This window comes from Agathobaculum butyriciproducens (assembly GCA_003096535.1).
GTDB lineage: Bacteria > Bacillota > Clostridia > Oscillospirales > Butyricicoccaceae > Agathobaculum > Agathobaculum butyriciproducens.
Map to the genome: position 1 here is coordinate 1 of QEKJ01000016.1, position 53,422 is coordinate 53,422.

The 53,422-nt window shown below is 53.0% G+C and carries 48 protein-coding genes, 2 tRNA genes and 4 pseudogenes; 26 read left to right on the forward strand and 28 right to left on the reverse strand.

The window, feature by feature from the left end:
• Positions 1-125: 125 nt before the first annotated feature.
• From C7386_RS10410 to C7386_RS10480, 16 genes and pseudogenes are all read right to left on the reverse strand, one after another.
• A pseudogene (locus C7386_RS10410) lies at positions 126-278 on the reverse strand (Maff2 family mobile element protein); the annotation flags it as partial.
• 238 nt (positions 279-516) lie between these two features.
• Positions 517-1,344, reverse strand: a pseudogene (locus tag C7386_RS10415) (VirD4-like conjugal transfer protein, CD1115 family); the annotation flags it as partial.
• A gap of 41 nt (positions 1,345-1,385) precedes the next feature.
• Positions 1,386-1,544: a transposon-encoded TnpW family protein gene (locus C7386_RS10420; RefSeq protein WP_116705497.1), complete on the reverse strand. Its 159-nt coding sequence runs from the start codon at positions 1,542-1,544 to the stop codon at positions 1,386-1,388.
• A gap of 143 nt (positions 1,545-1,687) precedes the next feature.
• Complete coding sequence (locus C7386_RS10425; RefSeq protein ID WP_116705498.1) at positions 1,688-3,559, reverse strand: AAA family ATPase; 1,872 nt, start codon at positions 3,557-3,559, stop codon at positions 1,688-1,690.
• Positions 3,560-3,570: 11 nt separating this feature from the next.
• Entirely contained in the window at positions 3,571-3,873 is a 303-nt protein-coding gene (locus C7386_RS10430; RefSeq protein ID WP_024729653.1) for a hypothetical protein, read from the reverse strand.
• A complete protein-coding gene (gene mobQ, locus C7386_RS10435) occupies positions 3,870-5,366 on the reverse strand; it encodes a MobQ family relaxase (protein WP_060457860.1) in 1,497 nt (498 codons plus the stop codon). The genes C7386_RS10430 and mobQ overlap by 4 nt, the downstream gene beginning before the upstream one ends.
• Positions 5,332-5,691 (reverse strand): DUF3847 domain-containing protein, encoded by a 360-nt coding sequence (locus C7386_RS10440; RefSeq protein WP_055191773.1) that lies wholly within the window; start codon positions 5,689-5,691, stop codon positions 5,332-5,334. Before C7386_RS10440 ends, mobQ begins: the two co-directional genes overlap by 35 nt.
• Before the next feature lie 127 nt (positions 5,692-5,818).
• Positions 5,819-6,343 (reverse strand): hypothetical protein, encoded by a 525-nt coding sequence (locus tag C7386_RS10445; protein ID WP_015516227.1) that lies wholly within the window; start codon positions 6,341-6,343, stop codon positions 5,819-5,821.
• Between the two features lie 300 nt (positions 6,344-6,643).
• Positions 6,644-7,474: a TraX family protein gene (locus C7386_RS10450; RefSeq protein WP_025483373.1), complete on the reverse strand. Its 831-nt coding sequence runs from the start codon at positions 7,472-7,474 to the stop codon at positions 6,644-6,646.
• A gap of 135 nt (positions 7,475-7,609) precedes the next feature.
• On the reverse strand, positions 7,610-7,954 hold the full coding sequence (locus C7386_RS10455) for a TnpV protein (RefSeq protein WP_033119194.1): 345 nt from the start codon (positions 7,952-7,954) through the stop codon (positions 7,610-7,612).
• Entirely contained in the window at positions 7,951-9,837 is a 1,887-nt protein-coding gene (locus C7386_RS13930) for a DUF4368 domain-containing protein (protein WP_330378750.1), read from the reverse strand. The genes C7386_RS10455 and C7386_RS13930 overlap by 4 nt, the downstream gene beginning before the upstream one ends.
• A gap of 60 nt (positions 9,838-9,897) precedes the next feature.
• Positions 9,898-10,878: pseudogene (locus C7386_RS13935) on the reverse strand (type IV secretory system conjugative DNA transfer family protein); the annotation flags it as partial.
• Positions 10,875-11,351 (reverse strand): PcfB family protein, encoded by a 477-nt coding sequence (locus C7386_RS10465; protein WP_046921244.1) that lies wholly within the window; start codon positions 11,349-11,351, stop codon positions 10,875-10,877. The pseudogene C7386_RS13935 and the gene C7386_RS10465, both read right to left, overlap by 4 nt.
• Positions 11,352-11,422: 71 nt before the next feature.
• A complete protein-coding gene (locus tag C7386_RS10470) occupies positions 11,423-11,647 on the reverse strand; it encodes a DUF5348 domain-containing protein (protein WP_002584988.1) in 225 nt (74 codons plus the stop codon).
• A 14-nt stretch (positions 11,648-11,661) separates the two neighbouring features.
• Complete coding sequence (locus tag C7386_RS10475; RefSeq protein ID WP_046921275.1) at positions 11,662-12,582, reverse strand: DUF6017 domain-containing protein; 921 nt, start codon at positions 12,580-12,582, stop codon at positions 11,662-11,664.
• 210 nt (positions 12,583-12,792) lie between these two features.
• Positions 12,793-13,155, reverse strand: coding sequence for a hypothetical protein (locus C7386_RS10480; RefSeq protein WP_002584990.1), 363 nt, complete (start codon positions 13,153-13,155; stop codon positions 12,793-12,795).
• Between the two features lie 265 nt (positions 13,156-13,420).
• On the opposite strand from C7386_RS10480, the gene C7386_RS10485 reads away from it, so the two are divergent.
• The 14 genes from C7386_RS10485 (at position 13,421) to yfcE (ending at position 26,403) form a co-directional block, all read left to right on the forward strand.
• Positions 13,421-14,257 carry a hypothetical protein gene (locus C7386_RS10485; protein WP_110436161.1) on the forward strand — a complete coding sequence of 279 codons (837 nt, stop codon included), beginning with the start codon at positions 13,421-13,423 and terminating at the stop codon, positions 14,255-14,257.
• 120 nt (positions 14,258-14,377) lie between these two features.
• Complete coding sequence (locus C7386_RS10490) at positions 14,378-16,048, forward strand: S-layer homology domain-containing protein (RefSeq protein WP_110436162.1); 1,671 nt, start codon at positions 14,378-14,380, stop codon at positions 16,046-16,048.
• A gap of 100 nt (positions 16,049-16,148) precedes the next feature.
• Positions 16,149-17,186, forward strand: coding sequence for a M42 family metallopeptidase (locus tag C7386_RS10495; protein WP_165815535.1), 1,038 nt, complete (start codon positions 16,149-16,151; stop codon positions 17,184-17,186).
• Positions 17,183-18,205, forward strand: coding sequence for a M42 family metallopeptidase (locus C7386_RS10500; protein ID WP_110436164.1), 1,023 nt, complete (start codon positions 17,183-17,185; stop codon positions 18,203-18,205). The genes C7386_RS10495 and C7386_RS10500 overlap by 4 nt, the downstream gene beginning before the upstream one ends.
• Complete coding sequence (locus C7386_RS10505; RefSeq protein WP_116705500.1) at positions 18,202-19,206, forward strand: M42 family metallopeptidase; 1,005 nt, start codon at positions 18,202-18,204, stop codon at positions 19,204-19,206. Before C7386_RS10500 ends, C7386_RS10505 begins: the two co-directional genes overlap by 4 nt.
• 282 nt (positions 19,207-19,488) lie before the next feature.
• Positions 19,489-20,313 carry a sigma-E processing peptidase SpoIIGA gene (locus C7386_RS10510; protein ID WP_116705501.1) on the forward strand — a complete coding sequence of 275 codons (825 nt, stop codon included), beginning with the start codon at positions 19,489-19,491 and terminating at the stop codon, positions 20,311-20,313.
• A 13-nt stretch (positions 20,314-20,326) separates the two neighbouring features.
• Entirely contained in the window at positions 20,327-21,031 is a 705-nt protein-coding gene (sigE, locus tag C7386_RS10515; RefSeq protein WP_116705502.1) for an RNA polymerase sporulation sigma factor SigE, read from the forward strand.
• A 555-nt stretch (positions 21,032-21,586) separates the two neighbouring features.
• A complete protein-coding gene (locus tag C7386_RS10520) occupies positions 21,587-22,078 on the forward strand; it encodes a GNAT family N-acetyltransferase (RefSeq protein ID WP_116705503.1) in 492 nt (163 codons plus the stop codon).
• An 18-nt stretch (positions 22,079-22,096) separates the two neighbouring features.
• A complete protein-coding gene (locus C7386_RS10525; RefSeq protein WP_116705504.1) occupies positions 22,097-23,383 on the forward strand; it encodes an amidohydrolase in 1,287 nt (428 codons plus the stop codon).
• Positions 23,384-23,395: 12 nt separating this feature from the next.
• Positions 23,396-24,223: a purine-nucleoside phosphorylase gene (locus tag C7386_RS10530; protein ID WP_116705505.1), complete on the forward strand. Its 828-nt coding sequence runs from the start codon at positions 23,396-23,398 to the stop codon at positions 24,221-24,223.
• 240 nt (positions 24,224-24,463) lie between these two features.
• A tRNA-Pro gene (locus C7386_RS10535) sits at positions 24,464-24,540 on the forward strand.
• Positions 24,541-24,567: 27 nt separating this feature from the next.
• Positions 24,568-24,644 (forward strand) — tRNA-Pro (locus tag C7386_RS10540).
• A 95-nt stretch (positions 24,645-24,739) separates the two neighbouring features.
• Positions 24,740-25,849 carry a tRNA 2-thiouridine(34) synthase MnmA gene (mnmA, locus tag C7386_RS10545; protein WP_270579891.1) on the forward strand — a complete coding sequence of 370 codons (1,110 nt, stop codon included), beginning with the start codon at positions 24,740-24,742 and terminating at the stop codon, positions 25,847-25,849.
• Positions 25,850-25,857: 8 nt separating this feature from the next.
• Positions 25,858-26,403: a phosphodiesterase gene (gene yfcE / locus C7386_RS10550; RefSeq protein ID WP_116705506.1), complete on the forward strand. Its 546-nt coding sequence runs from the start codon at positions 25,858-25,860 to the stop codon at positions 26,401-26,403.
• Between the two features lie 169 nt (positions 26,404-26,572).
• Here yfcE and C7386_RS10555 read toward each other — a convergent pair whose 3' ends face one another.
• Positions 26,573-27,640 carry a branched-chain amino acid aminotransferase gene (locus tag C7386_RS10555; RefSeq protein WP_116705507.1) on the reverse strand — a complete coding sequence of 356 codons (1,068 nt, stop codon included), beginning with the start codon at positions 27,638-27,640 and terminating at the stop codon, positions 26,573-26,575.
• Between the two features lie 146 nt (positions 27,641-27,786).
• On the opposite strand from C7386_RS10555, the gene C7386_RS10560 reads away from it, so the two are divergent.
• The 3 genes and pseudogenes from C7386_RS10560 to C7386_RS10570 form a co-directional block, all read left to right on the forward strand.
• Positions 27,787-28,983, forward strand: coding sequence for a polysaccharide deacetylase family protein (locus tag C7386_RS10560; protein WP_110436203.1), 1,197 nt, complete (start codon positions 27,787-27,789; stop codon positions 28,981-28,983).
• Positions 28,984-28,995: 12 nt separating this feature from the next.
• The gene (locus tag C7386_RS10565; RefSeq protein ID WP_110436204.1) at positions 28,996-29,412 is read left to right on the forward strand and encodes a ribonuclease Z; all 417 of its coding nucleotides are present in this window, start codon (positions 28,996-28,998) and stop codon (positions 29,410-29,412) included.
• Positions 29,400-30,077 (forward strand): annotated as a pseudogene (locus C7386_RS10570) (DNA/RNA non-specific endonuclease); the annotation flags it as partial. The gene C7386_RS10565 and the pseudogene C7386_RS10570, both read left to right, overlap by 13 nt.
• 172 nt (positions 30,078-30,249) lie before the next feature.
• Here C7386_RS10570 and C7386_RS10575 read toward each other — a convergent pair.
• The 6 genes from C7386_RS10575 to C7386_RS10595 all read right to left on the reverse strand — a co-directional run bounded on the left by C7386_RS10575 (position 30,250) and on the right by C7386_RS10595 (position 37,596).
• A complete protein-coding gene (locus C7386_RS10575) occupies positions 30,250-30,495 on the reverse strand; it encodes a hypothetical protein (protein WP_110436206.1) in 246 nt (81 codons plus the stop codon).
• Positions 30,480-32,177, reverse strand: coding sequence for a recombinase family protein (locus C7386_RS10580; RefSeq protein ID WP_110436207.1), 1,698 nt, complete (start codon positions 32,175-32,177; stop codon positions 30,480-30,482). The genes C7386_RS10575 and C7386_RS10580 overlap by 16 nt, the downstream gene beginning before the upstream one ends.
• Positions 32,178-32,189: 12 nt before the next feature.
• A complete protein-coding gene (locus C7386_RS13485) occupies positions 32,190-32,339 on the reverse strand; it encodes a hypothetical protein (protein ID WP_158574371.1) in 150 nt (49 codons plus the stop codon).
• 99 nt (positions 32,340-32,438) lie between these two features.
• The gene (locus C7386_RS10585; RefSeq protein ID WP_110436208.1) at positions 32,439-33,635 is read right to left on the reverse strand and encodes a RecQ family ATP-dependent DNA helicase; all 1,197 of its coding nucleotides are present in this window, start codon (positions 33,633-33,635) and stop codon (positions 32,439-32,441) included.
• The gene (locus C7386_RS10590; protein ID WP_110436209.1) at positions 33,628-35,235 is read right to left on the reverse strand and encodes a hypothetical protein; all 1,608 of its coding nucleotides are present in this window, start codon (positions 35,233-35,235) and stop codon (positions 33,628-33,630) included. Before C7386_RS10590 ends, C7386_RS10585 begins: the two co-directional genes overlap by 8 nt.
• 309 nt (positions 35,236-35,544) lie before the next feature.
• Entirely contained in the window at positions 35,545-37,596 is a 2,052-nt protein-coding gene (locus tag C7386_RS10595) for a hypothetical protein (protein WP_110436210.1), read from the reverse strand.
• Positions 37,597-38,143: 547 nt separating this feature from the next.
• Between C7386_RS10595 and C7386_RS10600 the strand changes: the two genes are divergently transcribed.
• The 3 genes from C7386_RS10600 to C7386_RS10610 all read left to right on the forward strand — a co-directional run bounded on the left by C7386_RS10600 (position 38,144) and on the right by C7386_RS10610 (position 42,819).
• The gene (locus C7386_RS10600) at positions 38,144-38,908 is read left to right on the forward strand and encodes a hypothetical protein (RefSeq protein ID WP_116705508.1); all 765 of its coding nucleotides are present in this window, start codon (positions 38,144-38,146) and stop codon (positions 38,906-38,908) included.
• A gap of 194 nt (positions 38,909-39,102) precedes the next feature.
• On the forward strand, positions 39,103-40,080 hold the full coding sequence (locus tag C7386_RS10605; protein ID WP_165815536.1) for an S-layer homology domain-containing protein: 978 nt from the start codon (positions 39,103-39,105) through the stop codon (positions 40,078-40,080).
• 114 nt (positions 40,081-40,194) lie between these two features.
• Positions 40,195-42,819: an MBL fold metallo-hydrolase gene (locus C7386_RS10610; RefSeq protein ID WP_110436213.1), complete on the forward strand. Its 2,625-nt coding sequence runs from the start codon at positions 40,195-40,197 to the stop codon at positions 42,817-42,819.
• 106 nt (positions 42,820-42,925) lie between these two features.
• Here C7386_RS10610 and C7386_RS10615 read toward each other — a convergent pair whose 3' ends face one another.
• The 4 genes from C7386_RS10615 to C7386_RS10630 all read right to left on the reverse strand — a co-directional run bounded on the left by C7386_RS10615 (position 42,926) and on the right by C7386_RS10630 (position 47,998).
• Positions 42,926-44,557, reverse strand: coding sequence for a solute:sodium symporter family transporter (locus C7386_RS10615; RefSeq protein ID WP_110436214.1), 1,632 nt, complete (start codon positions 44,555-44,557; stop codon positions 42,926-42,928).
• Positions 44,558-44,676: 119 nt separating this feature from the next.
• On the reverse strand, positions 44,677-45,687 hold the full coding sequence (locus C7386_RS10620; protein ID WP_110436215.1) for a sugar ABC transporter substrate-binding protein: 1,011 nt from the start codon (positions 45,685-45,687) through the stop codon (positions 44,677-44,679).
• Positions 45,688-45,776: 89 nt separating this feature from the next.
• Entirely contained in the window at positions 45,777-46,955 is a 1,179-nt protein-coding gene (locus C7386_RS10625; RefSeq protein WP_110436216.1) for a Gfo/Idh/MocA family protein, read from the reverse strand.
• 110 nt (positions 46,956-47,065) lie between these two features.
• A complete protein-coding gene (locus C7386_RS10630) occupies positions 47,066-47,998 on the reverse strand; it encodes a sugar phosphate isomerase/epimerase family protein (RefSeq protein WP_116705510.1) in 933 nt (310 codons plus the stop codon).
• Positions 47,999-48,222: 224 nt separating this feature from the next.
• Here C7386_RS10630 and C7386_RS10635 point away from each other — a divergent pair, with 224 nt between their 5' ends.
• The 6 genes from C7386_RS10635 (at position 48,223) to C7386_RS10660 (ending at position 52,816) form a co-directional block, all read left to right on the forward strand.
• Entirely contained in the window at positions 48,223-49,077 is an 855-nt protein-coding gene (locus tag C7386_RS10635; RefSeq protein ID WP_116705511.1) for a helix-turn-helix domain-containing protein, read from the forward strand.
• Positions 49,078-49,411: 334 nt separating this feature from the next.
• On the forward strand, positions 49,412-49,699 hold the full coding sequence (locus C7386_RS10640) for a DUF960 family protein (RefSeq protein WP_110436219.1): 288 nt from the start codon (positions 49,412-49,414) through the stop codon (positions 49,697-49,699).
• A gap of 24 nt (positions 49,700-49,723) precedes the next feature.
• Positions 49,724-50,818, forward strand: coding sequence for an amidoligase family protein (locus C7386_RS10645; RefSeq protein WP_110436220.1), 1,095 nt, complete (start codon positions 49,724-49,726; stop codon positions 50,816-50,818).
• Position 50,819: 1 nt separating this feature from the next.
• Positions 50,820-51,758 (forward strand): class II glutamine amidotransferase, encoded by a 939-nt coding sequence (locus C7386_RS10650; protein WP_110436221.1) that lies wholly within the window; start codon positions 50,820-50,822, stop codon positions 51,756-51,758.
• Between the two features lie 173 nt (positions 51,759-51,931).
• Complete coding sequence (locus C7386_RS10655; RefSeq protein ID WP_158557267.1) at positions 51,932-52,114, forward strand: helix-turn-helix domain-containing protein; 183 nt, start codon at positions 51,932-51,934, stop codon at positions 52,112-52,114.
• A 147-nt stretch (positions 52,115-52,261) separates the two neighbouring features.
• Complete coding sequence (locus tag C7386_RS10660) at positions 52,262-52,816, forward strand: recombinase family protein (protein WP_110436223.1); 555 nt, start codon at positions 52,262-52,264, stop codon at positions 52,814-52,816.
• Positions 52,817-52,852: 36 nt separating this feature from the next.
• On the opposite strand, the gene C7386_RS10665 is transcribed toward C7386_RS10660, so the two are convergent.
• Positions 52,853-53,194, reverse strand: coding sequence for a helix-turn-helix domain-containing protein (locus C7386_RS10665; RefSeq protein ID WP_110436224.1), 342 nt, complete (start codon positions 53,192-53,194; stop codon positions 52,853-52,855).
• Positions 53,195-53,422: the final 228 nt, after the last annotated feature.

A 53,422-nucleotide genomic window follows, 5' to 3' on the forward strand; every position in this document is an offset into this window, starting at 1 on the left:
CGGCTGCCCCGGCAGGAACTTTTCTCTTATTATAGCACCAATCTTGTGAAATCACAATTTATTCTTGTAGCCTGCCGCTGATACCGTCTGGATTGGCTTTTCCTTTCTTTTTGTTCCCTTTAATTAGCCATGAACTGCTTCATGCCCTGGGATTTCGCACCCGGATTGTCGTTACCATATCCCTCCAGAAGATTGATAACGCCCCAAATACCTAAGCCTGCTCCAAGAGCGATAACAAGGGTCTGCAATACGCCTACTGCGCTGTTGAAAAATGCCATATAATTTCCTCACTTTCTGCCGCTTTGCGGCGATAAAAATTGTTTGTTTTTGGTTTTGGGTATGAAAAAAGCCGCCTATGTTTGGCGGCTGTCCCCGCGCTGCTTAAACTGCTGCGGCGCGGCGGTATTCAGTTGTCATTTTTGTAAGGGTTGATACGCTGCGGCTTCCTGCCGCGCCCCAAGTAGGGGCGCGTACCATATAGCCAATGTTTACAGTTCGGATAGATTACCACCTCCTTTACGGTGCTGCGTCCTCCTGTACGTCGATTTCATAGTAGTCAAATACTTCGTCCGGCTTTACGATAGCGGGGCGGCGTTTGATGTGCTTTTCCATATCAAAGGCGTTTTTCGGGTCTGCGTCGGACAGGTACTTGTATTTCGGGTGCTTCGTGATGTCGAATTTATCAGAGAAGAACGGGCGCACACCTCTAAGCTGCAAGATACATTTCCCGCCGTCCATGACCGCGATTTCGTCCTGCGTCATAAGCTCTTTGCCTAACTTCTGATAGTTCAGCCCATGCGAAAGCTCCCGCCCTCTGGTTTCGGAAGTGTTGAAGCTGTCAATCGTTTCTTTGCCTAAGATTTCCGATATTTCTTTGAGCGTCGTTTTTTCCTTGCCGCCCAAGAAAAGGGTCGTGTCGCAGTTGCCTACAATCGTGTCGGCGTTGTCCTTGTAGATTGCCTTTAGCTGCGACTGTGATTGCAAAATAATAGAAGCCGATATTTCGCGGCTTCGTATGGTCGCTATGAGCTTTTCAAACTTCGGGATTTGACCGATATTTGCAAATTCATCTAACAGGCAGCGTACATGAACAGGCAGCCGCCCGCCGTAAACGTCGTCGGCTTTATCGCATAACAGGTTGAAAAGCTGCGTGTAGAGAATGGAAACAACAAAATTGAAAGTGTCGTCGGTGTCGGAGATGATAACGAACAATGCCGTTTTTCTATCTCCCAAAGTGTCAAGCTCCATTTCGTCGGTTTCCATGAGTTCGCGCAGTTCCCGTATGTCAAAGGGGGCTAACCTTGCGCCACAGGAAATAAGGATTGATTTAGCGGTCTTGCCAGAGACGAAAAGTCAAGGACTTTTTCATCAAATTCAAAAAGAAGTCACATTTTGCGGACTTCTTCACGGAGCATACGCTTGATTTTGTCCTCCATCGTCTCCTTGGCGGTCTCGCTGAAATGGATACGGACGATATAGGTGGTCTTGCCAATCTGCTTTCTGACAGTCGGGCAAGTGGCGGTGTTGGTTGCGGTATTGTTCATTCAAAATCCTCCTGTAAATGAAAAAGTGCCCGGTAACTATTCATCATCGGGCGGTGTCGGTATGAGGGAACAAGGCAAGACGGCAACATTAAGGTATCTATAAAAACCTTGCCGTCTTTGCCACGCTTGCCGTGTTCCTGTTGTCAGTCTCGGAGATAGCAGACCCATGCTGTGCTGTCTTTCTCGGTCACAAGCCTGTCTCCGATACGGCTCTTTGCCGTTCTCATGGTGCGTGAGGAAATCCCACGCTCATTGACTGCCTTTTCCAACTCTGCACTCGGCATACGCTTTCCGTCCGCAAGCAGTTCCAGAATGAGCATTTGCGCCTGTGCGGTCTTGCTCTCGGTCTTTGCGGTGTCTGTCCCGGCAAGAAGCTCGTCAGCGGTAATGTCATAAGCCCCTATCCACTCAAAGCCTTTCTCGTCTCCCAGAGAAAATGCAAGGGACTGTCCGGGCGGCGCAAGGGAGCTTTTCTCATGGATAAGCACCCTCGTTGTGGGGCTGTCCTTCAGCTTGCCGATAAAAAGCAGACTGCGGACTGCCGCCGTAATGTCGATAGACCCCAATCCCCGGTAGGTGCTTTGCGTTCCTGCGGCTTTGTTCAGGTGTCCAATCAGCACGATAGCGCACCCGGTAGCCTGTGCAATGTCTCCCAGACTGCGGAATATCGGGCGCACCTCGTTTGCTCTGTTCATGTCCACATCTGCGCCCAGAAACGCCTGTACCGGGTCAATGATAACAAGCCTTGCGTTGTTCTCCCGGATTGCCCTTGCTATGCGCTCATCGGCAAGGGTCAGCGGCGTGTCTCTATCGTCAATGACAAGCACTCGTTCAAGGTCTGCGTCAGCTTCCATCAGCCGGGGCTTAACGGTATCGCCCAGACCGTCCTCGGCGGTCTGATAGATGATATTGAAAGGCTCAAGTGTCTCCATACCGGGTAAAGGCTTTCGATTGGTGCAAGCCGCCGCAAGGCGCATAGCAAAGTAGGTCTTGCCCTCGCCGGGATTGCCCTGGATAATTGTCAGCTTTCCAAAGGGGATATACGGAAACCATAGCCAATCCACGCTCGTCAGCTCCACATCTGCCATGCGGAGCATGGGGACAGGCTGGGCGGTGGGCAGCTCTCGCAGCGTGATTGTCTCGGCTATGAATTTGCGGCTGGGAATGTCCCCTTGCTGACGGAGAACATCGTTCCAGTCTTTCCTTGCCGGGACAAGGCGAATGACGGCGATCTCGCTGGGAATGTCCTGCGCCAGTCGGAAGCAGGCTTCACCTCCTGCGGTGTCGCTGTCAAGGCAGAGGAATACTTTTCGGGTGTCCTTGCGTTCAGAAAGAAAACGGTCAAGGGCTTTGCCCGAAACACCGCCCAGGGCAAGATAGCTCCTTGTCTGCCAGTCCTGCGGATAAAGGCAGATAAAGGACAAAAGGTCAATCGGCGCTTCAAAGACAAAGAGCTGGTTGCCGTTGCCCTCATAGCGGAACGGATAGGACTTGTCAGACCCGGCAATGTCCTGTCTGAATGGGTCTGCCGTTCCTCGCACATGGGCGTATCTCGGCGTACCGCTTCGGTCTCTGCCGACAAACACAACATTGTGCCGCTTTGCGTCCTCGTAAATATCCCCGGAAAGAAGAAAAGCCTCAACAAGCGTTTTGTTGAGACCTCGGCTTTCGCAAAGATATTGAATTGCTCTGTCGGCTGTTCTGTTGTGCAAGGGCAAGTGAAACGCTGTGGGCAGTGCTGTGCTGGCTTCGCTCTGTCCCTCGGCGCTTTCGCCGGTTAAGAGCTGGACTGCTTCGGGAAAGGACTTGCCGTAAAACTCCATGACAAAATCAATAGGATAGCCGCCCTTGCTCTGGCTGTGGCGAAACCATTTGTTTCCCCGGACGGTCAGGCTGTCATGTTCTTTCCAGCGGTATTCCCGTCCGCTTTTGATAAGTGTCTCTCCCTGTGTGCGGAGAAAATCTTCCAGACTGACGGCGTTTGCCCGGTCGATCTGTGCTTGGGTGTACTGCATGGGCGTCCTCCTTACTTCTTGAAAACAGCGCATCGTCTGCAAATGCCATGCTCACGCTCGTCCAGCGTGTAGGGGCAGTTCGCACATTCCTCGCCGTACTGTCTCATGATAACAGGCAGATAGCCCAGCTCCTGCAACATATCAATCTGGCGGTCGGTGAGGGTGGCTTCAAAGGCAAGGCATTTCCGGGTGTGTTCGTCCAGCTCGATCAGGTCGGAAAGCGGTCTGCCATCGGTCAAAGCTTCTCCGCTCAAAAGGCGTTTTGCCGTTCTGCGGATGGGGTTGTACTCGTTCTTCCAGTCGTATTTTTTCATCGTGTCATATCCTCCTTTTTCTGTCGTGTTTGGGGTCGATTTTGGAGCTTTTGTTCCTCTGTACGCTCGTTAAATCGGGCGGCAGTATCTACACATGACTTGACCTTCCAAAGGCGGTGTAAATCGTCTCTGACGGTCTTAAACTCGCCATAGGTGGTGTTGTGCGCCTGTTCCAGCTCGTCATACTCGTCGGACAGCTTTTTCATATCCACCTTGCCGTCTGGGAACTCCCCGGTCAGCTTTCGTCTGGCGGCGTAGAACTGTATCAGTTCCGCTTCATGCTCTGCCTTGTACTTGGCTCTGGGCTTCTCAAGCTTGATTTTCTGCAAGCCGTCATAGACAGGCTTCAAGTTCTGGAAAGCGGCGGAGCTGTCATAGAGCCGCTTAATCGCTTTCATTCGTGCCGTCTGCTCATCCAGCGTTTTCTTCAAGCTCTCTGTGGCAGCACTGTGTTCGCTGACACGGCTTTCCAAATCTTCAAGGGAGTAAATGCCATTCCTCCGAAGATAATTGAAAGTCTCGTTCATCTCCTTTAGATTGCTGATTTTACCTTTCTGGGAATACGCCCCGGCTCTGCGCTGGGTGTAATAGGCGTTCAGCAGAGAAACAAGGTCGGGTGCCTGCGGCTTGGCAAGCTCCACCTTTGCTTCGGCAATCCAATCAAACAGGAGAGCGATTTTCTTCTTAATGTCCCGGATAACGGCATTGGTGGCTTTGATCCAGCGGTTGAACTCGCCTTTCTCGGTGCGTATGCCCTTCTTCTCCATTGCCCGGACGGTTGCGCCCTCATGGACGGTGGGAAGAAGCTCCACGCCCTGACGCTCATAGCTTCGGTGGTCGATACTAACGTCAAGCCCCTTTTCAGCAAACTTGGCGTTGCATAGCTCCGCCCATGTCTGCCGCCAGTATTCCAGCGTTTCGGGACTGCCCCAGTCGGTAGTGGGAACGGCGTTAAACACAAAGTTTCCATCTGCGTCCCGGATACGGTTGCCGTCCTCGTCCAGCTCGTAAACTCGGTGCTGCTTACAGCCCCATTTGCCGTTCTGCTCGATGGGACGGATGGGGCAAAGCACATGAAAATGGGGATTGGGTATGCCGCCGTCCTCTCTGTCTGGCTGGTGTACAGCGAAGTCAACCACCATGCCACGGCTCACAAACTGCTCCAATAAAAATTGCCTTGCAAGAGCGATGTTTTCCTCAAGGGAAAATTCATTCTGCAAAGCAATGTCAAAGCTGTATGCAAGCTGTGCCGTCTTTCCACGCTCGGCTTTTTCCACGGCGTTCCATAGGGTCTGACGGTCTGCGTATTCTTTCGGTGCATGGGACGGCAGGAGAATGTCGGAGCATATCACGCCGCCCTTGCGGGTGTAGTCGCTGTATTCGCCATAATACTCGCTATACAATCGCTCCCCGGCACGGTAGGCGGCAGAAGCAATAGCGGACTGTCCTGCGCTTCGCTTAGTCTGCGTGACGCTCAGATGAAATAGTGCCATCGGCTTTCTGCTCCTTTCCTCTGCTCGCTTGGTTGATGTGGGTAATCGCCATGTGACGGACGGCTCGCTGGACTTCGGGCAGAGAAAAGATGTACTCCATCAGCTCCGTCATTTCGGTGCGTGTGAGATCTTTGAACTCCGGGGCAAGGCTCTCAATCGTGCCGCCCAGATTGCAAAGACGGTGGGTGCGCTTTTGTCTCTCGCCTTTCTCCAGATACTTCTTTCTGTTCTCCAGACGCTCCAGCTTGTGCTGTTCCTGTGCAAGCTGTGTCTCGACCTGTTCCTTTTCGGCTCGGAGCTGTTCAAGGTTTTTCGGTTTTGCCATTTTTCGTGACCTCCTTTTTTGAAAATGGGGATAAAAAAAGACCGTCAACTTTTCGCAGATTGCGACCAGTCAACGGTCAGTTTTTCGGTATTCAGTTGTTGTGTTCAGTTCGGTAAATTGAAGTTGGTCAAAGTTGTTGGCGAAGATATTCCACAACATTTCCATTCGTATCATAGAAACAGATGTTTCCTACATTGAGGGGCAGGACAATGGCGAAAGGCTTGCCACTATCAATATCAATCACCTGAATGCCGTTGCCATCATCTACTTCAAGTCGAACAATATTTTGGGTATTCATTGAGATAAATGCCCTTTCGTTATTTCCCTCAACAACAAACTCTGCAATGTAATCATCAACCTCAACTATATCTCCACCACCACGGAAGAAATATCCAAAAGACAAGCCAGGGCGATTTACATAGACAGAAAAAGTGTGGTCTGTCTTGTCCTGTGGGTAAGAAATAAATGCAGCCATTGTGTCGGAAATGCTTCCATCAACAATCCAATCATCCAAAATTTTTTGAGATTGGCGAATGTCTGCTTCTAAACTGTTTGCGGTTTTACCAATGTCATTGTTTGCATAAAGGAAACCGAAAACCAACACACAAGCCAAAATAACACCCAAGAGGATTATGGGTAATTTCTTTTTCATAGAATCACACTCCTTTATCAAATTAAGATTCTTGATTTTCAAACTTGCTGGCGGCGAACGGTTTGTCAAAACCGTTTGCGGACGGCAAGTCCACAGGGGATAGCCGCTTTAGCGGCGCAAGGGGGTGTAGCCACCTTGACGGAACGAAGTGACGCAACATTCTCGGTCATGCAGTTTTCTTCTGCTGACGGAGAATGAAGCTCCGCAGGGCGCACTACTCTCGACAGAGAGTATAGAAGTGCGCCCTTTAGTTCCTAAAGGGGTTTGCTCCGGCTTAATTTCTCGACAAACTGCAATTAGTCATTTCAGTAAGTATTTTCCGAGTCCTATCTGAATCAAATATAGGACAAGGATATGTGCTGGATAAAAAACATAGAAGAAGTATTTTAGCTTCAGTTTACCACGCTTTCCGTTGTATAGCAGAATAAGCAAGCAGGCAAGAAGCGTACATAAAGGCGGTTGATTCCCCGTTGTCCCCATGTAAGCCAAAAGGAACAGCAACACTTGATAGATTCGGTGATTACGGCAAATATAAAATGCTGATATGAATAAGATCCCCTGCATACCGTAGTCACAATGGATTCCTTCCGCAATGCCGGAAAAAAGCACTACACTGAGAACTTGCAGGACTGCTGATTTTATTCTATCCACCGGTAGGTCTGATTTACACGAAAATCTTTCAAGGCATACCAATGTCAATAAGCCTAAAAACAAGGTGAAAAATACATTTTGATACTTCAAGTAAAACGGAAATGTATCTTCCATTCGTGAATACGCACTAAAGAAACCTATGTCAAATGGAACTTCCGAAATAAGGGCAAATGCAAGCATCAACCCAATATAGCGTTTTTTACTTCTTGTGTGTTGGAATCCTTCTGCCAGCAAAAAACAGAATAGCGGAAAAGCAATCGTCCCAATGCTTTGCAAATCAAACCGTATGAAATAATCTATCTCTCGGAATCTCTCCCACGACATTTGCCCGTTATCTGCCATAGCCCCCCAGTAGTTTGATAGCAGCCATTGCAGCACAATTTTACATAGATGGTCAATAAGCATTGTCAGTACAGCAATAACCTTTAGCGAATTTCCTGAGAGAAATTGAATGCGATTTATTTTCCTATCAAGGCTCATAAAGCAACCTCCTACCAACTTCCAATTCTACGATTTTTCGCATTCAAATTATACCATAAAACTCGTGAACAATTCTATCGCAACTTTGGAATATATGAGAAAAGTCCGAACAGTTTTCTGCCCGGACTTCCTCACTCAATCATAAATCAATTCTGCTTTCACAATCTCCTCTGCCTGTGCCTTGCAAGCGTTCATCTGCCGCACCCATTCCATTTGATTATCGGCTTTCAGTTGCTCAGTCACACCGTTTTGCTCTGCCAGTGACCGCACGATCAGCTCCATGCGGTTTCGTGCCGCTTCGTCAATCTCGGCACAATGTTCAAAGAGCTTGTCGGATAGCACCAGTTCATTGAACAGTATCGGGCGGTGCATTTCCAGATACGCCTTGCGAAGTCTGCCGTAGTGTCCGATGGGCTTGGTCTTGCGGATAACGATGTTCGGGATAAGATAATCGCCGTTCTGTGTGTAAGTGATATTCATGCTGATTGTACTCCTTTCATTGGCTCTCTCTGCGGTAAGCTGCTGACAGGGACGAACACGCCCTTTGCAATGTCCTCTGCACGAATGGCGGCTTTCTTGGCTTCGATTTCTGCCTTTTTCCGCTCCTTGATTTTATCCTCGTATCGCTTCTGCGCTCCGCTGGCTTTACGCTTCAAGTAGTTCTGATGAAGTCTGTCCTTGCGTTCCTCTCGCTTGCGGATTTCTTCTAATTCCTCCGGGGTCAGCTCCACTTCTCCAAACGCCGGGGGAACGAAACGCCCAACAAAATTGAAGTAAATCTCAACCTCCTGTGTGGTCTGTATACTTCCTTTGCGGTCACGCTCATGCACAAGAATTTTCTCGATAAACTCGTTGAGCATGGCAATGGTCAGCTTGTCGAAGTTCTCATACTTACCAATCAGAGCGATAAAACGGTCAGCGTCCTTTTCGTGCTTCTCATAGCTCTTGACAGCCTTTTCCAGAACAGAGATTTCAGCGGTAAGCTCGGACTGTTCCTTTTCGTATTGAGCGTCCAGAGTGGCGTATCTGCTGTCGGACAGCTTGCCTAAAATGTTGTCCTCATAGATTTTGCAGAGCAGGACTTCCAGCTCGGAAACTCTCTGCTTTGCTGTGGCAAGGCGTGTCCGCTGTTTCCTGACCTCTGCCGTCTGCTGGCTGGACTGTGCTTCCTGCACCACACGGACAAACTCGGCTCTGTCATGCTTGGCATATTCGGCAATAGCTTTGAGCATTTCGGAAACAAGGGACAGTACCACATCTTCATTGATACGGTGCTGTGTCGTGCAGAGCTTTCCAACTGGGACTTTGCTGTATTGGGAACAGGTATATTGAGAAATACGCTTGCCGTTGTTGGTACGGTGGACATACATCTTGCCGCCGCAATCGGCACAATAAAGCAAGCCTGTGAGGGGAGCTGCTTCGCCCCAGCCGTCCGGGTAGCGTCTGACATTCCCACGGATTTTCTGCACAAGGTCAAAGGTCTGCTGGTCAATAATGGCTTCGTGCGTATTCTCAAAAATCGTCCATTCGTCCTCCGGGACATAATGGCTTTTCTTGTCCTTGAAGTGCTTTCGGGTCTTGAAATTGATGGTGTGTCCCAGATATTCACGCTTTTCAAGAAGGTTGCAGATGGTGGAAGAACCCCAGCCGTACACATCTTTGAAAGTCTTATTCTTGTTCACGCCCTCGCCGTGCTGGGCAAGGTAAGCGGACGGAATGAGAATTTTTTCTTCTTTCAGCTTGCTGGCGATCTGATACGGACCGTAGCCCTCAATCGTCATGGCAAAGATACGCTTGACCACCTCTGCGGCTTCGGGGTCAACCAACCATTGGTCTCTGGCTTCGTTCCAGAGATAGCCGTAAATGACTGTGCCTGTGAGGTGCTTGCCGGACTTGCCTTTGGACTGGAAAGTGGAACGGATTTTACGGCTGGTGTCTCTGGCGTAATACTCGTTCATAATGTTGCGGAACGGGGTAAAATCATCGTCCCCTCTGGCACTGTCCACGCCGTCATTGATGGCGATAAGGCGAACGCCACGCTGACGCAGAATTTCCATAATCTGACCGACTTTCAGATAGTCACGACCCATGCGGCTCATGTCCTTGATACACAGGTACTCCACATTCCCGGCTTCAACCTCTTTCATCATTGCCAAAAATCCGGGGCGATCAAAGCAGGTGCCGCTAATGCCATCGTCTGTGAAATGGACAATGTTTGTAAAGCCCTGCCGTGCGGCGAACTCCTCCAACATAGCTTTTTGATTGGAAATGGAATTGCTCTCACGCTGTTGGTCATCATCTTTGCCAAAGTCATCACGGCTCAGTCGTTCGTACAGAGCAGTGATTTTCTCGTTTTTTCTCATAACTTGCGCTCCTTTCTTCGGTTTTAGGTTGTGTGTTCTAAGAGACTTCCCAACCGCTTGATTAAGAAGTCTTTTAGAGCATACAACACCCGCCGCAAGTTTGTACTTCTTGTACTGCTTGACTGCAAAATGCTCCGGGTCTTTTTCTTCCAGACGTTCAAACATGAGGTCAACCGGGTTCTTAAAGTCCTCGTCGTCCTCGCGGGCTTCCGACGCATTTATCATTTCAAGCAGCGTCGTAAAGTTCTTTTCCTCGTCGGGGGCTTCGTACCAGATATAGCCGATAAGCGCGGTATAGTAGAGCTTTTCGGCTTTTACCCAAAAATCCTCGCCGGATTTCTCCCCGTCGCCTTTGGTGTTGGCGATAATGGTATTGACTAACTTCAAAATGTCCTTTTCGCTCCGCAGATAGGCAAAGGGATTGTATTTCATGGATTTTTTGAAGTTAATCGTATTCAGCACTTTGATTTTGTACCCGCCCCGCTGCAAGAGCTTCCCACACTCGATTAAGACGGTGCCTTTCGGGTCGGTTACTACATAGCTGCTGTGCATTTGCATTAAATTCGGCTTTACGAAAAAGCGGGTCTTGCCGCTGCCGGAACCGCCGATAACAAGAATGTTTTTGTTTCTTGCGTACTTCGGCTGCTTCGGGCGGCTGCTCATCATCAGCCTTTCGGTCTGCGTCAGCAACACGTTATTTTCAAAAACGGGGTCGATATACGGCTTTATATCCTCCGCACCGCCCCAACGCGCGGAACCGTATTCCATGCCTTTTCGGTATTTCTTCGCGTTTTTGCCTTTCATGTAAACGGCAAGCCGGATAATGACCGCCCCCGCAACGCCGATAAGCAGATCGGCGGGGTGCAGGCTCGGCGCGATACTGGAAAAGGCAGCGGCAAAGCCTGTACCAAGCTGCAAGAGTTTTTCGCTTGCGTCTGCGCCGGGGGTAAGGCGTATTGCTGCGCCTATCTTGTCAAAGAGATAGACAAAGAGCAGATAAGGCAGATTGAGGATAAGCAGCTTTTTAACTTCCTGCTTCATAGCGATACCTCCCTGTCCTTGTTCTTTACTTTGTCCCGCTGTGCGTTTAAGCCCGCCGCCTTTTCTTTCAGAGAGGAAAGCAGCTTGCGGATAGAGGGCTTTTTCTCCTGTGTCAGCTTCTTTGCGGAAAATTCCTTAAAGGCTGCGGTCAGCACGTCAGCGTCGCGCCCTTTGAAAAATACAAGGTAGCGGGGCGGACTTTCTGTCGTGTCCTTTTTCAGCGCAAAGTCGATACCGTACTTTTTCGCCGTACTCTCAAAGGCTTTGATATTGCCCTCGGTAATCTCAATGTTGGAAACGCCCGCGTTCTGCTTCATAAGCTGCTTTAAGGTCTGCTTGCCCTGCGGCGTTTTGTCTTTCTGCTTCTTCATCTGTGCAAGCAGCGTTTTCATAGCCTTTTGAAGCGTCTGCGCGGTCAGCTTCCCGGTCTTGATGTAAAGGGCTATGGTCTTTTCGTTGATTTCATCTTGCATTTACCGTCCTCCTTTCGCGGTAGTCTGATAGTGTTAGGGTGGTACGCCGCTGCGGTAGCCGCCCATAGGCTTTAGATACGGACGCGCAAGCCGTTCAAATCCTCGGCGCGGATACCCACAAGGTACCATTCCTGCGCCGCGCTCATTTCAATGCGGGTCGGCTTCCATTTGCCGCCTGTGAATACGTCGAAACACTCCCCGCAATGCAAACCGCCGTAATAGTCGGCAATGTCAAAACGAATGTCGTAGCGGTCGGTCTGTTCGTCAAAAATCAAAGCTCCTGTTTTCTGTGCCATGTGGTAATCCTCCTTTAGATTTTGCCTGTCGCTATATCGTGAGCGACAAGGGCGGTATAGTAGCTGTCAATGGTATTCGGCGCATTGAACAGCACCGCTTTAAGGTACTGTTTGATATTGCGGATTTTGGTGGTATTCTCTTTCATGCAGTCAAAGACAAATTCAATGTGGCTGCTGTTCAGCTTCATAAACTTTGCCTTGACAAGCTCTGCCGGGTAATCGTCCCCGGCGATACGGATTGTCTTTCTCTTGCTGCATACCGTTTCAAGGATAATCGAAACAATTTCGTCTAAGCGGTCTTTGTCTACCTGCCCGTAGCGTACAAAATGGTCGTACTCGATATTGTCCTTGATGATTTCCTCATAAACGCTGTATGCGTCTGTCGCTTCCTTTCGTTTCCGTTCCGGCGGCGTAGCCGCTTCCCCGTCGTAAGGCAAGGGATTTAGGGAATGGATAGGAATGGAATCGGTACTTGATAAATCCGTATTTGATTTTTCTTTTTTGGGTAAGTCAGTCTTTTGTATATCTTTATTTAATTGCATTGGATTTTCCAACGTAGGTTTTTCCTGCGTAGGTTTTTCCAACGTTGGATTATCCAATGTTGGATTTTCCAATGTAGGTAAATCCGATACAGGCGGGGTCTGCGGCTGCTCAAAGATTACATAGTCTGTGCCGCGCAAGCGTCCTTTCTCGTCGCGCTCCCTTGAACGCACGATATATCCGGCGCGTTCCAGTTCCTTAACGGCTTCCCGGATAGCGTCGATTTTCTCCCGGTTGATAAAGGACAGCCCCGCAAGGGTATAGTCCCAATCCTCCGGCAAGGACAGCATTTGCGATAGCAGCCCCTTTGCCTTTAGGGATAGCTCTTTGTTCCGTAGGTGGTGGTTGCTCATAACCGTATAGCCCTTGTTGCGCTCCACTCTGAAAACTGCCATAGCTTCATCACTCCTTTGCTGCATACCTGTTACGCAATAGAAACGCGATTTTGAGGGTTTAGGTATCAATCCCTTATCCGCTGAAAACCGCGCCCACAAAGCCGCGTAAATCAAGGGCTTTTTCATGCCTACTGCGTAACAAAGGGCATGAAAAAAGCGGCGTTCCTGTTCTTCCTTGTGGGAAGTGAGAAACGCCGCTTGTGCGGTGCGTTATTCTGCTTCTTCGGCTATGAGGTCTTGTATGACTTCGCCAAAGTCTGCCGTAAAGGAAAAAATGAAGTATTCCAAAACGGCGGGGTCTGCGTCCATAGGCTCGGCTTCCTCGGAAAAGGGCAAGCCCATAAGCCCATAGAGCATTTTTATGATTTTGAACAGCTTTCCCCGGTCGGCGGGGGTGTTCATGGTAACAAGTACGTCGGTCAAGCGGTTTACGGTTTCCATGTCGCCGCCTGTCGTTACCCATACCATTTCTGCGAATGGCTGCGTGATTGCTCCGGTTACAAGGTTTACCTTATCCTTGCTGATTTCGCCGGACGGGAGTATAATACCCTTGTCTAAAAGTACGTTTTTCATGTCGTCCTCCTATAATCTGTGGTGCCAAAATGGTGCCCGGTCTTACAAAATCATCTTATACGGAGATACGGCAAGATAAATGACGATACGCGGAAAACCTTGATTTTAAGCCATTTTCGCAAGGTTTTATAAACACTTGCGCGGGCTTATAAGAAGATTTCCGGCTATCAAATCAATAAAAAATGCATATAGCTTTTCGGAGGATGGTTTTTCACGTGAGATTACAACAACTTACACCGATGTCACCCGCTGAGGAGGTGTTTGGGTGAAGCTGAACATTCTTAAACGAGCCGGAATGCTGGCGGCAAGCACTGCGGTCTGCTGCGGCGTTGTTTTCGGCGGCTTATCGATGAACGGACTACGGTATGTCCGTCCGACAGCGGAAAACTGGACACTTCTGGCGTATATGCAGCCTGCTGCTCGGATTGAACAGCAAAAGACAACGCGCGTGATACCGGATGAGAAGGAATGGTCCTATCTCAGAATCACCGGCTACGATGCGCAGAACCGCGAGATCTGGTCGCTGAATTGCAAGCGTCCGTTCGGCGTGAGTTCCAGCGAACGCAAGGTTTACAGCGGCAGCAAAATGACATGGTATTCCACAACCTGCGGTGTAAAGACGGTTTCTTACACAGAGTATGACGAGCAGGGGCGTATCATTCGCACAGCGAATGCGGACGGAATAGAGACTTACACCTATCGCGGAGACGAGGAAGAACCGTATCTGGAGCAGAGCTGCGACACGGCAGGCAACATGCAGTCACAGACAGTGTCGGAATACAATCCCAAGACCGGAGAAACGACCAGAACCAGCACGATTTTCGAGGGCGTGCTGACCGGCACATGGATCACGGTGAAGGATGCACGCGGTTCCATACTGCGCATGGAAAACAATGTGCATGATCCGAATTATGAAATGATGCAGGACAACGAGTGGACATACGACGACACCGAGCGCACCGCAGTCTGCGTCAGCGAGGATGGCGTAACCGAGAAAATATGGTATGACGAGCAGCAGCGCGTCCTGCGGGATGAATACTACACGCCGGACGGTATTCTGCAGACCTGCACCGTCAATGATTTTTTTGACATTACCCGATAAATCTGGGAACCTTTTGCAGATACCAAACGTCAAATACAATGCAGCGATCAGAAAACAGCGCGCGCAATATCCAAAACAAAGAAAAAATCACTGACCGCTGAATTAAAAGGAGGATTTTCTATGAAACGAACGATTGCAGCGATTTTATCTGCGGCTATGCTGGTAACGGCAGCTGCGGCAGCGGAAGCGCCGAGCAGCTGGGCGAAGTCGGCGGTGGATACCGCGCGGAACGCGGGCATTGTGCCGGAGCAGGTCGATCAGGCGTATACGCAGAGCATCACCCGAGCGGATTTCTGCGCACTGGCGGCAGCGGTTTATCGCACCTGGGAGAAGAGCGGAAACGTAAAATCCGTCGATAAAGCCACGGTTTCCTTCTCGGATACCGAGGACGAGGATGTGCTGCTCTGTGCGTCTCTGGGCGTGGTAAACGGCGTTGGCAATGGCAAATTTGCACCGCAGCAGCAGCTGACCCGTCAGCAGGCGGCAAGCATGCTGCACCGTCTGGGCAATCTGCGCAAGAATGCCAAGGACAGCGTGAAGGACCGTATGCCGCACGTTTTCGCGGACGGCGCGGACATTCAGGCGTGGGCACGCAGCGATGTGTACTGGGCGTACAACAGCGGCGTGATGAATGGTGTCAGCGGCAATCGTTTTGCACCGAATAACAGCTATACACACGAGCAGTCCATCGCGACCATGCTGCGGCTGTATGATACCAAGTATGCCGAGGTGCCGAGCAAGACCGCGGCTAAGTATACTGTTGTTGTTGACAGTGATGACGGTTTTAATGTACAGATGCACCTTGAGGATGCCAAGGGTAACAAGCTATTAACCAATTACAAGAAATACAATGGTGAATTCACCGCTATTACGGTATTTGGCGAGTGGGTCTATCTATATCGAGAGGACAGTCGGGAATACACTGTATACAATATGAAAACCGGTGAAATTCTGGAAAATTATGCACTTGCTACGGTGGACGGTGAGCAGGCAGGCTGGGCGATTCCGATGAATATTGACAGTATAACGTACGGCAAGGATTATATGATTTTCACGGACGGTACCAAGGCTACCCAAACGTATGACCACCTGACCAACTTCAAGGACGGTAAAGCAGTTGTTCGCGTGGACAGCAAGACCATTCGTGCTATTGATACTGCGGGCAAAACTGTGTGGAGTATGAATTTTGCGCTCGATCACAAGAAAATGTATCTTTCGGATAACATAGGTGATCGCTTTGTTGCAACAACGGATGATGATACCTCGTATACGATTATCGCAGGCGGCAAGCGCATCGCGTCCAGTTCGCGTGCGCTGAAGCTGAATCAGTACAGCGATACCTACATCGCCGCAGAATCGACCGGCTACTATGCGCTGTACAACTTTAAGGGCAAAAAGCTGACAAAGACCTATCAGAATGCGTTCGATGAGGTCGGTCAGAACATTTACAGCCACTGGATTAACGACAAGGAATACGAGTACATCCGCTGTGACGCGGACGGCACGACCAAGGTGCTGTTCCGCGTAAAGCCGATTCTGAACGGCGGACGTCCGGGTCTGCTGGCGACCGACGGCGCAGGCGTGTACGCGCTCCCGACCGATGAGCACACGATTACCTGCTTTGACCGCTTCGGCGCAACGCTGGGTACGATCAAAATCGAGGACACGATCGACATTTATTATCGGCTCAGCTTTGAAAACGGTTGTCTCCGCGTGGTAGATTCCTATCCGAACGGCAAAACGGACGCGGTGAACGCGCTGTATCTGCCGACCGGAGAACAGATTTCATAAAGCAAAAGGCGCTCTCAGGAGCGCCTTTTATCTTGTAACCATGGAAAGAAACGGTTATAATAAACCTTGTACGATAAATGACAAAAAAGGAGGAATTTCCTTGCAGTTAGAACAAACGCTGCGGACGCTGTGCGCACTGCCGGCGGTCAGCGGCTTTGAAATGCAGGCGGCAAAGGCCGTCGCGGAGCTGTTCCGCCCGTACTGCGACACCGTGGATGCGGACAAGAACGGCAACGTGATCGGCAGCCTGTCCTGCGGTAAAGAGGGCGCGAAAACCGTCCTGCTGGACGCGCATCTCGACCAGATCGGCTTTCTTGTCACCGAGGTGCTGGACGGCGGCTTTCTGCGGTTCGCGCCGGTCGGCGGTGTGGACCCGCGCATGCTGCTCGGCGGTGAGGTGACCATTCTCGCGGACGAGCCGCTGTACGGCGTGGTATCCTGCATGCCGCCGCACCTGCTCAAAGCAGGTGAGCAGAACAAGGCCGTTCCGATCGACCAGATGGCGATTGACACCGGTCTGCTCGATGCCAAAAGCCGCATTCGTGTCGGCACGCCGATCGTGTTTGCGCAGCAGCCGATCAAGCTGGCGGGCGGTCAGCTTTGCAGCAAGTGCCTTGACGACCGAGCGGGCGTTGCCGCCATCCTGCTGGCAATGGAGCAGCTGCACGCGGCGAAGGACAAGCTGAAGTGCAATGTTGCGGTGCTCATCAGCACGCAGGAGGAAGTTACTGAACTGGGTGCGCAGACCGGCGCGTTTACGGTTCAGCCGGAGTACGCCATCGCGGTGGATGTGACCCACGGCAGAACGCCGGACGGTCCGTCGGACGGTGTGTTCGACCTTGGCAGCGGCGTGGCAGTCGGCATGGGTCCGAACCTGCACCGCGGCTTCACCAAGGTGCTCATCAAGACCGCCAAGGCGAACGACATCGACTATACGCTTGAAATCATGGAGGGCAACACCGGCACGAATGCGTGGACGATGCAGATCGTCGGCCGCGGCATCGCAATGGGTTTGCTGTCCATTCCGGAAAAATACATGCATACGCCGGTCGAGGTCGTGGAGCTGTCTGATGTGCAGGCAGTCGCTGACCTGATGGCAGAATTCCTGCGCGAATTTGACGAGGAGGTGGGCGCATGATCGAACTGATGAAGCAGCTGTGCGCACTGCCGGGGCCGTCCGGCTGTGAGGATGCGGTGCGCGAGTTTGTGCTCGAGAAGGTAAAACCGTTCGCGGATGAAATGAAAACCGATGCCATCGGCAATATTATGGTGTTCCGAAAGGGCAAAAAGGCGCTCGAGCGTCCGGTTGTGCTGTGCGCGCACATGGATGAGGTCGGCGTTATCATCAAGAAGATTACGGACGACGGCATGCTGAAATTTGGATTTGTCGGCGGCGTGGACCCGCGCGTGGTCATCGGCCGGCCGGTTCGCTTCGGTAATGTGCAGGGCGTGATCGGCATCAAGGCGGTTCATCTGACAACTGCCGCAGAACGCCGCACCATGCCAAAGACCAAGGATTTGTATATCGACATCGGTGCAGCGAGCAAAGCTGCCGCTGAGGACAAGGTTTCGCTTGGCGATTACGGCGTGTTTGACTCGGCGGTTGTCGAGTTCGGCGACGGTCTTATCAAGGCCAAGGCGATCGACGATCGTGTCGGCTGTGCCACGCTCCTCAAGCTCATCGAGGATGAGCCGCCGATCGACACCTGGTTCTGCTTCACTGTGCAGGAGGAAGTCGGTCTGCGCGGTGCGGCAAGCATGGCATATGCGCTTGACCCGGGATTCGCAATGGTGCTCGAGGGCACAACAGCCGCTGATCTCGCAGAGGTGGAAGGCGGCAAAGCTGTTTGCCGTGTACGCGGCGGTGTCGTTCTGCCGTTCATGGATGGCGCGACGATCTACGATGCGGAGCTGTTTGAACTTCTGCGCAATGCCTGCGACAAGCGTGGCATCCGCTGGCAGACGAAAACGCGCGTAGCCGGCGGCACGGACGCAGGCCGTATCCACAAGAGCCGTGCAGGCGTGCGCGTGTGCGCGGCTGCGGCTCCGGTACGCTATATTCACTCGCCGTCCTCGGTGGCGGCAGTAGCTGACTGCGAAGCGGTGCTTTCCGCCGCACGCGCATTTCTGGAAGAACTCGGAGGGGACGACGAATGAGCAAGATTTTTGATTTATGGAACACGGTCGCGGGTGCATTCGGCCCTTCCGGCCGTGAGGATGCGGTTCGCGAAACCATCGCGGAGATTGCAGGCGCGTATATCGATGACGTGACGACGGACGCGCTCGGCAACCTTATCTGCCGTAAAAAAGGCGCAAAGAACGGCAAAAAGCTGCTGTTTGCCGCGCATATGGACTCTATCGGCGTGGTTGCCACTTATATTGAGGACAAGGGCTTTATCCGTTTTTCGCAGATCGGCGGCCTGTATGTCGGTGACCTGCTGAATATTCAGGTGAAGTTTGCCAACGGCACGCGCGGCGTGATCTCCTACGAAGAAAAGACGCCGCTTAAGGATTTGACGCTGGATAATCTGTTCATCGACATCGGTGCAAAGGATGCCGAGGAAGCGCGCAAGCTGGTGCAGATCGGTGATTTCGCTGTGTACGAGGCACCGCGGTTCGAGCAGAACGGCGTGCTGTGCGGCCCGTATCTGGACAACCGTATCGGCTGTGTGACACTCCTGCTGATGATGGAGCAGCTGGCGGACAAGGAAATCGAGAACGACCTGTACTTCGTGTTCACGGCACAGGAGGAGGTTGGCCTGCGCGGCGCAGGCGCGGCAGCGTTCGCAGTTGAGCCGGATGCGGCTATCGCAGTGGACGTGACCGACACCGGCGACCTGCCGGAGATGAAGTCCGCGATGGCGGTCGAGCTGGGCAAGGGACCGGCAGTCAAGGTGATGGACCGTTCGGTTATCTGCACACCGGCGGTTGTAGATGCGCTCGAGCAGGCGGCGAAAGACTGCGGTGTATCCGCGCAGCGCGAAATCCTGCTGTGCGGCGGCACGGATACGTCGGCGCTGCAGAAGGCACGCGCGGGCGTGCAGGCAGGCGCGGTCTCCATCCCGACTCGCTATATCCATTCTCCGAGCGAGCTGTGTGCGGTTTCCGATGTAGAGGACGCGGCAAAGCTGCTGACACAGTACGCACTCCGAAAATAACCGATAGAATTACTGGGAATTTTGTAAAAATCGACAGGTGACAAATCTTCGATTTTGCAGTATGATAAAGACACAGCAAGGGGGCTGATACCGATAAAAGGTGCAGGACTCTTGCTGTTTTTTTATATCCTTTCTCATTTCGACCACGTCGTACTTACATACTACTCTTTGCCTGAAGCCGTTCTATCTTATGGTAGAGCGGTTTCAGGTATTTTACGCTCTTTATTCGGCAAAACGCGCACGTTGTCCGTGCTATACTGAATCTTGTTCGGGAGGTGAGGTATGGTCGTCTATCTGGATGTGCTGTTTGCCGTCAACGCGCTGATGGATGGTGCAACGCTGCTTGCGGCGGCTCGCTTAGGCGGCGTGCAGGTGCGGAAAATGCGACTGATTTTCTCAGCAGCACTCGGCGGCGGCTATGCCGTGCTGGGTGCGGTCTGGCCGGTGCTGACACTTGCACCGCTGCGCCTTCTTGCAGGATTGGGCCTGTGCATGATCGCTTTCGGCAGAGAGCGGCACCTTGCGCGGCTGTGTGCACTGTACGGCGTGGTCGCGGCCTCGTTCGCCGGACTGGCGGCGGCGCTGAGTGCCGCAAGCGACAGGAGGCTGCTGCTCTCGTGCGGGTACTACTTTGCGGTGCCGATACAGGTGCTCGTGCTGGCGGCAGCTGTCGGCTACGCGGCAAGCGGGATACTCCTGTGCGGAGACGCGAAGCACGGCGCGCTGCACCGCGAAACGGAAACGCTGACCATCCGGTTCGGCAATCGGCAGACCGCCGTGCGTGTGCTGCACGACACGGGCAACGACCTGATCGAACCGGTATCCGGAAAGCCGGTCGTGGTGCTCGAGCGCAAGGCCGCCGAGTGCTTGCTGGACACGAAACTGCCGTTCGGCAGTGCGTCCGCGCAGCTGGCGGCTCTGCCGGAAAATCTGGCTGCACGCTGCGGTCTGCTGCCGTTTCACGCGGTCGGCACGGATGGCGGTCTGCTGCTGTATTTCCGGCCGGACAGCGTGCTGAGAGCGGACGGCACGGCACTCGACTGTATGTGTGCAGTCGGTGCAGTCTCCATCGGTCAGGGCGCGTACGAGGGACTTATCGGGGTGTGAAAGGGAGAGTAAAATGAAGCTTCTGCAGTGGTTAAAGACGATTTTACGGCGGTTTCGAGCGCAAGGTGTACATTATATCGGCGGCAGCGATGTTCTGCCGCCGCCGTTGTCTCCGGAGGAGGAGGCCGCTGCCGTGGAGGCGAACAGCGGGGGCGATATTGCGGCGCGCAACTGTCTTATCGAGCACAATCTGCGGCTGGTGGTGTTTCTGGCGCGCAAGTTTGAGTCGAGCGGTGTGGGAACAGAAGATTTAATTTCTATTGGAACGATCGGACTCATCAAGGCGGTGAGCACCTACCGGAGCGACAAAAACGTCAAGCTGGCGACATATGCATCGCGGTGTATCGAAAATGAGATCCTCATGCATCTGCGCAAGATTGCCGGACGGCGGAGCGAGGTTTCCATCGACGAGCCGCTGTCCTCAGATTGGGATGGCAACGAGCTGCTGCTGAGTGATATTCTCGGCACCGAGCCGGACAGCGTCATGCGGCCGCTCGAGGACGATGTGGACAAAATGCTGCTGCATCGGGCACTGGGCCATCTGCCGCCGAGAGAGCGGCAGATCATCTCGCTGCGGTTCGGCATCGGCACGCCGAAGGCGCTGACGCAGAAGGAGGTCGCGGATTTGCTGGGTATCTCGCAAAGCTATATTTCAAGGCTGGAAAAGCGGATTATCACGCGAATGCGAAAAGATATTTTGAAGTATTCGGCGTTTTAAGAAAGAGTGAAGAGTGAAGAGTGAAGAGAACGCAATGGGTTATCATTCTGTGGGCGGCCAATGGCCGCCCCTGCGTTTTAGCAATGAGCAGATGGTTTAGATACGGTGCGCCGAGTCGCACCCCAGGGCACCTTCTCTTGCCCTGACGGGCAATTCACCTTGCCGCACCCTACAGTAAAGTTTGTCGATAGGTGTAACCCGCAGGAACTGTCTGTAGTAACGCGTAAAAGAGTTGCGCGACATGGGGTGTGTCGCGCCTGTGGAGAGTAACCCGTATGTGTAGCAGTAAGGTATCTGTGAACTGCGAATAGGTTGCGAAAGACACGCAAGAGTAACCCGACTGCCGTTCTCCTTTTCGGAGCGGTCGCCGGTCTCTGGTCTGCGTCAGGCTATCCAAGGGAAAAGGGGAGATTCACAAGAGGGTGGAAAACCGCAGGTTGTCTACCCTCTTGTGCGCCCGCGCGGCGTCAGCGCGTTCCTCAGGTTTGCAACTGATGCAGCAGTTTTCTTTTCTCCTGCACTATGCTATAATAAAAAACAAGGGGATGAGAAACCATGCAGATCGAAATTCGACAGTACGAGCAGCGTGACGCTGCACAGGCAGCAGAAATTTGGAACGAGGTCGTTGAGGACGGCAAAGCCTTTCCGCAGATGGAAAAGCTGGACGAGGTGACCGGTCATGCCTTTTTCACTGAGCAGACCTATACCGGCGTAGCGTACGACGCGGCAACCGGTGAACTGGTCGGTCTGTATATTCTGCACCCGAATAATGTGGGACGCTGCGGACACATCTGCAACGCAAGCTACGCCGTCAAAAAGACCGTGCGCGGACAGCATATCGGTGAAAAACTGGTAAAGCACTGCATTGCACAGGGAAAAACGTGCGGATTTCGCGTGCTGCAGTTCAACGCAGTCGTCAAGAGCAACACGGGTGCGCTGGCGCTGTACAAAAAGCTGGGATTCACACAGCTTGGCGTGATTCCGGGCGGATTTTTGAACAAGGACGGCGAATACGAGGATATTATCCCGCATTACCATGTTCTATAAAGAGAAAAGGAGAACACCATGCTTTTTTGCAATATTGATCTGTTGGATGAGAATTTTGAGTGCAAGCGCGGGCAGTACGTCGGCGTGAAGAACGGCAAGATTGCCTACATCGGTGACACCGAGCCGCAGGAGGACTACGGCGAACGCTACGATGGCAGACACCGTCTGCTGATGAGCGGCTTCTACAACGTCCACAGCCACGCGCCGATGACGCTGCTGCGCGGTTACGCGGAGAATCTGCCGCTGCAGCGCTGGCTGGGCGAGAAGGTATTTCCGTTTGAGGACAAGATCGATGACGAAGCGGCGTACTACGGCACGCAGCTTTCCATCGCGGAAATGCTGGCGAGCGGTACGGTTTCGTTCTCGGATATGTATTTCTTCTTCGACGGCATGATGCCCGCGATCCGCGAGAGCGGCATCAAGTGCAACCTCAGCCGCGGCCTGACCGTATTTGACGACAGCGACTACGAGAGCCTTGCCGCCTATAAGGACAATCTGCGTCTGCTGAACGAGTGGAACGGCGAGCTGGACGGCCGTCTGATCGGTGATCTGTGTATCCACGGCGAGTATACCTCGACACCCAAGGTGGTCGAGGCGGTAGCCGCTCACGCGAAGGACGCGGGTGCGCGTATCCACATCCACCTGTCCGAGACGCAGACCGAGCACGAGGAGTGCAAGCAGCGTCATGGCCTGACGCCGGCGGCGTACATGGAGGCGCACGGCATTTTTGATTCCCCGACCACGGCGGCGCACTGCGTCTGGCTGGAGGACGAGGATTTCGATATCCTCAAGAAGCACAATGTTTCGGTCGCCTGCTGTCCGGCAAGTAATCTCAAGCTGGCATCCGGCTACGCGAACATTCCGAAAATGCTGGAGAAGGGCATCAATATCGCGCTCGGCACAGACGGCGCTGCCTCCAACAACAACCTGAATATTCTGCAGGATATTTACCTGTTCGGTGTGGTTTACAAGGGTTTCTATCACGATTCTACGCTGCTGACGCCTGCACAGGTGCTGCACACGGCAACGCGCGCCGGTGCGCTCTCGCAGGGACGCACGGACTGCGGCAAGCTGGCGGTTGGATATAAGGCTGACCTGTGCGTCATCGACACCGATACACCGCAGTTCACACCAATGACCGACGCCGCCTGCAACGTGGTCTATGCGGCTCAGGGCGCGGACGTTCGCCTGACTATGGTGGACGGCGAGGTGCTGTACCGCGGTGGTGAATTCAAGACCATCGACATTGAAAAGGTAAAGGCGGAAACGCAGAAGCGTACGGACGCTATCCTGCGCCGGCTGTAAGGAGGGAGACCTATGCTGACAAAAGCAAATGTAGCGGAATCTGCAGCATATCTTAAAGAAAAGCTGCCGTTTATGCCCGAAATCGCACTGGTGCTCGGCTCGGGCATCGGCCCGCTGGCGGATGAGGTGGAGAACCCGACGTATGTACCTTACGGCGAGATTCCGCACTTCAAGGTATCCACCGCGCCTGACCACGCAGGACGCATGGTATGCGGCACGCTGGCCGGACGCCGTGTTATCTGCATGCAGGGCCGTCTGCACGGCTACGAGGGCTACGCGCCGGACGAGGTGGCGTATCCGGTTTATGTGATGAAGGCGCTGGGCGTGAAGGCGCTTGTCGTGACGAATGCCTCCGGCGGCATCAACACCGGCTATCATGCGGGTGATTTTATGCTGATCACCGACCACATCAACATGACAGGCAAAAGTCCGCTGACCGGCAAAAATGATCCCGAACTCGGTACTCGTTTTCCGGATATGACGTTCGCGTACAGCCACGAACTGGGAGAAAAAGCTCTGCAGGCCGCTGCGGACTGCGGTCTTAAGCTGCATCAGGGTGTATACTGCGGTGTAAACGGCCCGCAGTTTGAGACACCGGCGGAGATCCGCATGTTCCGCACGCTCGGCGCGGATGCGGTCGGCATGTCCACCGTGTTCGAGGTCATTGCGGCCGCGCACTGCGGTCTGCCGCTCGTCGGTATTGCCATGATCACCAATATGGCGGCAGGCGTGCTTATGCAGCCGCTCTCGGGCGCTGAGGTCAACGAGACTGCCGAGCGCCGCGGCGCAGAGCTGCGCCGTCTGGTAGCAAGACTCCTTGAGATAATACCGCACAATTAAAGCTGCGGCGCTTTGCGGAAATTTTGAGTCCTGATGTCGTTGCGATTTCTTGCAATATGACAGTATTGCTGCAAAACCGCGCCTGATCAGCATGCAAAATTTACTCGCAAATCGCTCTTGTTCAATTATGCGGCATTACCTCAAAAAAATTAGCGAATATTTTTAGAAAAGTGTTGACAGAAAGCGATTTCTGCGATATACTAATAAAGCTGTCACGGAAAAGAGTTGGCAGCTTGATTTCGAGGTGTGGCTCAGCTTGGTAGAGCGCTTCGTTCGGGACGAAGAGGCCGCAGGTTCAAATCCTGTCACCTCGACCACTTTTTTCAAATCAAATAACAACATTTCGAGGTGTGGCTCAGCTTGGTAGAGCGCTTCGTTCGGGACGAAGAGGCCGCAGGTTCAAATCCTGTCACCTCGACCACAAAAACTCTGGAAACCACATGGTTTTCGGAGTTTTTTGCTATCTGATGAAAATTATACTTACCACTTAATATATCGAAAGAGAGGACGGCATTGATGCAGAACGCAGAACAGAAGACCGCACTCATTGCGATGAGCGGCGGCGTAGACAGCTCGATCGCGGCTTACCTGATGCGGCAGGCGGACTTCCGCTGCATGGGCACGACCATGCGGCTGTACCGCAACGAGGATCTCGGCGCATGTAATTTCCGCACCTGCTGTTCGGAAAAGGATATCGAGGACGCAAGTGAGGTTGCATTTCAGCTGGATATTCCGTATGAGGTGCTGGATTTTACGCTGGATTTTCAGGAGAAGATCATCGGTAAATTTGTCCGCACCTATGAGGCAGGCGGCACGCCCAATCCCTGTATTGACTGCAACCGCTTTATGAAGTTCGACAAGCTGCTGGATTTTGCCGAGCAGCACGGCCTGTATTACGTTGTCACGGGTCACTACGCCCGCATTGAGCAGGACGAACAGACCGGCCGCTGGCTGCTCAAAAAGGGCGTGGACGCGGGCAAGGACCAGAGCTATGTGCTGTACACAATGACGCAGCGGCAGCTTGCGCACACCAAATTTCCTCTGGGCGACCGCAACAAGCCGGAGATCCGCGAGCTGGCGGAGCAGCTCAGCTTCTGCAACGCACGCAAGCACGACAGCCAGGATATTTGCTTTGTGCCGGACGGCGATTACGTCAAGTTCATGGAGCAGTACACGGGCAAGCACTATCCGGCAGGCGATTTCCTCGATCTGGACGGCAAGCCGGTGGGAAAACACAAGGGTGCTGTCCGCTATACCGTCGGCCAGAGACGCGGCCTTGGTCTTGCGATGGGTGAGCCGGTGTACGTCTGCGGCAAGGATATGGAGAAGAACACAGTTTCGGTCGGACCGGAGGCGGCGCTGTTCTCGGACACTGTGATCGTAGATGACATGAACTGGATTTCGATTCCGGAGCTGACCGAGCCAATCCACATCAAGGCGAAGATTCGCTACCGCCATCCGGAGCAGCCGGTGACGGTTTCTCCGATGGAGGACGGCCGCGTCAAGCTGGTGTTTGACGAGCCGCAGAGAGCCGCAGCAATCGGTCAGGCGGCGGTGCTGTATGACGGCGATGTAGTTGTCGGCGGCGGCACCATCGTGGATGTGCCAAAGCAGGCAGGCAGGTGAGACGCGGCATGAAATTTCTGATCGCATCCGATATTCACGGCTCGGCATACTACTGCGAACAGCTGCTGCAGGCGTTCGAGCGCGAGCAGGCTGCGCGTCTGCTGCTGCTCGGCGATATTCTTTACCACGGCCCGAGAAACGATCTGCCGCGTGATTATGCGCCGAAGAAGGTGATTGCCATGCTGAACGGCATGGCGGATATAATCCTATGTGTGCGCGGCAACTGCGACACCGAGGTGGACCAGATGGTGCTCGAGTTTCCAATCCTCGCGGACTATGCCGTCCTGTCGGCAGGGGAGCGGCTGGTGTATGTCACGCACGGGCATACCTTTAATACCCAGACACCGCCGCCACTGCGTAAGTGCGATGTGCTGCTGCACGGACATACGCATATTCCGGCATGGGAGTCGTTTGGCAGGGAAAACCTGTATCTGAACCCGGGTTCAGTGTCCATCCCGAAAAATGATACCGCACATGGCTATATGACACTCGAAAACGGCGTTTTTACATGGAAAACGCTGAGCGGTGAACCATATCACACGCTTGCATTGTAAAAAAAGAGGCTGACAGTTCACAGCTGTCAGCCTCTTTTTTATTGAATGTCGGTTTGCTTGCAAACCGCGTCCGCATGGCGGGATTTCGTACAGAATCCCGTAAGGACGTATCCGAGCCTGTGGCTCGGTACGTCCCTTTCGATGAAAAGGCTTTGCCTTTTTATCGAAATCAGTCGATTTTTACAGTCCAGCCCAGCTCATCCGGCAGCTTGCCCCACTGGATGCCGGTCAGGGTGTTGTACAGCTTGTGGGTAACTTCACCGATCTCACCATTGTTGATGTGAGCAACATCGCCCTCGTAGCGCAGCTCGCCAACCGGAGAGATAACTGCAGCGGTACCGGTGCCGAATACCTCTTCCAGCTTGCCGTCGTGGGAAGCCTTCATAACGTCAGCGATCGGCAGGCGCTCCTCGGATACCGGAATGCCCCAGTGCTTGAGCAGCTCGATGCAGCTCATACGGGTAACGCCCGGCAGAACGGTGCCAACAGTCGGAGCGGTGTAAACGGTGCCGTCGATCTTGAAGAAGCAGTTCATGGAGCCGACTTCCTCAACGTACTTGTGCTCAACGCCGTCCAGCCACAGGGTCTGCTCGTAGCCCAGCTCGTGTGCCTTTACCTGAGAAATCAGGGATGCAGCGTAGTTGCCGCCGCACTTGGTGAAGCCGGTGCCGCCCGGGCAGGCACGGGTATACTCATCCTCGACGAAGATCTTAACCGGATTGATGCCGGTGGAGTAATAAGCGCCGACCGGAGAGCATACAATGATGAACTTGTGGGTGCGGGAGGTGCGAACGCCCAGATGCGGCTCGGTAGCGATGACAAACGGACGGATGTACAGGCTGGTGCCCTCAGCGTGCGGAACCCAGTCCTGATCGAAGGAAACAATGGCCTTGACAGCCTGAACGAAATCCTCTACCGGCAGGCTCGGCAGGCACATACGATGGTTGGTGTTGATCATACGCTGTGCATTCTTGTCCGGGCGGAACAGCTGAATGGAGCCGTCCGGGGTGCGGTAAGCCTTCAGACCCTCAAAGGACTCCATTGCATAATGGAAAACCATCGCTGCCGGATCAAGCTCAAGCGGCTGATACGGTACGATGCGGGCGTCGTGCCAGCCCTGTTCTTCATCGTGATCAATGATCAGCATGTGATCGGTATAATGAACGCCAAAGCCGAGGTTGCTTTCGTCCGGCTTTGCTTTAGGAGTAGTAGTGCGCTGTGTTGTGATCTGCAGCATGGTTGCTTCACTCTTTCTGTATAAGAATTTGTACTCTTTTATTATAGCACTCGATTCTCACAACGCAAGGTGTTTTTCGGCAGAAAGGGTGACAAACCCGCTGCGCTTTGGTATAATATGTTCGTACGAATTGCTGAAAGGAGTGAGTGCGTATCAAAAAAATCATCAGCTGTGTGCTGTGTGCCGCGCTGCTGCTGACGTTTCTGCCTGCACCGGCGCATGCGGTGACGCTGACAGCGATAAATGACTCCATCCTGCCGCTCGACGAGAGCACCATGCCTGCACGTCTCGGCGGCGAAACCTATGTGCCGTACAGTGTGTTTACCACGCTCGGCGTGTCAGCCTCGGAGAATGACGGCGTGCTCGATCTTTCCGCAAACGGCGAAACGCTCAGCTTTTCGACTGCGGAAGGCTATGTGTACGACCAGAATCTGAACAGCTATTCCACACCCGCGTATGAGATGAACGGAACGGTTTATGTGCCGGTCAAGCTGTGCTGTGCGAAGTTCGGCTTTACCTATTCTTCACTGACCCTGCAGGGGGAAAATGTGCTGCGTGTCGCAGACGGCTCGGCACAGAGCGACTCGGCGTTTATTGCGGCGCATACCAAGGTGATTGAGAACACGATCGACAACTACAAGGACAATACCTCCGGGTCGGACCGCAGCAATAACACGAATACCAATCCCGCACCGGCAAAGCCGGTGGACAATGATACCATCGAAATACCAAAGGTAGAGGAAAAGCCGGCGAAAAAGCCGGTTCGCGTGTATCTTGCCTATTACGGCGCGCCGAACGAAAACACGGCGGCTGTTCTGGACAATCTGCATGACGCAGGCAGGCAGGCGGCATTCTTCCTGCCGACGGATACCTCCAAATGGGACGATGATCTGGTTCGTCGAATCGCAGCGGAGGGACATACGGCAGCTTTTCTGCTGCAGGCGGACAGCAAAACCGACGGAGCCGACATGCTGGCGGATCTTGCTGCTGCGAACGAACGCCTGACGCTGCTGACCGGTGTTGCAGCCCGCATAGCCGCCAACCAGAGCGGCAGCGACGCGCTCACCGAAGCACAGCGCAGCGTGCTCATCGGTGCAGGCTACCGCCTGTGGGATGCCGGTCTGGACAGCGGCGATGCCGAGAAAAATGCGGCGGAAGCGTATACGCAGACCGTACAGTATTTCGCCTCCACGTCCGGCGTGGTAGTCGTGCGGCTGCATCACAGCAAGGCAACCCCGAGACTGACCGAAGCGCTGTGCTCGTATATCGGACGGCAGGGTATTTCGGCAGGACGCATTACATACAGCGTTGCGCCGGTCAACAGTGCATCCGATACCCGATGAAGGGAGAACTCTATGAAGCTGATCTTATGTGTGGATGATAAAGGCGGCCTGGCCTTCAACCATCGCCGACAGAGCCGCGATCGTGTGCTGAATGAGCGCATTCTTATGCACTGCGGTATGCACAGGCTGTGGATAAGTCCGTATACCGCAAAGCTGTTCGGAGAGGATACGGCAGTACGGCTTTGCATCGCTGAGGATTGCCTCGAGCGGGCGGAAGAGGACGATTACTGCTTCGCTGAGGTGCACAATCCTGCACCATACTTAAACAGGGTGCAGCAGGTGATATTATATCACTGGAATCGTGTCTATCCCGCCGACCGGTATTTCACCCTGCCGGAAACCGGATGGACAAAGCAGAGCGAGACCGAATTTGCCGGTTCCTCGCATGAAAAAATAACAGAGGAAGTATTTGTTAAATGCGAAAATTGACCCGCGCGTTTGCGCCGATTGTATTCGTGCTCAGCCTGCTGTTTTCCGGCTGTGCACTGCCCATGCCGTCGAGCAGTATGGTTTCGATGGACGAGCTGCCCGCCTACTCGGATTCTGCTTATGTCGAGATCGACGGCAACCAGCCGTCCTTCACCGACGCAGACAAGCAGGAGACCGAAGCGTTTGAGGAATATTCGGATTTGGATTATCTCGGACGGTGCGGCACGGCATACGCCAATGTCGGACAGGAGCTGATGCCCGCAGATGGAGAAAAACGCGGTTCGATCGGTCAGGTCAAGCCAACCGGATGGCATACCGTCAAGTATGACTGCGTGGACGGCAAATATCTGTATAACCGCTGTCACCTGATCGGCTGGCAGCTTACCGCCGAGAATGCCAACAAGCAGAACCTGATCACTGGCACGCGATACCTCAATATCGAGGGTATGCTTCCGTTTGAGAATATGGTCGCTGACTATGTGAAGGAAACCGGCAACCATGTGCTCTATCGGGTCACGCCGGTGTTTGAGGGCAGCAATCTTGTCGCCTCGGGCGTGCAGATGGAGGCGTGGTCGGTCGAGGATGACGGCGAAGGCATTTGCTTTAACGTGTACTGCTATAACGTCCAGCCGGGCGTGGAAATTGATTATGCCTCCGGCGAAAGTCAGGCAGCGTAAAGAAAAACAGCAAGTTCAGTTGGACTTGCTGTTTTTCTTTCATTGAGAATGGAGAATTGAAAATTGAGAATTTCGGTAACGCGCAAAGCGCGTTTATTCAATAACCGCCCTTCGGGCGGCTTCTTTCATTCTCCATCCTCCATGATCCATTCTCAATTTGTTAAATTTGCTTGCGGATATGCTCCAGTGCGCCCTTCTCCAAACGGGATACCTGCGCCTGTGAGATGTGTATCTCATCAAACGAAAGGATGTAATACTTAGGGTGATTTTGATTTCTGGCCTTATCGTACTGCAAAATGGCGGTTCTGTCAAGATAAGCGGGAAATAATAAAAGAAAAGTTTTGAAAAAAGAAAACAGCAAACCTTGCAGGTTTGCTGTTTTTTCGTCTGCTACCCAAGGTGCCACCGCACACAGTACCGCACCTCATACGTGCCCTGATACCCCGACCGCGCCCGCTGAAAGCTCATTTGCAGCTGTGAGTTAGAGGTTTGCGTTTCAGATACGATCGGCTCTGCACCGGTGGTGAGGAAAATATCGAGCGAGATACGGGTTTTGCTCTCGTCCGAGTCCACGACGATATGGTCAACGAGCGCCTTGGACATCTCGCGCGAGAACCCGCAGCTCATCTGCCACCGTTCCTCGATGATGCGGCGCAGATTTTCCACCCGTCGGATACGTTCTTCCAGTGTCTTGTCTGCGTTCTGTAGTTCTGTTCGCTGCTGCTCGAGGGCGGCAAGCTGCTCGTTGCAGGTCTCGTTGCGCTGTTTGAACTCGGCGTTGGAGAGCGCCCCGGCAAGCGCGAGATCGAGCAGCTTGTCCTTGCGGCGGGTGACCGTTTCGATTTCCTGCTCGACTTGAGCAAGCGCAGGGGCGTTATCCTGCTGTGCGGCAAAGGCGCGCAGATTGTCGATGTACTCCTGCACGGCGGCTGAGCGCTCGTCCGTTATCTGCTCGAACACACGCTCCAAAATGCGGTCCAGCTCGTGGCTGTAAACTGTGGGGGAGTCGCAGCCGCCCTGTTTTCCCTTTTCGCGGTACAGTTTGCAGTTCCAGCATTCCGACTCGCCACGGCTTTTGCTTTTATACACATGCCTGTGGAAAGTTGTGCCGTGCCTGGCACAGATCAGCTTGCCGCTGTAGGCGTAGCGGTTCTGGGATGCCTGCGCGTGCGCCTTCATGGTCTTGCCGCGCGAGGCGAGCAGACGGTTAGCCTGCTCCCACAGCGCTTCGGGCACGATGGCAGGCACACGGTCGTCCTTATGCACGAGCCATTTGTCTGCACTCAGGCGGTAGCTGCGTTTGTCGCGGTAGTCGCGTGAGGCGTACCGCCGACCGGCATAGCAGCCCTTGTATTTCGGGTTGCGGATCATGCCGTACAGCGTGGAGTAGGTGAGCGGCTTGCCCTGCCGTCCGCGTACACCGCGGCTTTCCAGATCGTTGGCAATGGCGCGGAGACCGAGGTCTCCGGCAGCGTAGCGCTCGAACACCTCACGGACGACGGCGGCTTCCGGCTCGACAATCTCCAATCGCCCGTCAACCTTGTTGTACCCGAACAGATTGTTCTGACCGAGTAGCACGCTGTTCTCCTGTGCACGCTTAAAGCCAAAGCGCGTGCGCTCGGACAGCTTGCGCACCTCATCCTGTGCGATGGAGGACATGATGGTGAGCCGCAGTTCGGCATCCTTGTCAAAGGTGTTGATGTTGTCGTTTTGAAAGTACACACCGACACCGCAGCGCAGCAGCTCGCGCGTGTAGCGCAGGCTGTCGAGTGTATTTCTGGCGAAACGGCTGATCTCCTTGGTGACGATGAGGTCAAAGCGGCCGCATTTCGCGTCCTCGATCATCTGGAGAAACTGCTCGCGTCCTTCGACCGACGTGCCGCTGATACCCTCATCGACGTAGCCGCCGGCGAACGTCCAGTGCGGATTTGCGGCGATGTAGTCCTCAAAATAGCGTTTCTGGTTGCCGAGACTGTTGATCTGCTCGTCTTTGTCGGTCGAAACGCGGGCATAGTACGCCACAGCAAGCTCGGTATCGAAGATGCTGCGGCCCTGCGCCTGCATTTCGTCCAGTCTGCGGACGTCCATCGGGCGGCCTCCTTACGGCGTGCTGTGCAGCCGGGTCAGCTTGTCCGTCTGCACATGGCGGACAAAATCGTGCTCGTCGCGGGTGATGCAGCCGCTCTTCAGCATTTCGTCGTTGAGCGCAAGAATCTGGTAGATCTGTGCACACTGAAAGTTGTTGGTCATGGAAATTCCTCCTTCTGGTAGTTAGGATTGCCGTGATGCGGGCGGTTTAATCATTCATACAGATAAATATTATATCAATGACAGGCGTGGTTGATACGCTTATCGAAAGTACTTCGTGATACCCTTCCACACCTTGTTCGGCTCGCGCAGAACCTTTTTCAGTGCTTTCAGACGTTTTTTACCGCGGGAAATGGTTTCAGGGTCGCGGCTGCTGTGGATAAGGTTTTTCACCACATACTCGTCCGACGGCGCGTAGAGCAGTACGGCGCGAGCTTTCTTTCCGTCGCGTCCGGCGCGGCCGATTTCCTGCGTGTACGCGTCAATGCCGATGGGCAGTCCGGCGTGCACGACCAGACGCACGTCGGGACGGTCAATGCCCAGACCGAAGGCGTTCGTAGCTACGATGATCGGGTGCTTTTTCGTCAGAAAGTAGTCCTGCACGTGGGCGCGTTTGCAGCGTTTCATTTTGCCGTAATAAGCCTTCACTGGATAGTCACGAGAACGCAGCCATTTGGTGGTGCGCTTGACATCCTTGACGCGTGGGCAGTAGATGATCGTGGCACCGTGCTTGCGGTACTTACGCAGTACATTGTCCAGCATGATGAGCCGCGCGTTCTGCAGTTTGCGGGTCTTTTCGGTCTTATCGCGGATGGTAATCTTCTTGACATAGATTTTGATATTTTTCCGACGAATCGGAAACGGCAGGCGCTTGGGATCGTGCATGCACAGCCGCTCGGCGATGTAGTTGAGGTCGGAGCACGTGGCGGTCGCGGTGAACGCCAGCACCTGCGGGTGCTTGGGCAGCGACTCGATGAACGGCCCGATACGGCGGTAATCCTTGCGAAAGGCGTGCTCGACCTGCGGCAGAATATGCGCCTCGTCAACGACCACGCGGCGCACATGCGCGGCGGCAAGTGTGGTGCACACATCCTCGCGGCGGAGCTGCTCCGGCGCAAGGTAGAGGAGACCGCCGTTCGCGGTAAAGTCGCGCAGAATGGCGGCGTGAGCGAACGTGCTGAGATCGGAGTTGAGCAGAGCGGAGCGCACGCCTCTGCGCTCGAGCGCCTGCACCTGATCGCGCTGCAGCGCGCGCAAGGGCGAGAAAACAAGCGTGAGCGAACCCGGCTCATCGAGCAGTGCAGGCAGCTGGTACAGTAATGACTTTCCGCCGCCGGTTCGCAGCCGAACGAGGACATCACGTCCGGCAAGAATCGGCGTCAGTGCACGTTCCTGTTCATCGCGCAGATGTTCGATACCGAATGTCTGCAGTGCAGGATATATATCTTTATTATACATTATTGTCCTCCTCGTTTCCCGCCGGAATGGATGGAATGCTGGAATTTATGAACTTTTTCGTTGGGATTGCAAGATAGCGTCTGCCAGCCCCCTCAGTGTTGATTTTGACCTTTTCAGACGTGCAGAGCGAACGGTCCTTCAATGCCTGTACAACATCTTCGACAAGCTCGGGACCGACTCCGGCACGCTGCAGCAGACCAGCGAAGCGGTCGGGATGATAGACTAGCAGCGGCTCGTTCTGATACGTGTATTCGAACGCCGTTGTCTCAGCAAGTTCCTCGAGTGACTGCGGCCGCGGATGGATCGCGTCCTTGTAATGCTCCGGCTCGAGCAGGAAGGCAACACCCTTATCGATTGTTTCTGCGCGGGAAAGCTGTGCCTCTTTTGCGACGCGCTCAGCCTCGCCGGAGATGCGGTCGAATGCAGCACGGCTGTTTTCATTGGTCAGCAGAGCGTGGCGGATAAACTGCCGTGCAATGGTAATCCAGCGCTTCGGAAGATTCAGCCGGTAGGCGTGTGGATTGCCGGCAAGATCATCAATGGCCTCGTTGAGCGTGCCTGCTGCTCCAGAAATGCAGCACAGCAGCTTGGCAGCCGCCAGGCGAAGGCAGTCTGCGTCGGACTCGCGCAGAGCGTTTACCTGTTTGGGCACAGTGACGGTGTACGCATACGCCGCCGGAAAGGTACGCGTGGAGATGACGATGGGGAACGCGGCAAACGGGCGTGCCTCGGCGTTGCTGGTAAGCAGCTGAATGCGCGAATGCTGTTCGATCGTGTCGATCAGCAGCTTGCGCGGTGCGTCTCCGATCGGCTCGAGCAGGACAAGACGCCCGCTTGCAGCGGGGCTGTACACCGGCGGCTGGCTGTTTTCGAGGCGCAGCGTAAGTGGGCGCTCGAACGGCGCAGAAGGCGAACGCAACAGATCAACAGTGTGAAAGTGATCTTCGAGGTTTTCACGAACCGAAAGCGCTTGCGCGTTCGGTAGCGCGAAAACCATAAGGAAATTCGGGACGCTTTCCAGTGTCGATTCGCTCCACACACCTGCGAGCAGTACAGCCTCGAGAACCGGCAGGGCAAGCGGGTCGTTCTGCAGCAGCTCGATGAATCGGGATTCGTCGAAAGCACCGAGCAACTTGGCAGCGTGCGTGTTGCTGAGAATATCGGCAAAAAGTGTCTTTTCCGTCGAAAAATCTTTCTCAATGTACGCACGATTGCGGGATAAGGTGTCGCACATTTCGTACACAATGTCAACCTCACGGTCGCTGAGGTCAAGGCCGGGAAAGCGCGGTTTCTTGTCCCAAGCGGTCGTGCGGACGGCATAGGTGAAGCGAATGTCTGACTGATAAATCGCTACGATTTTCCAGCGTGTATGTACATCGGCGGACGAAATGCCGACCGCGCCGACCTGCTCGGCAAGGAAGGGTACGCGCAGGTCGCTGGCGATCACAGCACCGCGGTTCGTGATGAAGTAATCGCTCGCGTCGACACGATCGCAGAGCTTTGCAGGAAATGCGTCGTTGTCGGGCCAAATTTTTTCAAGCAGGACGACAGCGTCAGCCGCATGCGCGGCAAGGGTACGGATAAGCTCTTCTTTGTTCATAATTTTGCTCCTTTTGCGTGTAAAGATGGGTGCGAAAAGTACTTTTCGTTTGACTTCGAGAAGAGTTTAGCAAACAAAATGTAATACGTCGATAAACGTGATTCAAAAGAAAAACGAAATATTATTAGAATATAAATACGATATATTTGCTTAAAATGAATGAAATAAGAACCTTTTCTGGATAATGCGTTTCGAAAAAACACAGGTGGAACGAAAAATTACGCAAAAATATTTTTTATGGCAAAAAAAACGCCGTAGGCGGAAGATGCTTTCCGTCTGCGGCGACATTCTATATTAGTGGGAGGTGCGTTACGTGTTGTGCTTGGGGAGGTGGAGATTATCCTTCAAAAATTGTTGGTAACCATCGGAAGTGCCCTGCTGGAGCTGCTCCCAGTAAGCGATACCTTTTTTGGCGATTTCTTCACGCTCCTCTTGGGAAGAAAGATTACAGCGAACTGTGGTTTGATATTTTAAGCGAGATTGGAAATCTATATCGCTGGCGTGGATTAAAGCAGCTAGTTGCTCCAAAGGCCAAAACCATCTCATCGTGTCTCTGAGAAGGGGAAAGTCGTTGGCGGAAAAATCGATGGGAAATGCGATCGGCGTTTTGCTTTCACGCTGATCTACTGCAGAGGTATGCAGCAGCTTATGTGCCCAACGCCAGAGATGGTTATTGTTAATCTGCTTATCGTCCGGCGCATATACAGGCTGCAGTTCATTTTCGGCGATAAATGCGAGAATGTAAGAACCCAGACATTGGGGGGCATCGAGCGATGCAGCGGGATTGCTGATGTTTTTCTTTGCGATATGATAGATATGAGAAAATATCATTTTTGTGCAGGGGGCAGAGACATAGTCGGAAGGAATAAAGAAACGGTATTTCTCTATCGGAGAAAGGGTGCTGATAGAATAATCGGTACAGGATTCAAAGGATTCGGTGAACGCTAATGGTTCAAGAGAATCGGCGGATACTGTGCATGCAGATATCGATTTTTTCAAAGGATTCAAGCAATGCGCAGCATGGATCATTGACGCGTAAATAGCAGACAGAAATTGACAGTCACCGGGATAATGGCTGTTGCTGCGGTTTCGTTCCATTCGTTTTTGCTGCTGTACTAATTGGTCTATAGAAACCGGTTCGCGGTCTGCTGGTGCATCATCATCTTCCAGCAATGTTTGTTTCGTATTAGCAAACAGCCGGTTTACATAGTTGTATACGGAATCGTAATTACGGCTGGTTTTCACTTCTTTCAGTAATTTGCCAAAGTCAGCAGCATACTGCTCTAAGATGGTTTCTGTGCTCTTTTTTAAGATGGCTTGCAAATGGTGGTCAATCTGATCGGCGCAGATACTGCTGCGAAGCTGCTGAAGTGGAAGCTCTGAATTTTTCTCGGACTTATATCCAAAGAAAAACTGCATAGCGGAGAATAAGATAGAATAGCGCTTAGTTTTCATGAAATAAATCCAATAATCTTTCTGATCTGACCGCAAAACCTCATCAATGCTTTGTGGTGAGGTATCGTAGGATTTCTTGGATTTAACAATATCGAAAAGTTCGGAGCAGTCAAGATCCAGCTTGTGCATATCTGCGGTGGTTTGCTTGAATCGAGAATGGGAAAAAGGAAACCATTCCTTTTGAAATTCCATAAAGTCTTTTGAATCAGCGTAGGAATCAAACAGGCAGTAGAGAACAGACTGCATCGTGGCATGCTGATCAATCATGCGGTTGTAATACAGTCCCCAGTTTTGTTCGATCGCATACATGAAATACGGGTGCTCGTACATGAGAGGCACATAATAAGCCCTGCGCAATACGGGTTTTCCGGCGTCGTTACGCTTGTGCTGGTGATAAAGCAAAGAGATGACCTGCATCAATTCCTTGTCCAATTCGCAAGGAATAAAATAGGTATCGCTCAAATAGCGATATAGAGGGGAACGCTTTAGATTAGAGGAGTTAGGCGGCTTTTTCCTTGCTGCAGGAAACAGCCAGTGCATATAGGACGAAATGGTATTGGCGGATTTATACTCACTATCGGGTACAGGGTGAGCTGCACGGTAGTGCAGTTCAAATTCCCGCAGGGAGGTCATGATTTGATCGGTAATCATGCAGTTGACCAGCAAATCATATTCAGTAGCTTCTTGATCGCCAAATGACGTTGGAATCGAACGAAGTGTTTGCAGCAGCGTTTGTGCATAGGAGGCAAGAAGGGGAAAGTCTTTTAACGGCTCTGCAATCCATTCCGGCAGATCGTCTTTTTCGTTCCATACATAATGGGCACGCAGTTTGTTGACAAGCTCGTCAACGGTTGTGCTATGCCGAAAGTGCATAGAAATGGTATCTGTAGTTTTGTTATCAGACATAAGACAGGTTCACTCCTTATCTCTATATATAAAGTATAGTTATTCCAATCCTATAGAGTATAAATGATCTATCCATAGGATATTTTCAATTCTCAGTTATAGTATAAACTGACAGGATAGTAATTGCTATATATTTCTATCTTATATAACAAATATCGTTCTTGAATGATTACTGTTCATTACTGTATTGTTTGGACGATATAACTTTTTATCTGTGCACAACAGTCTGATAAAAGTAAATCGAAGAAGGGATATGGAGATGAACATTTATCATTCTATACATACAATGACGTTACAGCGGAAGATCTTGCTGGAGAAAGTAAGCAGCTATCGAAGTCTGCTGTATGGCTTGTCTGACAGATATGGAACAGGCAGCTATCGAAAATCAGAAAATGAATACTATTTTTACATGTACACACCGCAGGGCGTGATAATAAGCCTGCGGGCCGCACGAAACTGCGGTTTTATCAAATTAACAATCAATCTCAATTCGCTGCTCTATATGGAGATACAGAGAGTAGCATTATTCAGCCCGTGCCGAGATTATATGAGAACACTGGACTGCAATCTGCGCGATATACTGCGGGATGCACAGCTCGGCGCACCGGAGACCTTCATGTTTGCGCGGGTGGATTTCAGTGTGAACGCCCAAACGCCGGACCCGCTCGCATATATTGCGCTAGCGCACAGAGGCGGTGTGCCGAACGGCTTCAAGCAGACCTATCCGCGGTTTGACAACAAAAAGCGGAATAAACCGATTCATTACGCCTATTCTTACGATTTAAAACACAGCACAGAGGATTATGCCGTTTCTCTGTACTCCAAGGCAGACCAACTGCGGGACGATTACAATGCGCAATTCACCGACTATCAGGATGCGCAGGGCATGCTCCGGTTTGAGGCGAAATACGGCGCCGCCATGCTGCAAAAGCACTTTGGCATAACCGATCTGTCGTATTCACCGGAATTGCTGTACCGGTTCCTGCAGGAATCATCGTGTATCCTGTGCAAAGCTATGCAGGACTGCTTTCCGGCGGGAACATATTACTCGCTTGCGGCGGTGCAGGAGCAGCTTGCCCAAGCGGGAAAATCCGTGCAGAGGGAGCGGCTGGGCACATGGATTGCGCAGACCTCACGCATGGGCAGCGCCTGCAAGGCACGCCGTGCGCTTTGCGCGGAACTTTCCGGCTCGCAGTATGATGCGCTGATGAAATATCAGCGCGCAAGCGGGATCAATCCGGTAACAATCGGCCGCAAGTGGAAACAGCGGGCACTGCCGAGTCTGCAGAGTGTGTTCGGCTTTGCCGAATAACCGGGGTATCTAACAATCGGACAACGAATCCCATAGGAATCGTACAACACAGAACGCAGGCAGGCGAAACTCCTGCGTATCGTGCAACAATTCTGGCTTTTCTTCATTTTCACTTTGGTACGAACACGGTACAATAATGCCAGTAGGGAAACCGATGAAATTCGGCCGACACGAGTAAAGAAGGGAGAATGAAAATGAAACGCAAACGGATATATGCATGGTTTATCACTGTGGCAATGCTGCTGACGATGCTGCCGTCAGCTTTTGCCGTATCATTTGCGGACACCCGCGGACACTGGGCGGAAGACGAGATCAACCGCTGGAGCGACCGCGGTGTCATTCAGGGCCACGACGGCGATTTTGAGCCGAACAGCCCGATAACAAGAGCAGATATGGCGGTTATAATAGACCGCGTAATGGACTACCAGACTAAGGCGGAGAACAACTTCGCTGATCTGGGTACGGCGTACTACACCGACCCGATCCTGCGTGTAGCGCAGGCGGGCGTTATGCAGGGTGACGGCAAAAATGTTCGCCCGAAGGCGAATATCACCCGCGCAGAGGTCGTCAAACTGCTCGATAACATGATTTCGGATTACATCACCGAATCCGGCACGGCAACGCCCAAGGGTACCGGTATTGTCATCGTCAAGGCATCCGGCGTTACGCTGAACAAGGCCAAGCTGAGCAGCACGGTCGTTCTCGGCGGCAAGGCAGGCGAAGTGAAGGTGACCGACTGTGAGATTACCGGCAAGGTTGTCAAGATCCACAACTCTGCTCTGGTGACCAGCGGCAGCACGAGTACGGGCGGCTCGACCGGTGGTTCTTCCGGCGGTTCCTCTGGCGGCGGCTCGTCTGCACCGGCGGCACCGAGTGCATACCCGCTCCCCAAGGGACAGGAAACGTCCAAGAGCCTGGGCGTATTCAACTACGATATGACGTATGCCGTTACGCTGACCGCACAGGACGGTGCGGACATCTACTACGAAATCGCGGAAGGCAAGGACAAGGCGCCTGTACCGACGACCAAGAGCAAAAAGTTTGAAACCTATCAGTATGGACAGATCGAGATCACCCAGCCGACCGCAAGTGCGGATGGTCCGGTCACCAAGACCTATAACGTCAAGGCGATCGCGGTGAAGAACGGCAGAACCAGCAGTGTTGCAAACTGAAACTACGATGTTACCAGCATTCCGCACCACGAGCTGAAGGTAGGCGCACCCAAGGACTGGAACGGCAATGATGTTCCGGATGTAACGCTCATTCAAGATTACGACAGCGATAAGATGTATCTGGTAGAAGGCACCAACCGCGCAATGGTTCTGGATGCCGGCTACTTTGATGCAAAGGACGCGGCAAACCTGTACGAGACCGCACGAAAGATCGTCGGCGCAGGCAAGCCGATCGACCTTATCATCGGTCACCCGCACCCGGACCACGTGCAGATGACGCATCAGTTCCTGTGTACAGAAAACGAGGCATTGGGCGCTAAGGTTTATGTCAACGAGCGCGGTATTGAGGTGCTGCGTGATTATGTCAAGCAGTTTGGCGTAGCCTCCGGCATGTTCACAGATGAGGCCGCTGCAAGCGCAGCCTATGATGCACAGTTGGCAACGCTGAAAAACGGCGACGTTTACGACATGGGCGGCACCAAGTTCAACGTAATCGAGCTGCCGGGCCATCAGGTAGCAGGCATTATGCTGTTTGATACCGCGACCGGCAATCTGTTCACGACCGATCAGGTCGGCAACAACCGTGCACACATCACGGATTCGTTCTGGATGCAGTTCGCAAACCTGTCTTCGACGTTCTTCGCGGACTCGATGGACGTGTATCTGTCCTCTCTGCAGATCGCACTGGAGCGCGTTGACAGCCTCGGCACGGTAAAGCGCATTCTCACCGGTCATAACGATGTTGTACTGGACGGCACAGCAAGCTATCTGGATATCCTGCAGACGGCTGTACAGAAGGTTGTTGACGAGGGCACAGATGCTATGACGCCTACTCTGCGCACGCTGGACAGCATTAACGGCTACTTCGAGAACACCAAGACCGTGGTCGTCGGCGACCGCCTGAAGGACATCAACTGGGTCGGCATCAATGTCAACCTGCAGAATTACCTGTCCGACGGCTATCGCAACGGCAACGAAGATAAGATTGCAGACCTGTCCAATCTGTCCGTACACAAGCAGGGCGAGAAGGGCAACCTGCTGTGGGATGATCCGAATTTCGGCATTAATGTAAACTGGCAGTACCCGACGAATGGCACCAAGCCGACCCGCAAGACCACGACCAGCTTTGTCGCTGAGGTGGACGAGAATACGACCTCGATCGAGATCGTTCCGACCGCAGCTTCCTCCGGTGCGAAGATCACCGTGAACGGCAATGCAGTAGAGTCCGGCAAGGCTTATCAGGGCACACTCACCGGCGGTACTACGCGCTTCGTTATCAAGGTAACGGCGAAGAACGGTTCGGACAGCAAGAACTATACACTGAACGTCAGCAAGAAGAACAGCAATCAGGTCGCAGCACCGTACACCTACACGGATTATGACAGCTATACCGACCCGTACTATCCGGATACGCCGGGTACCTTCACGGTAACGCAGTACATAGCGCTGTTCTCGGATACCGAGGGTGCTGAGATCAAGTACACAGTAGATGGTTCTGACCCCAAGACTTCGGATACGGCGAAGGTTTTTGATCAGACCAAGTTCAAGGCTGATTCTGGTTTCGGCGGTGCAGAAGTGAAAGAACTGATCACCATCGGTGCAGATACGGATAACTGGGACGGTACTGCAAAGCAGACCAAGGTAGAACTGAAAGCCTATGCCTCTAAGGAAGGCATGGAGGATAGCGATGTTGTAACCTTTACCTACACGATCGATCGTATGTCCAAACTGGAGCACAAGAGCCGTCTGATGTACGATATGGACAGCATGAAGGTTTGGAGCGTCATTGATTACGACAGCGATAAGATGTATCTGATCAAGGGCTCCAAGGGTGCACTGCTGATCGACGCAGGCATGGCATCGGCAGGCGCAAATAACCTGTATGAATACTGTAAGCAGCTGGCAGGTACGGATAACATTGATGTTTACATTTCGCATGGTCATCCGGATCATACCACACAACTGGGCGATTTCGTTCAGGCAAGCCGCAAGGTCTACATCAACGAAAAGGATATCCCGATGGCGCTGAAGTATGTGAACGATAAAACCGTAACAGCAGACGATTTTACCTGCATCAGCGAAGGCTATCAGTTTGATCTCGGCGGTGTTGTACTGGATAACTACGACATTCCGGGACATACGCCGGGCTGCATGATGCTGCGCGACAAGGCACACAACATTCTTTATTCGTCCGATCAGCTGGGCTGTAACCGCCGCAGCGTTGCAGATTCGCTGACTCTGGTAAATAATGACGTTCGCGTACTGTTTTCAAGCCTGCGCATCTTCCGCGATAAGGTAACTGCACTGGCGGAAGCGGGCGAGATCGACCTCGACAAACTGGTCGTCTGGAGCGGCCATGATGACTACGAGATTCATGATCTGCTCGGTCATCTGGATACGCTGATCACCGCTGCACAAAACATCGTGGACTACGGTCCGGAAACTGCTATGCGTACTTCGGTACGCAATACCGGCGGCTCGGACGGCGCTTCTTTCGCGGGCGACCGTTATGCAAACGGCGGCACCGGACACTTCATCTGCATGAACGGCAGCAAGGCGAACGTTCTGGCAGGCGAGGATTACACCGCAGTAGACGAACTGGACAAGAAATACCGTTCGGACTATTCGGGCGGCATGTCCGGTGCAAGCCGCGCGGTGCAGGGCGTGTGCATCCGTGCGCTGGCCATGAGCGGCGATACGCTGTTCCGGTTCTTTGAGCGGTTTGATCAGCTGGTGTGAGCAATAACAAAAGGCTCCTGTGTCACAAGACACAGGAGCCTTTTGCACCACTGCGGAGGGACACAGCGGCGCTGTCTAACGGCAGCAGCGCACGGGGAGTCGGACGTTATGCGCCGATGCCGAGAGGCGAAAAGATAAGGTACATGATCGCAACAACTGCCGCACCGGCAATCGCCCAGACCTTGCCGCTCTTCCAGGGGGTCATATCCATGACCTTGGCATCCGGCATCTCCCACGCCAGCTGACGCGGACTTACCTTGATGCAGATTGCATAGATGATACACTCGAGAACGAACAGTGCGAATACAACATACAGATAGTGGAACCGGCTGAAGAACGGGATGACCTTGGTCAGACCGTACAGCACGATGTGGACCGGAATAACGATCTTCGGGGCGATAGCAGGCGCTTTTTTGCTCAGCAGACCGAACAGGACAGCGGTCAGCAGCGGCATGGAGAAGAAGCCCCAGCACTCATTGATGAAGTTCATAATGCCGGTGCCGAAGAACATAACGAACGGTGCAATGGCGATGGAAACCACGCCGACAATCGTACCGAAGATCTGGCCGACCTTAACAACCTTGTTGTTGGAGGCCTGCTTGCCCCAGATGGGCTGCCAAACGTTCAGCGTGAAGATGGTGGATGCGGAATTCAGCACCGAGTTGAACGAGGACAGGATCGCGCCGAACATAACGGCTGCGAAGAAGCCCATCAGCGGCTTGGGCAGCACTTCCATAACGAGAAGCGGGTAGGCCTGGTCAGCCGCCATGCCGACCGAGGTGTCCATCTGGCCGTTTGCAGCCAGCAGCTGGAACGCGATGATGCCCGGCAGAACGATGACAAATACGTCAAGGCACTTGAAGAAGCCGGCCCAGATCGCGCCCTTCTGGCTCTCAGCGAGGTTTTTGCCGCCGAGCGAACGCTGGATGATGGACTGGTTGGTCGCCCAGTAGAACAGGTTGTTGACGAACATACCGGTCAGCAGCAGCGGCCACGGTACTTCCGGCGGAAGTGCGTTCGGCGCGGACCATGCGTTCATCTTTTCCGGCGTTGCGGAGATGAGGTGATCCAGACCGGCCATGAAGCCGCCGCCGTCCAGCTTGCCGAGGGCAAGAATGCCGAGGATCGGGATAGCGAAGCCGCCGATGATCAGACCGACGCCATTGATGGTATCCGAGTAGGCAACAGCTTTCAGGCCGCCGAATACGGCATAGCACATGCCGATAATGCCGGTGCCGATACAGATAATGGTGATGGCGCTGAAATAGCTGATGCCGAACATACTCTCGAGGTCGAAAATCTTAACCAGTGCGACCGCACCGGAGTACAGAATGGTCGGCAGCATGGTAACGACATATGCGATCAGGAACAGAAGCGAGAACAGGCGCATGGTGAAGGTATCGTAGCGCATCTCGAAGAATTCCGGGATGGTTGCGATGCCGCCGCGCAGCAGCTTGGGCAGGAACACGAACGCCAGCACGATCAGCGCGAACGCCGAGGTGGCCTCCCAGGCCATCGTACTCATGTTGCCCGCAAATGCCTGTCCGTTCGTGCCGACAAGCTGTTCTGCGGAAAGGTTGGTCATCATCAGAGAACCGGCGATAACGATGCCGGGCAGTCCGCGGCCTGCGAGAAAGTAGCCTTCCTTGGTGGACAGGTCGTCATCGCGTGTTTTCCACCACGAGAGCACCGCGACAAGCACGGTGAACGCGATAAAGGTTGCGACAGTAAATGCCATTTTGTTGTTTCCCCCTTGTTTTTTAACTGTGTGGGCTGATTTTTGGGCGCAGAAAACCGCCTCCCCCTTTGAAGAGGCGGTTTTCCGCATTTTTATTTCGTTGGAATACAGAGATTCGGTCACTGGCCCAGGCGCTTTTCTACCTCAGCGCGGCGTTCTGCGGCGTTGTCAGCCGTTACAACGGTAGCATCAGTTGCAATGAACTCGTCCAGCTTTTTGCCGTTGAGCGCATCGACTGCGGCCTGCACGCCGAGATAACCAACATCGTAGCCGTCAACGGCGACGGTCATGGTCTCCTGTCCGGCAAGAATAGCATCAATGCCCGCCAGATTGCCGCCGACGCCGACAAAGATGGTGTCCTTGTATGCCGGAAATGCGGCTGCGGCACGGGCGGCACCGGCTGCCATATCATCGTTATTAGCTACGATGATAGCAACGCCTTCCGGATGTGCCTGAATGATGGCCTCCATGCTGGTAACAGCCTTGTCGGCTACGCCGTCTGCGTACTGGGTTTCCGCAGAGAGATATTCGCCGCCAGCTTCTGCAATGCCCTGCTTAAAGCCTGCAATGCGTGCCTCCGAGGTGGAGTCGCCTTGCACACCCATGATGCCGATGGCGGTAATCTTATCCCAGCCCTTATCCTTTGCCGCCTCAACAGCAGCCTTGCCGCCCATTGCGGCCAGCTCCTCGTTGTTGAAGCCGACAAAGCTGAGCACCTTGTCCGACGGAATCGCAGTGTCGATCGCCACGATTGGCAGGTCGGTATTTGCAATCTGGGTCGCTACGGTTTCGGCCTGCAGCGGAGAAACGACCATGGCGTCGCAGTCGTTCGCGCTGAGCGTGGTTTCGATCATGGAAAGCTGCTCGTCATATGCGGTCTCCGAGCTCGCGCCCAGAACATCGACCGTAACGCCCAGATCTTCACCGGCCTGCTTGCAGCCGTTGCCGACATACTGCCAGTATTCGGATGCGAGCGTTTTCAGAATGACCTTGATATGGTAATCCTGCTGTGTGGTCTGGTCGGCAGTGTCACCGCCGTTATTTGTCTGTGCGGTGCTGCCGCCGCAGCCTGCGAGAGCGCTCATCATCAACGCGCCGGATACCAATGCAGCGAGTAATCTCTTTTTCATAATCGTTCCTCCGAAATCAGGTAATAACAGATATTAAAATAGAAAAGAAATGCTATCAGAAGATTCTTGGGGATATGCTGTTGATGGAATTATTCGTAATCCACCCACGCGGAACCCTTGTCTGCGGATTCCACGCACTTTTCGATCCACTTGATGCCCTGTGCGCCGGCCTTGACATCCGGATACCAGAAGTCGCCGTAAGCGCCCTTGTCCGCGTCAGCCATAGCAACTGCGAAGCGGGCATACAGGTTGCTCCACGCCTCGAACAGACCCTCGGCATGGCCGCCGCCGATGCGATCCTCGACACGCGCCTCGTCGGTCAGGTAGCCCGCGCCGCGCTCGAGCACGCGGGACGGCTCACCCTCGATCTCGTACAGCATCTGGTTCGGACGCTCATCATCCCACTCGAGGGATGCCTTGGAGCCGACCACGCGGATCTTGTGGTAGTGGCGTGCGCCGCTGTTGATCGAGCTTGCCCAGCAGTATACCTGAGCGCCTGCCTGTACGTTTTCGCTGCCCTTGAGGTTCATGATAACGAAGGCGTTGTCCTCCAGCTCGCGGCCCTCAACGAAGGAACGCTTGGTGCACATCAGGTTGTCGATCTTCATGTCCGGGATCATCGCCTCGATGATGAACAGCGGATGCGTGCCGACATCACCGAGTGCGAAGGACGGGCCTGCCTTGGACGGGTCAAAGCGCCACTTTGCGGACGGAACCTTGTCCTCAATCTTGAAGTTGTAGCCGCCAAACGCGAAACTCATGTTGATAACGCGGATCTCACCGAGATCGCCGTTTTTGATCATCTGGCGTGCCTGCTGGATGAGCTGATGACCGGAGTAGCCGTAGGTCACGCCGACAACGCGGTGTTTCTCCTCGGCCAGCTTGACCAGCTCGTCCGCCTGCTCGGAAGTGAAGCACAGCGGCTTCTCGCAGACAACGTGCAGACCGGCTTCGAGAGCAGCCTTGCAAACCTCGTAGTGCATGCCGTTCGGCGTTGCGATGGAAACCGCCTGCACGCCGTCCGGACGCTTGGCCTCCTCAGCGAACATGGTCTTGTAATCCGGATAGCAGCGGTCCGGATCAACATGCAGCTGCTTGCCGAAGTCCTTGCCGCGCTCGGGATCGATGTCGAACGCACCGGCAACCAGTTCGAAGTTGAAGTCGCGCAGTGCCGCCGAGCGATGGATGTAGCCAATCTGGCTGCCGCGGCCGCCGCCGACCATGCCCCAGCGAATGGGATTTTCTACTCGTTTTTCACCGTAATACATAAAGAATCCTCCTTAAAAACTACATGAATATTAAATTATTGTGTTTGAACTATTGAGAGAGTGGAGCGGGAGCACGGGAGAGAAGGGCCGTGCTCCTCGCTCGGGTGTGATCAGATTTCGTAGCCGACCGATTTCAGGTAGTCCACGCTGGCCTTGACATCACGCAGGCTGGTGTCCGAGTTGCGCGGATCGCGCTCCTGCTCAATGGTGATGTAACCGGAATAACCGATATCTGCAAGCGCCTGCTTGATGGCCGGATAGTCGAGCGAACCCGTGCCGATGGGGCACATCGCGCCCTTGCCGCAGCCGTCGAAGAAGCGGATGCGCTCGCCGAGTACTTGACGGTAAACGGTTTCGTTTACGTCCTTGAAGTGGACGTAATCCAGCTTGTCAGCATATTTTTTGAGGTACTCCACCGGGTCCATGTGCGAGTAATACAGATGGCCGGTATCCAGACACAGACCGGCGACCTCATACGGAATATCGCGCACGACCTTTGCAATCTCGTCGGAAAATTCAATGTAGCCGCCCGCGTGCGGATGGATGACCGGGCGCACACCCCATTTGTTCGCGCGTTCACATACAGCGCGGACGTTGCCCATGAAGCGCGCCCATTCCTCGTCCGACAGACGCGGTGCCGTGTCCGGATGGCCTGCGGCGTAGTCGCGCTCGTCGTGTCCCCAGTCCATAACGGTCATGTACGGCGTGGGGAACTTCTGGCCGTCGTGGGTCTTGAGTACCGGCAGCTTGGGGTCGGTGATCAGGCGGCAGATGTCGTCAACCGCGTGCAGCACGCTCTCCTGATTGTCCGCATCGAGCAGATCGTGGAAAATGGTGCCTGCTACGATGGCGAGACCGTTCTTTTTCAGCTCATTTGCGACCAGCTCGGCATCGATGGGCAGGTAGCCGTAGGGGCCAAGCTCGATGGCGCTGTAACCGGCTTTGCCGGCTTCCTCCAGTACGCGCGTCCAGGGAGGTAAATACGGATTCTTGGGGTCGTCTACACCCCAGCAGCAGGGTGCACCACAGATTTGAATGCTCATAATTGAAAACTCCTTTCGAGGTTTAATCGAAGTTTTTGTTCTTTTTGATGATTTCATTATACTATTTCGGACGATAATATGTTTCTTTCTTCTTGCGTTTTGTTTTGCGGAAAATATTGAAATATTGCACAAAAAGCAGGGGGAGCAATTTGGTTTATACGGATTCTTGCGGTCTGTGCAAAAATACGCTATACTATACTCATATTTACACAGGGGGAAAGAGCATGGCGGAAGAAATACGTTTTGTATCCGGTCAGATGCCGAGTCTGCTGTACGCCACCAAGCAGATCGTAGCGGCATCGGCTATCACGCGCGCCATTCATCGGCACGAGCGCTTTACGGAAATGCTGTATGTTTATCAGGGGGCCGGACAGTACATCGCAGGCGGCTACAGCTATCCGATCCGCACGGGTGATATCTTACTATATAATCAAGGTGATCTGCATGAGGTCACCTCGTCCCTGCAGCACGAGATCGGCACATTCTGCTTTGGCATTTCCGGTCTGCAGCTGCGCGGACTGCCGGAAGGGCATTTCACCAAGGCGGAAAACGGGTTTGTGCGTCCGGCGATGGACGAGATCGACCACATGCAAGCACTCAGCGAATTGATTTACGAGCATGCGGAACGGAGAACGTCTTACTCGGATGAAATCGTCGCACAGCTGCTGCCGGCGCTGGTGCTGCTGTCGGCCAATCTGCCGCCGGATGCGCGCGCCGCCGATCAGCCGCATAATCTGGTGCTGGCGAACCGCATTCGGCAGTACATCGGCACGCATTTCACCGAGCAGCTGACGCTCGAGGATATTGGAGAGGCGATGTCCATGTCGCCGTATCATCTGGCGCATATTTTCAAGGAGATCACGGGTATGTCGCCCATCCATTATATGATACGCTGCCGTGTCGGTGAGGCGCAGAACCTGCTCATTTCGACCGATTACAGCGCAACGCAGATTGCCGCTATTGTCGGATATACCAATGTCAATCACTTCAACGCCATTTTTGCGAAGCTGGTCGGTCTGCCGCCGATTCGGTATCGCAGGAAGTATCTGGAGAATATGCAGGGCAGCAGACTGCAGTAGCGCAGTACCGCAACAACCGACTTTTCGTTGATATATTATCTATATATAACGGAAAGGAGGGAGAATCGTGGCGGGAAAGTGCTTTATTTGCCCCTGCTGTGGAAAAAGCAAACCGAGCACGCAACGCATCCTTCTCGGCAAAGATGCGTTGTGCTACGCCTGCGCCGAGGAGTATACCACGCTCTGTGATCGCTGCGGCGAGCGGGTATACCGCAAAGACGTACGACAAGTCGATAACCGCACAGTTTGTCCACAATGCTATGGACAAATCCATCACTAATCCCATTGAGAGCAAATGCTTTCAGTGGGATTTTCGCGTTTTGAGGAGGAAATTATGTTTGAAAATCCCAAGTATATCACACGCGGCGTGCAGAGCGAAATACCAGACGCTTTGATGCTTCTCATGTGGCAAATGATTGCTGCTATGCAGTCTTCACAAAAAGATTATCTGCAAGTGTTCATATTGACGAAAACGCCGACGGGACAGCACATCGTCCATACACAGGAACAGCCGCCGTATCGGTATGAACTTGATGTGCATTGTAAGTGCGCGATAGATGCTAAAGTGTATGTCATTGATGACAAAACGCACAGCACCATGCTGTTAGCTTCGGAGTATTAACCAACTGAAATGGAGGAATTACCAATGAAAGAAACTCGAATTTGTTCTAATTGTGGTATCGAGCACCCGCTCGATACCATGTACCAAGTAGAAGGTGACTGGCTTTGTGAAAGCTGTGCTGACCGTCTGACCGTAGTCTGCGACCACTGTAACGATCGAATCTATGAGGAAAATGCCATTGAGGACGATAACCATACGCTCTGCGATCACTGTTTTGATGAGTATTACATCCGCTGTGAGGACTGCGGCCGCATTATCAGCCGCGACCGTGCCTATTGGGATAACGATGACAACGTCTACTGCTCCTCCTGCTGGGACGAGCATAACGACATTATCCATGAATACAACTACACCCCCGATCTCGTGTTTCACGGCAAGGGCCTGCGGCACTTCGGCGTTGAGCTGGAGATTGATAACGGCGGCACGGTAAACAATAACGCTCAAAAGTTGCTCGACATCGCTAACGCTAGCGCCGAAAATCTGTACATCAAGACTGACGGCAGTCTTGATGATGGTATGGAACTTGTCACACACCCTATGACGCTGGAATACCATTTGAGCGAAATGCCTTGGGAAGAGGTGCTTCGCAAAGCGCAGAGCATGGGCTATTTGAGCCATGCCGCCGGCACCTGCGGCCTGCATGTTCATATCTCCCGTCTGGCGTTCGGCTGTACCTATGAGCAGCAGGAGGCTGCGATTGCACGCCTGCTTTACTTCGTCGAAAAGTTCTGGGCGGAACTGCTTCGCTTCAGCCGCCGCACCCAGTCCCAGATGAATCGCTGGGCGGCACGGTATGGAATCCGCCTTACGCCATCCGAGCAAATGAGCCACGCAAAGAATTCCTGCGCCGGACGTTACACAGCGGTCAACCTTACCAACTCGGATACTGTGGAAATTCGCATGTTCCGCGGTACGCTCAAGCTGAACACTCTCAAAGCCACCCTGCAGATGGTCAATCATCTCGTCGAGGTGGCTGTTTCTATGTCCGACTGTCAGGTTCAGGACATGAGTTGGTTTGATTTCCTTGACGAAATCACCGAGCCGGAACTTATCCAGTATCTCAAGGAACGCCGTTTATATGTCAATGAACCCGTTACTGCTGGCGCAGAGGAGGAATAATATGTGCAGTTTATTCGGTTTAATCGATTTTAAGGAGTGCCTGAGCACCCACACGAAGAACAAAATCTTGAACACGCTCGCCAGAGAGTGTCAAGTGCGCGGCACGGACGCGACGGGCATCGCCTACAATTTCAACGACCGTCTGCGGATTTACAAGCGTCCGATTCCCGCTCGGAAGATGAAGATTCATATTCCGCACGGTATAAATGTCGTGATGGGACATACCCGTATGACGACACAGGGCAACGCGCAGTTTAACCAGAACAATCATCCGTTTCTCGGTAAAGTTGACGGCAATTCATTTGCTCTTGCACATAACGGTGTACTCTGGAACGACAAAGAACTTCGTATAGCGGAAAACCTGCCGCTGACGAGCGTTGAAACGGACAGCTACGTTGCGGTGCAGCTTTTAGAGAAAAACAAGGCCCTCGACTTTGACAGCCTGCAGCATATGGCTGAAAAAGTCGAGGGTTCTTTCGTCTTTACCGTTCTGGACAAAGATAACTCTATCTGGTTTGTTGTCGGTGATAACCCGCTATGCGTGATGTTCTACGATGGCTATCTTATCTATGCCTCCACGCAGAAAATCCTGTGCAAGGCAATCAAAAAGCTGAAATTAAAAGCGCCCACCGATATTCTCGAACCGAAGGAGGGCGAGATTTTGAAAATCGACCGAGCGGGACAACTCACGACCGGAAGTTTCACACCGCACACGACTTTCGAGCGTTGGTGGCGTAAGTATCCGTACTATCGCAGCTACTACGAGGATACGCCCATAAATTATGACGATCTTTTCAGCGTTGCCAAGGCATTTGGCGTTTCGGCTGATGAGATACAGGCTTTACTCGACTACGGCTGCTCGGAGGAGGAGATTGAGGAAATGCTCTACGATCCGACCCTGCTCCACGAAATGACCGGCGAGCTGCTCTACGCATATTAAGAAAGGTGGTGACCCAATGAAGGTAATCAAGAACACATTGCTGTTCGGCATTAAGGTTGTCGCGGCGGTGGCGGCAGCAATCCATGTGCTGCGCGATAAAGATGTATCTAAATAACAAATCAGCCTTTTCTGTGCAAAACAGTACAATAAACTGCACAGAAAGGCTGATAGACATGAATCTGGACCAATATCCCGATGTTTTGACACTGCATGAGTGTCAGCAGATTTTGCAGGTCAGCCGCGGCACCATGCTGCGGCTTCTGCACGAAAACGAAATTCCGGCGTTCCGTGTCGGGAATCGCTGGCGTATTCAGCGCAAGGCAATGCTCGAATTCATCGAGCGTGACGAATACTGAAAACAACCGTAACGAACAGTTCCGTTTGGGTATACCTATACGGAACGCTTGGAAATCGTCCCGTTTAAGTCGGTTTTGGAGTTTTGGAACGTCCCGAAATTTCAACCGACTTAAACGGGAAATTCTTTTTTGACAGGAGAACATACTATGAAAATTGGTTATGTGCGTGTCAGCACAGAAGAACAAAATACCGCAAGACAGGAAATTATGCTCCGCGAACTCGGTGTCGATGAACTGTTCATCGAAAAGGCCAGCGGCAAGAACGCTGACCGTCCCGAACTGTGTCGTATGATGGAATATGTGAGGCGCGGTGATACTGTTATCGTCGAGTCCATCAGCCGCTTTGCCCGCAACACTCGTGATCTGCTCGATCTGGTAGAGCGTCTGACCGAAAAGCAGGTAGAGTTTGTCAGCCGCAAAGAAGCGATCGACACCACTACGCCGACCGGCAAATTTATGCTGACCGTATTTGCAGCAGTCGCAGAGCTGGAACGTGAGTATATCTTACAGCGCCAGCGAGAAGGTATCGCCATCGCTAGGGCTCAAGGGAAATATCGAGGCAGACCGGCAAAGGATTATCCCAATTTTGAGTGCGTAGTTGCTCGCTGGCGTAATGGAGAAATCACTGCGGTGCAAGCGATGAAGCAGCTCGGTATAAGCAAAACGCGATTTTATGAAAGAGCAAAGCTATTGAACAAGTAATTGAAAGCCGTATGCTTTCAGCATACGGCTTTTCTTTCACTTTGTATCTTTATGATTCATGGCACTGATAACCGTTTTCAGTATGGATTCCAGATACGGAAGCTGCCCGGGTGTTACACTCTCCACCATCGGAGAAAGTGCTTTGAGCATCCCTAGCTTATCGTTTTTCTCCTGTTTTCCGAACAGAATATAGTCAGTGGATAGACTGAGCGTAGTTGCAATACGGCATAGTGTCGGCACGGACATACCCTTGGTTCCCAGTTCAATATCTGCACAAAACTTGGGGGTAATATCCAGTTTTTCAGCAAATTGCTCGCGTGTCAGTCCTAAATATTCGCGTTGCTTGCGGATACGTCCTCCGATAGCCACCCAGTCCATGCTGTTCCTCCGTTCATTCTTTCTATTTAGTGTACCCCGTACAGTTGTAATGAAAAATGAACTTTTAGGGTGGAAATATATAAACTTATAGCGTATAATGGAAGTAACTCACAGGGGGCACCGCCCCACAGTATGTACCAGTCAACAAAAGTGGACACGAAAAATATTATTTTTAAAATTTAATTTTCAAAAGTAGACACCATCTATATTTTTATCAACTATGTATAT

Bases quoted from the DNA above. Each gene is read 5' to 3' on its own strand.
- C7386_RS10510 (WP_116705501.1), top strand. From the start codon at position 19,489: ATGGTCGTCTATCTGGATGTGCTGTTTGCCGTCAACGCGCTGATGGAT.
- C7386_RS10445 (WP_015516227.1), bottom strand. From the start codon at position 6,343: ATGAAAAAGAAATTACCCATAATCCTCTTGGGTGTTATTTTGGCTTGT.
- C7386_RS13930 (WP_330378750.1), bottom strand. From the start codon at position 9,837: ATGAGAAAAAACGAGAAAATCACTGCTCTGTACGAACGACTGAGCCGT.
- mnmA (WP_270579891.1), top strand. From the start codon at position 24,740: ATGCAGAACGCAGAACAGAAGACCGCACTCATTGCGATGAGCGGCGGC.
- C7386_RS10595 (WP_110436210.1), bottom strand. From the start codon at position 37,596: ATGTCTGATAACAAAACTACAGATACCATTTCTATGCACTTTCGGCAT.
- C7386_RS10660 (WP_110436223.1), top strand. From the start codon at position 52,262: ATGAAAATTGGTTATGTGCGTGTCAGCACAGAAGAACAAAATACCGCA.
- C7386_RS10640 (WP_110436219.1), top strand. From the start codon at position 49,412: ATGTTTGAAAATCCCAAGTATATCACACGCGGCGTGCAGAGCGAAATA.
- C7386_RS10525 (WP_116705504.1), top strand. From the start codon at position 22,097: ATGCTTTTTTGCAATATTGATCTGTTGGATGAGAATTTTGAGTGCAAG.
- C7386_RS10490 (WP_110436162.1), top strand. From the start codon at position 14,378: ATGAAACGAACGATTGCAGCGATTTTATCTGCGGCTATGCTGGTAACG.
- C7386_RS10590 (WP_110436209.1), bottom strand. From the start codon at position 35,235: ATGAACAAAGAAGAGCTTATCCGTACCCTTGCCGCGCATGCGGCTGAC.
- C7386_RS10615 (WP_110436214.1), bottom strand. From the start codon at position 44,557: ATGGCATTTACTGTCGCAACCTTTATCGCGTTCACCGTGCTTGTCGCG.
- C7386_RS10450 (WP_025483373.1), bottom strand. From the start codon at position 7,474: ATGAGCCTTGATAGGAAAATAAATCGCATTCAATTTCTCTCAGGAAAT.
- C7386_RS10480 (WP_002584990.1), bottom strand. From the start codon at position 13,155: ATGAAAAACGTACTTTTAGACAAGGGTATTATACTCCCGTCCGGCGAA.
- sigE (WP_116705502.1), top strand. From the start codon at position 20,327: ATGAAGCTTCTGCAGTGGTTAAAGACGATTTTACGGCGGTTTCGAGCG.
- C7386_RS10505 (WP_116705500.1), top strand. From the start codon at position 18,202: ATGAGCAAGATTTTTGATTTATGGAACACGGTCGCGGGTGCATTCGGC.
- C7386_RS10645 (WP_110436220.1), top strand. From the start codon at position 49,724: ATGAAAGAAACTCGAATTTGTTCTAATTGTGGTATCGAGCACCCGCTC.
- C7386_RS10500 (WP_110436164.1), top strand. From the start codon at position 17,183: ATGATCGAACTGATGAAGCAGCTGTGCGCACTGCCGGGGCCGTCCGGC.
- C7386_RS10420 (WP_116705497.1), bottom strand. From the start codon at position 1,544: ATGAACAATACCGCAACCAACACCGCCACTTGCCCGACTGTCAGAAAG.
- mobQ (WP_060457860.1), bottom strand. From the start codon at position 5,366: ATGGCACTATTTCATCTGAGCGTCACGCAGACTAAGCGAAGCGCAGGA.
- C7386_RS10425 (WP_116705498.1), bottom strand. From the start codon at position 3,559: ATGCAGTACACCCAAGCACAGATCGACCGGGCAAACGCCGTCAGTCTG.
- C7386_RS10605 (WP_165815536.1), top strand. From the start codon at position 39,103: ATGAAACGCAAACGGATATATGCATGGTTTATCACTGTGGCAATGCTG.
- C7386_RS10635 (WP_116705511.1), top strand. From the start codon at position 48,223: ATGGCGGAAGAAATACGTTTTGTATCCGGTCAGATGCCGAGTCTGCTG.
- C7386_RS10565 (WP_110436204.1), top strand. From the start codon at position 28,996: ATGAAGCTGATCTTATGTGTGGATGATAAAGGCGGCCTGGCCTTCAAC.
- C7386_RS10610 (WP_110436213.1), top strand. From the start codon at position 40,195: ATGTATCTGGTAGAAGGCACCAACCGCGCAATGGTTCTGGATGCCGGC.
- C7386_RS10625 (WP_110436216.1), bottom strand. From the start codon at position 46,955: ATGTATTACGGTGAAAAACGAGTAGAAAATCCCATTCGCTGGGGCATG.
- C7386_RS10530 (WP_116705505.1), top strand. From the start codon at position 23,396: ATGCTGACAAAAGCAAATGTAGCGGAATCTGCAGCATATCTTAAAGAA.
- C7386_RS10650 (WP_110436221.1), top strand. From the start codon at position 50,820: ATGTGCAGTTTATTCGGTTTAATCGATTTTAAGGAGTGCCTGAGCACC.
- C7386_RS10555 (WP_116705507.1), bottom strand. From the start codon at position 27,640: ATGCTGCAGATCACAACACAGCGCACTACTACTCCTAAAGCAAAGCCG.
- C7386_RS10585 (WP_110436208.1), bottom strand. From the start codon at position 33,635: ATGTATAATAAAGATATATATCCTGCACTGCAGACATTCGGTATCGAA.
- C7386_RS10630 (WP_116705510.1), bottom strand. From the start codon at position 47,998: ATGAGCATTCAAATCTGTGGTGCACCCTGCTGCTGGGGTGTAGACGAC.
- C7386_RS10440 (WP_055191773.1), bottom strand. From the start codon at position 5,691: ATGGCAAAACCGAAAAACCTTGAACAGCTCCGAGCCGAAAAGGAACAG.
- C7386_RS10470 (WP_002584988.1), bottom strand. From the start codon at position 11,647: ATGGCACAGAAAACAGGAGCTTTGATTTTTGACGAACAGACCGACCGC.
- C7386_RS10520 (WP_116705503.1), top strand. From the start codon at position 21,587: ATGCAGATCGAAATTCGACAGTACGAGCAGCGTGACGCTGCACAGGCA.
- C7386_RS10580 (WP_110436207.1), bottom strand. From the start codon at position 32,177: ATGGACGTCCGCAGACTGGACGAAATGCAGGCGCAGGGCCGCAGCATC.
- C7386_RS10465 (WP_046921244.1), bottom strand. From the start codon at position 11,351: ATGCAAGATGAAATCAACGAAAAGACCATAGCCCTTTACATCAAGACC.
- C7386_RS10665 (WP_110436224.1), bottom strand. From the start codon at position 53,194: ATGGACTGGGTGGCTATCGGAGGACGTATCCGCAAGCAACGCGAATAT.
- C7386_RS13485 (WP_158574371.1), bottom strand. From the start codon at position 32,339: ATGACCAACAACTTTCAGTGTGCACAGATCTACCAGATTCTTGCGCTC.
- C7386_RS10620 (WP_110436215.1), bottom strand. From the start codon at position 45,687: ATGAAAAAGAGATTACTCGCTGCATTGGTATCCGGCGCGTTGATGATG.
- C7386_RS10430 (WP_024729653.1), bottom strand. From the start codon at position 3,873: ATGAAAAAATACGACTGGAAGAACGAGTACAACCCCATCCGCAGAACG.
- yfcE (WP_116705506.1), top strand. From the start codon at position 25,858: ATGAAATTTCTGATCGCATCCGATATTCACGGCTCGGCATACTACTGC.
- C7386_RS10600 (WP_116705508.1), top strand. From the start codon at position 38,144: ATGAGAACACTGGACTGCAATCTGCGCGATATACTGCGGGATGCACAG.
- C7386_RS10655 (WP_158557267.1), top strand. From the start codon at position 51,932: ATGAATCTGGACCAATATCCCGATGTTTTGACACTGCATGAGTGTCAG.
- C7386_RS10455 (WP_033119194.1), bottom strand. From the start codon at position 7,954: ATGAATATCACTTACACACAGAACGGCGATTATCTTATCCCGAACATC.
- C7386_RS10475 (WP_046921275.1), bottom strand. From the start codon at position 12,582: ATGGCAGTTTTCAGAGTGGAGCGCAACAAGGGCTATACGGTTATGAGC.